Here is a 57671-nt window from a genome sequence, read left to right on the forward strand (position 1 = left end):
GCCGGCGCGGCCACCCTGGACGGCGACGGCACGCTGACCTTCCGGCGTGCCCTGCTCGACCCGGCGCGGCTGCCGGCCGCCGAGTTCGCCGCCGCCCACCCCGCGATGGTGCCGCACCTGACGCTGCTCCAGGCCTGCGTCGCCGGTGTCCCCGGCATCCTGTCCGGCCGGGTCGCCGCCACCGAGGTGCTGTTCCCCAAGGGATCGCCCGCCCTTGTCGAACCGGTCTACGCCGACGGGCCGGGCGCCGAGTACTTCCACCGGCTGATGGCCGCCGAGGTGGTCGGCTCCGCGCAGCGGCTCACCGGCGGCGAGCGGCCGCTGCGGATCGTCGAGATCGGAGCCGGCACCGGCTCCGCCACCCGCCACGTGCTGGCCGCCTGCGCCGAGGCCGGCGTGCCGACCGCATACCGCTACACCGACATCTCGCCGGCCTTCCTGCGCCACGGCGAGGCCAACCACCGCGCACCCGGCATGCGTTACGAACTGCTGGACATCGAGCGCGACCCCGCCGCCCAGGGTTTCGAGCCGGGCTGCGCGGACATCGTGCTGGCCACCAATGTGCTGCACGCCACCAGGGACCTCGGCCGCACCCTGGCCCACGTCCGCACCCTGTTGCGGCCCGGCGGCGTGCTCGCCGTGAACGAGGTGACCGGCTCCTCCGAGTTCGTCACCCTCACCTTCGGTCTCACCGAGGGCTGGTGGCGTTTCGAGGACCCGCAGCGCCGTCTCCCGGACTCGGCGCTGCTCGGCCCCGCCCAGTGGCGTACCGGCCTCGCCGAGGCGGGATTCCGGGTGACGGGGGTGCGCGGCATCCCCGGCACCCCCGAGGACGAATGCGAGCAGTGCCTGGTGACGAGCGAACGGGAGTTGAACGTGACAGCCGAGCCGACATCGGCGCCGACCGCGGCCCAGGTCCGCGGCTACGTGCGGCAGATCTTCGCCGAGGTGCTGAAGTTCCGGGCCGCCGAACTGGACGACCACGCGACCTTCGAGACGTACGGGGTCGATTCGCTGGTCGGCCAGAACATCGTCTACCGGATGGAGCAGGACCTCGGAGCGCTGCCCGCCACCCTGCTCTTCGAGCAGCCGACCATCCAGCAGCTCGCCGACCACCTGTGCACCGACCGCGCCGAACCGCTGACCGCGCTGCTCTGCCCCGCCGCGGCGCCCGCCGAGGCCGCACCACCGGTACCGGCCGCCCCGGTCGTACACCCTGCACCGGACGCACACCCTGCCCCTGTCGTACACCCTGCCCAGGCCGCGCAGGCCGCGCAGGCCGCGCAGGCCGCCCCGGTCGCGCGGACGACGACGCCCGTGCCGGCGACGGCTCCCGTGCCGGTCGCGGAGCCGGCCCCGTCCCGCCCCGCGGCGCACGGCGAGGCCGCCGACGTCGCCGTGATCGCGGTCAGCGGACGCTACCCGGGCGCGCCGGACGTGGAGACCTTCTGGCGCAACCTGGAGGACGGCCGCGACGCCATCACCGAGGTCCCCGCCGACCGCTGGGACTGGCGGCCCACCTTCGACGCCCGGCGCGGCCGCAACGACCGCAGCTACAGCCGGTGGGGTGGATTCCTCGACGACATCGACAAGTTCGACCCCGCCTTCTTCAACATCCTGCCGCGCGACGCCGCCGACATCGACCCGCAGGAACGGCTGTTCCTGGAGACCTGCTGGGACCTGCTCGACCGGGCCGGCTACCTCGGCAGCTCCACCCATGAGACGATGACCGGGGTGTTCGCGGGTGTCATGTACGGCTCCTACGGACGGCTCGCCGCCACCGGCTGGGCACACGGCAAGCTCTCCGGCGCGCACTCCGCGTACTGGTCGGTGGCCAACCGGGTCTCCTACCACTTCGACTTCCAGGGCCCCAGCTTCGCCGTCGACTCCGCCTGCTCCTCCTCGCTGACGGCCGTCCACCTCGCCGTCGAGAGCCTGCGCCGCGGCGAGTGCCGGATGGCCGTCGCGGGCGGCGTCAACCTGATCCTGCACCCCGCGCACCACGTCTCGCTGTCCGCGCTCAACATGCTGGCAGGGGACGGCGCCTGCAAGGTCTTCGACGAACGCGCCGACGGTTTCGTACCCGGAGAAGGCGTCGGCGCGGTGCTGCTCAAGCCGCTCGCCGCCGCCGAACGCGACGGTGACGAGATCCTCGCCGTGATCAAGGGCAGCAGCGTCAACGCCGGTGGCAAGACCGGCGGTTACACGGTCCCCAACCCGCGGGCGCAGGCCGCGCTGATCGCCGATGCGGTGCGCCGCTCCGGCGTCGACCCGCGCACCATCGGCAGCCTGGAGGCCCACGGCACCGGCACCGCCCTCGGCGACCCGATCGAGATCGCCAGCCTCACCCGGGCCTTCGAGGAACTGGGCGCGGCCCCCGAGGAGTTCCGCTGCGCCGTCTCCTCCGTCAAGGCCGCCATCGGCCACCTGGAAGGCGCGGCCGGGATCGCCGGACTCACCCGCGCGCTCCTCCAGCTCCGGCACGGCCGGATCACCCGGTGCGTCAACCTGGAGAACGTCAACCCGAAGATCACCCTCGCCGGTTCGCCGTTCTACCTGCCGCGCGAGTCCGCCGCCTGGCCCGCGCCCGCCGACGGCTCCCCGCGCCGGGCCGGTGTCAGCGCCTTCGGCGCGGGCGGCGCCAACGCCCACGTGGTGCTGGAGGAATACCGTCCCGGCACCGCCCCCGCGACGCCCCGACAGCCGGTCGGTGAGCAGCTTTTCCTGCTCTCCGCGCGCACCCGGGGCCAGTTGGTCCGTTACGCCGAGCGGGTCGCCGAACTGCTCGCCACCCCCGAGGGCGCCGGGCTCCCGCTCGCCGCACTGGCCCGCACCAGCCAGACCGGGCGGCGCGAGATGGCCGAACGGCTCGCGGTCCGGGCCACGGACACCCCGCAACTCGCCGACCGGCTCCGTGACTTCGTCCGGGGAACGGAGAGCGACGCAGTGGTCGTGGGCAGCGTCGGCGGGGACTCCGGAGGCTGGTCGCTGCTCGACGACGAGGACGGCGCCGCGCTGGTCGCCACCATCCTGGCGAAACGGCAACTGTCCAAGCTGGCCCGGCTCTGGACGGCCGGCGTGCCCGTCGACTGGCAGGTCTGCTGGACCGGGCCGCACCCCCGCCGGGTCCAGCTGCCGCCCTACCCGTTCGAGCGCAGCCGCCACTGGCTGCCCGACTACACCGCCGAGCCACTCCCCGTGCCGGCGGCACCCGCCGCACCGGCCGGACCCGCCACCGTCTGCCGCTACCTGCGCCCGGTCTGGGAACCCGCCCCGCTCGCCCCCACCGCCGCCCCGCTCCCCCCGACGGTGCTGATCGTCGCGATGGACGAGGAACTCGGCGCCGAACTCGCCCGCCGACTCGACGGTCGCGGCACCCGCTCCATCCTGGTCCGCCCCGGCGCCGCCTTCGCCGCCACCGGCGAGAACCGGTACACCGTGGCCACCGGTGACCGCGAGGACCTGCGGCGCCTCGCCGCCCGGCTCGCCGGGACCGGCGAGCCGCCGAGCGCGGTCGTGGTCGCCGCCGGCGCCGCCGGGACCGACGGGACGGACCCGGACGCCGGATTCCTCCCCCTGCTGTGGTCCTGCGCCGCCCTGCTGGCGACCGCCCCCGCGGGCACCCCTCTGCGCGCCGTCTACGCCCACCGCGGAGCGCCGCAGGACGCCGCGCCCGAGCACACCGCCGTCGCCGCCGCACTGCGCACCCTCGCCATGGAGCACAGCGGCTTCACCGGCAGCTGTCTCGCGGTCGGCCCGGACGGGGACACCGCCGGACGGGTCCTCGCCGAGCTGACCGCGCCCGCCGCCGACGACCCGGTGGCCCAGGCCGGCTACCGGGACGGCACCCGGCTGCTGCGCCGGCTCGCCGAGTTCACCCCGGCCACCGGCGGCGAGGCCGCCGACCTCGCGCTCCGCCCCGGCGGCACCTACCTGATCACCGGCGGCAGCGGAGCCCTCGGCGTCCGGATCGCCGAGTTCATGGCCGTCCACGGCCGCCCCCTCAACCTGGTCCTGGTCACCCGCGGCGGGCCCGACCGCGCCGCCCGCGACCGCCTCGACGGGCTCGCCGGCAACGGCGTCACCGTGCACTGGGAGCGCGCCGACGTCACCGACGCCGAACAGGTCCGCCTGGTGGTCGAGGAGACCATCGACCTCTACGGCGCACTGCACGGCGTCATCCACGCCGCCGGGGTCGTGCACGACGGCCGCGCCGTCGGCAAGGAACGCGCCACGGTGGAGGCCGTGCTCGCGCCGAAGCTCGCCGTCGCCCACCTCGACGACGCGATCGGCGAGCGGCCGCTGGACTTCTTCGCCGTCTTCTCCTCGCTGGCCGGCGAGGTCGGCAACCTCGGCCAGGTCGACTACGCCTACGCCAACGCCTACCTGAACGGCTTCGCCGAGAACCGTGAACGCCTGCGCGCACGAGGTCTGCGCGACGGCCGCACCGTCGCCATCGCCTGGCCGCTGTGGAAGGACGGCGGCATGCGGGTCGACGACGCCACCCTCCGGCTGTACGCCCAGCGCTGGAACATGCTCCCGATGACCACCGAGACCGGCCTACGGGTGTTCTGCCAGGCCCTGGCCGGCGAGGAGCCGGTGCTGGTCGCCGTAGAGGGCGGGGCCCCCACGGCGCCCGAAGCCGCGGCCGCCCCCGCACAGGTGTCCGCCCCCGCACAGGTGTCCGCTCCGGCCCCGGCGCCCGTCTCCACGGCCGTCGACCCGGACCTCGCCGTGCGGGCCGAGCTGCGCCGGATCGCCGCCGGGTTCCTGCTGGTCGACGAGCACGAGGTCGACATGGACGCGGAGCTCCTGGACTCCGGCTTCGACTCGATCACGCTCACCCAGCTCTCGGTCGACGTCAACGAGATCTACGGCCTCGACCTGCTGCCCACCGTCCTGTTCGAGTGCCCGACCCTCGACGACTTCGCCCGCTACCTGGTGACCCACCACGCGGACGAGATATCCCGGACGGCCGGCCGGAAGACGGCTGCCGTCCCCGGGCCGGCGCCGGAGCCGGTCGCGCCCGCGGTGGTGGCGACGCCCCGGCCGGCCGCACCCACCACCACCGTCATCATCGAGCCGGAGCCGGAGCCGGAGCCGGAGCCTGAATCAAGGCCGGAACCTGAATCGAGGCCGGAACCTGGGCGGGGGCCGGAGCAGTTGTACGGCCCGGCGCCCATCGCGGTCGTCGGCATCGCCGGCCGACTGCCCGGCTCGGCCGACCTGGACGAGTTCTGGCGGCACCTCGCCGCCGGGGACCACCTCGTCGGACCCGTCCCCGCCGACCGCACCGACCTGCGGCAGGACCCGGAGACCCGGGACCTGCGCGGCGGGTTCCTGGAGAACATCGCCGACTTCGACGCCGCCTTCTTCGGGATCTCCGCCACGGAGGCGGGCCTGATGGACCCGCAGCAGCGGCTCTTCCTCGAAGTGGTGTGGCGGGCAGTGGAGAACGCGGGCTACCGGCCGTCCGCACTCGCCGGCAGCGCCACCGGCCTGTTCGCGGGAGTCTCCACCACCGACTACGACGACCTGATGCGCACCAACGGCGTCGCGGTCCAGGCGCACACCGCCACCGGCCTGTCGCACGCGGTGCTCGCCAACCGGATCTCCCGGCTGCTCGACCTGCGCGGCCCCAGCGAGGCGGTGGACACCGCGTGTTCGAGCGCGCTGGTGGCGATCCACCGGGCGGCCCGCGCGATCCTGGACGGTGACTGCGACGTCGCGATCGCCGGTGGTGTCAACGCGACGCTCAGCCCCGGCCTGTTCACCGCGTTCACCAAGTCCGGGATGCTCAGCCCCGACGGCCGGTGCAAGACCTTCGACGCCGCCGCCGACGGCTATGTGCGGGGCGAGGGCGCGGGCGCGGTGGTGCTCAAACGCCTCGACCGGGCACAGGCCGACGGCGACCACATCCACGGCGTGATCCGGGCCACCGCCGTCAACCACGGCGGCCGCTCCACCTCGCTCACCGCCCCCAACCCCGAGGCCCAGGCCCAGGTCCTGGTCCAGGCGTACCACCGGGCCGCGGTGTCACCGGACACCGTCAGCTACATCGAGGCGCACGGGACCGGCACCTCGCTCGGCGACCCGGTGGAGACGGAGGGCCTGAAGCGTGCCTTCGCCCAACTGTCCGCCGAAGCGGGCCTGCCGCCGGCGAGCCGGCCGCACATCGCGCTCGGCGCGGTGAAGACCAACATCGGCCACCTGGAAGCCGCGTCGGGCATCGCCGGCGTGCTGAAGACCCTGCTCGGCATGAAGCACCGTCAGCTGCCCGCCACCCTGCATCTCACCGAACTCAACCCGTATCTGCGCCTGGACGGCAGTCCCTTCTACGTCAACGACCGCACCGCGCCCTGGGAGGGTGTCGCCGACGGCACCGGCCGCACCGTCCGCCGGGCGGGCGTCAGCTCCTTCGGCTTCGGCGGCTCCAACGCCCACGTGGTGCTGGAGGAGTACCGCGACGAGAGCCCGGCACCCACCGGACTCCCGCCCGCCGCCGAGCTGTTCCCACTGTCCGCGCCGACCACGGCGGCCCTGCGCGACTACGCGGCGGCACTCGCCCGGCACCTGGCGGCCAACCCCGACGCCGAGCCCGCCCGGGTCGCCTGGACCCTGCAGACCGGACGCGACGCCTACGCCGAACGCGTGGTCCTCACGGCCGGCGACCGGGACCTGCTGCTGGCCCGGCTCGAAGCCGTCGCCCGGGGCGAGCGGATCGACGGGCCCCTCGCCCCGGCCGCCCGCGAGTGGCTCGACACCGGCCGGACCACGTGGGAGACCCACTGGCCCACCCCCCACCCGCGACGCCTACCGCTCCCCGGCTTCCCCCTCAACCCCGTACGCCACTGGTTCACCCCCCGCACCCCCACCCGGACATCCCCGGCGTCGACCACTCCCGTCCCGGCGTCGGCCGCGACTCCGGCACCCCTGGTGACCGCCGCCTCCGCCCCGGTGGCCCCGGTGACCGCCACTCCCGTCCCGGCGCCGGCCGCGACTCCGGCACCCCTGGTGACCGCCACCTCCGCCCCGGTGGCCCCGGTGACCGCCACCCCCGTCCCGGCGTCGGCCGCGACTCCGGTGCCTCCGATGTCCGCTGCCTCCGCCCCGGTGGCTCCGGCGGCCGCCGCCTCTGTCCCGGCGTCGGCCGCGACTTCGGTGCCCCAGGTGGCCGCCACCTCCGCCCCGGTGGCCCCAGCGGCCGCCGCCCCTGTCCCGGAGGGTCTGGTGACCACCGCGACTGCGGCGACCCCGGCGACCGTCGATTCTCCGGCCCGCACCGCCCTCCCGCTCCCGGCACCCGACACCACCCCGGCCCGCACCGCGGGCGGCAGGATCAAGCTGAGCGCGACCACGTCCACGACAGCAACTTCCACCCCGAACACGGCTCCCGCTCCCGCGCCCGCATCCGCTCCCGCACCCGTGTCCCCGACCCCGGCCTCCGTCCCGGCCCCGGCCCCCGCCCCATCTCCCGCCCCCGTCTCCACCTCAGCCCCCACCCCCACCCCCGTCCCGCCCCCTGCCCCAACCCCCGTAGGCATCCAGATGTCGGAGGCGGTTCGGGAGGAGGTCGCCGGGCTGATCCACTCGAGGCTGGCGGAGATCCTGGGGCTGGACCCGGCGACGATCCTGATGACGAGTTCGTTCGTCGACCTCGGCCTCGACTCGATCTTCCGGATGGAGCTGGTCCGCGGCCTCAACGACCGCTACGGCCTGGACCTCAAGGCGTCCGAGCTCTACGACCACGACAACGTCGAGCAGTTGACCTCCGCCGTGCTGGCCGCCATGGAGGAGGGGCCCGCCCCCGACCCGCAGCCGGCCCCGGCACAGACACAGGCACCGGTACAGACACCGGCACAGGCCCCGGCACCCGACCCCGTTCCCGCCGTCGCGTCGCCCGTCGACTCCGCGCTCGGTCCGCAGGAGCTGCTGGCCGAACTGATCTCGACGATCTCGGGCCGCACCCTGACCCCGGGTGTCGCGTTCGCCGACGACGGCCTGACGTCCTTCGACATGCTGCGCACCGTGAGCGCGCTGGAAAAGCGCTTCGGTGCCCAGCGCAAGACCCTGATGTTCGACCACCCGACGGTGTCCGCCCTGACCGAGCACCTGCTGGCCGAGTACGGCCCGGCGACAGCCGGCGGCCTGCGCGAGGCGCTGGCGTCGACGGCGGCCGGCCCGGAGCAGCCCACCGCCCCGGCGGAGTCCGCGGTGCGGCCGGAGCAGCCGGCCGGCGGCTGGACCGTCCTGCGCAAGCGGCGGCTGCCCCAGCTTCCGGAGCTGGCGGCGGTGGTCGCGGAGGTCGACGCGCGGTGGGCGAAGGAGGGCGGCCTGGCGGGGCGTGACATCGCGCCGCTGATGTTCCTCGGCGCCGAGCGGGAGGGATACTTCAACTTCTCCCGGAAGGGCGGGGTGCTGTTCGCGTGGAGCTACGTCGGCTCGCGCGAGTACTTCCCGAAGCTGATCGAGCAGTACGTCGCCTACGCGGACCGGCACGGCCTGCAGCCCAACTTCCTCTCGGTGGAGCACATCGAGTCGGTGTCCGGCCGGCCATTCAGCGCCACCCCGTTCGGCGCCGTGCAGCGGCTGGACGATCTGAGCACCTTCACCATGGAGGGCTCCCGGATGCGCCGGCTGCGGTACATGGTGAACCGGTTCGCCGCGGCGGGGGTGTGCACCACCGAGGAGTACCAGGTGGGCAGCGATCCCGCGGTGGACCAGGAGATCGTGGCGATGATGAGCCGCTGGGGCGAGACCAAGCAGATGGTCAACCCGTACGTGGCGGTGGTCGGCGAGGAGATCGGCCGGGGCCAGCTCGCCGAGCGGCACCGGATGTTCCTCACCCGGGTGGACGGCGAGCTGGCCAGCGCGATCATCGTGACGAAGATCCCGTCGGAGTCCGGCTGGCTGCTCGACCTGGAGTTCTACCCGAAGGAGGCACCACTCGGCGGCCTGGAGTTCGCGATCGTCCGGATCATCGAGAAGCTGGCGGCCGAGGGCGTCGAGATCTTCAGCTTCGGCGCGAGCTTCGGCGTCAAGGCGGGCGGGTCCCCGAACTCCTCGCCCGAGGTGGAGAACGGCCTGGCCGAGCTGCGGTCGGTCGGCATCTTCGACGAGGGCAACTTCCAGTTCAAGAACAAGTTCCGCCCGACCAACTCGACGATCTACCTGTGCCAGCCGGACGACGAGCGGAGGAGCGCGGTCGCCGACGTGATCCTGATGATCGCCAACCCGGACCTGGACACCACCGCGCCGGAGGCCCTCGACGACATCCCGGCCGCGCCCGAAGCCCCGGCCCGGCCCGCCACACCCGCCACGCCCACTCCCGTCGCGCCCGAGCCCCTCGCGGCCCCCGCCGCACGGCCTCCGGTGCCCTCCGGGGCCGTCGCCCCGCAGCCGGCCGGCGGCGACTCGGCGTACGGCCGCAACCCGATCGCCCTGCCCACCTCTGCGGTGGAGTTCGACCTGATCACCGACTCGTGGGCCGAACTCGCCACCCCGGCGGTGACCGAGCGGATGGCCCGGCTGGCCGAGGCGGCGGCGGGCGTCGAGCTCGGGCCGGAAGGCCTGCCCCGAGTGCCGTGGCTGGACTTCGAGTGCGTGGTGCCGACCGCGTCGGGGCGGACCGCGGAGGCGTTGCTGTGCCGTTCGTGGCCGGGGATCCGGCAGGCGGTCGTACACAACGAGCTGTTCCCGACCCTGCTGATGAGCCTCGCCGACAACGGCTTCGAACCGGTCGCGCTGCCCGACTGCCGGCCCGTCACCCGGACCGGCCCGTTCCGGGACGTCGACCTGGCGGCCCTGCGACGGATCCTCGCGGAGCGGCCGGGCGGGGTGTCGATGATCTGCCTCGAACTCAGCGACAACGCCCAGGGCGGCTACCCGATCTCGCTGGCCAACCTGCGCGAGGTACGGCGGATCGCGGAGGCGGCCGGGGTCCCGCTGGTGCTGGACGCCACCCGGGCGCTGGAGAACGCGGCGTTCGTGGTGGAGCACGAGGAGGGCCAGCAGGGCCGGGGCATATGGAAGGTGACGGCGGACCTGCTGGCCACCGCCGACGCGGTGACGATGGGCCTGTCGAAGGACTTCGGCATCGACTTCGGCGGTCTGGTCGCCACCTCCCGCCCGGGCCTGGTCGAGCGGCTGCGGGAGCAGGTGTCGTCCCGCGGCCACCAGGTCAACCTGGCGGGCCGGCGGCAGATCGCGGCGGCCCTCGCCGACTCCGGCGGCGTCGCCGCGCAGGTGGGCCGGCGCCGGGCCGCGGTGAAGATGCTGTGGGGCCTGCTGTCGCGGGCGGGCCTGCCCGTGATCGGCCCGGCGGCCGGGCACTGTGTGCTGCTGGACACCGCCGCGATGAAGCAGTTCGAGGACTTCGAGCACCCGGTGCCCTCCTGCCTGGACTGGATCTTCGAGCACACCGGCGTCCGGGGCGGCCCGCACCTGGCCACCGGCGCGGGCGCGGCACCGCTGATCCGGCTGGCGGTCCCGGTCGGCACCGAGACCTCGGACATCCGGGAGATCGGCAAGCGACTGGCCCGGCTCCACCGTTCCGGTCCGGCGCCGGTCGAACTGATCCCGGTCGACCCGGCCGCGCCCCCGGCGCAGGCGGTGTTCCACACCGCGGCGGTGGTGCCGGAGGACATCAAGGCGGCGCTGCGTGAGGGCGTCCGCGCGCAGGACGACAACCTGGGCGTGCTGACCGACTTCGGCGCGCCGGTGGAGCACCGGATCGTCCGCATCCCGCAGGGCGGCGAGGTGGAGGCCTTCGTGGCGGGCAGCGGGCCGACGCTGCTGTTCATCCACCCCTTCAACATCGGGGCGGGTGTGTTCCGCCACCAGTTCGCCGAACTCTCCGACCGCTACCGGGTGGTGGTGCTGCACGCGCCGGGCGTCGGCCGTACCAACGCCTCCGCCGACCTGACCCTGCGCGGCCTCGCCGAAGTGCACCGGTCGGCGCTGCGCGAACTCGGCGCGACCGGGCCGGTGCACCTCGCGGGCGCCTCGTTCGGCGGCCTGACCGCGCAGACCTACGCGCTGGAGCACCCGGACGAGGTGGCCTCGCTGACCCTGATCTGCAGCTCCTACAAGTGCGCCAACCGGGTCGGCGAGGTCAACCGCCTGGACGTGGTGCTGCGGGAGGACTTCGACAGGATCGCCGCCGACGGCGCGGGTACCCCCGACGAGCAGCGGCGCCGACAGCTGGAGGGAGTGCTGCTGCGCTCCGAGAGCATGGACCCGCAGACCGGACTGCGCTATCTGGACGTGTTCGCCACCGAACCGGACATGCTGTCCCGGCTGCCCCTGATCGCGGTGCCGACGCTGGTCGTCCAGGGCCGCTACGACTCGGTGATCCCGCGGAAGACCGCGCACCTGCTGCACGGCGCGATCGCCGACTCCCGGTACGCGGAGATCGACGAGGCCGGTCACTTCCCGGCGCTCACCCAGCCGGAGGCCTTCAACTCCGTCCTCACCGCGTTCCTCTCCGAGCACGATCCCGAGCACGATGCCGAGCGCGGCCCCGAGCGGGACGCCGACCACGATGGAGGGCAGCAGTGATGCCCGGAACCGACAACGCGCTGCTGCGGCCCGAGGTATGGCGCGCCCCCGACGGCTCGGTCGGCCGGCTGGTCACCGTCAAACCCGGGATGTGCGGGCACAACTCGCTCTTCGTCGGCCAGGTCGGCGACTGGACCTGGGAGACCGTCAGCGAGGTCTGCGGCACCGACGCGTTCAACGCGGTCGACGACCGGGGCCGGCCCACCTACCTCTCCTTCTACTACTTCCGGGTCCGCTCCGGCGGGCGGCTGCACCCGGGCGGGCTGACCTTCGGCGACCGGATCGAGACCACCTCGCGGGTCTTCGGCTTCGGCAGCGAGTCGGTGCTGACCCTGCACCGGATCCGCCGGGTGCCGCCGGGGGCCGAACCGGAGCCCGGACAGGGCCTGGAACCGGACGAGTTCTTCGCCGCCCGGCAGCCCGACTGCCTGTACGTGCAGAACTTCAACCGCTGGGTGACGCGCAGCCACGCCGGCAGCAACGAGGGTCTGATCAGCTCCGCGCCGGCCGACTTCCGGCACGCCCACCTGCCGCGGCTGCCCGCCGCCCACTCGCCGCGGGCCGCGTACGGGGCGGCCCGGGCCCACGGGACCTTCCACGACCCGGCGGACCCGGAGTGGGAGGAACTGGTGGCCGCGGACGAGGTGGAGTACCCGATCGACATCACCCGGGACATCAACGGGGTCGGACTGCTGTACTTCGCCTCGTACTTCTCCATCATCGACGGCGCCATGCTCAAAATGTGGCGGAACCAGGGCCGCACCGGCCGTAGATTCCTCGACCGAACGGTGCTGGATCACCAGCTCTGCTACCTCGGCAACGCCGACGCCGACTCGGTGCTGCGGATCCGGCTGCGCTCCTGGCGGCGCCGGGACGACCCGGCCGAGGAACGCTGGAACGCGGTGGTCGAGGACGCCGCGAGCGACCGCCGCCTGGCGGTCTGCACCCTGCACGTACGACTGGAGGGCTCGAATGCCGCAGCGCAGTGACACCGACCGCGCCGGAGTGGCCCGCCTGGTGCACGAGACCGTCACCGCCATCCTGCCGCAGGTCCCGGCCGAGCAGATCACCGGCGACAAGCACCTCAAGGACCTCGGCGCGGACTCGGTGGACCGGGTGGAGATCATCATGGCGCTGATCGACGCGCTCGGAGTACGCGAGCCGATGGCCCGCTTCAGCACCGTGCCCGACATCGACGCCCTGATCGACTTCCTGGTGGAGGTGAAACAGCGATGACCGCACGGATCGGCATCGAGGCGCTGAACGTCCACGCCGGCCTCGCCCAGCTGACCACCGCCGAACTGTTCGAGGGCCGGGGCCTGGACCCGGAGCGGATCGGCCACCTGATGATGTCCGCCCGCTCCATCGCCCTGCCCTGCGAGGACCCGATCACCAACGCCGTCAACGCGGCGGCCCCGATCGTCGGCCGGCTCGCCCCGCAGGACAAGGAGCGGATCGAACTGATCCTCACCTCCAGCGAGTCCGGCGTCGACTACAGCAAGTCCATCGCCTCCTACGTCCACGAGTACCTGGGTCTCAGCCGCACGTGCCGGGTGATGGAGGTCAAGCAGGCCTGCTACGCCGCCACCGGCGCCCTGCAGATCGCCGCCGGCTACCTGGCCTCGGGTGTCTCCCCGGGAGCCAAGGCGCTGGTGATCGCCACCGACGTGTCGATGGTCGACGCCCGGGCCGGCTACGCCGAACCCGCCACCGGCACCGGCGCCGCCGCCATGCTGCTCGGCGACGATCCACGGGTCCTCGCCCTCGACCTCGGCGCGTTCGGCGCGCACAGCTACGAGACCATGGACTCGGCCCGGCCGATGCCGGACTACGACATCGCCGACGTCGACGGCTCCCTGTTCACCTACCTGGACTGCCTGTCCAACAGCTTCGCCGACTACTGCGGCAAGGTCGCCGACGTCGACCTGGGCACCACCTTCGACCAACTCGCCCTGCACACCCCCTTCGCGGGCCTGGTCAAGGCCGGGCACCGCAAACTGATGCGGGAACAGGCCCGGGCCGCCCCGGACGCCATCGAGGCGGACTTCGCCGCCCGGGTGTCGCCCTCGCTGGTCTACCCCAGCCGGGTCGGCAACCTCTGCTCCGGCTCCGTCTACCTGGCCCTGGCCAGCCTCATCGACAACGCCCCCTACCAGGGCACCGCCCGGGTCGGCCTGTTCTCGTACGGCTCGGGCTGCGCCTCCGAGTTCTTCAGCGGAGTCATCGACGAGGGTTCCCGCGCCGCGCTCGCCGTTATGGACATCGCCGGCCGGCTGAACGCCCGGGTGCCGCTGGACTTCGCCGAGTACACCGAGCTGCTCGCCGAGAACAGCCGCTGTCTGGTCCCGGTCGCGGACCGCAAGATCGAGGTCGAGCGCTACCGGCGCTTCCTCGACGCCCGTCCCGGCCGGGAGCCGCTGCTGGCGTACCGCGGCACCGAGGGCTACCACCGCACCTACGAGTGGGTCTAGGAGAACCGCGAGATGGACGACACTGAGATATTCGAGGCGATCCGGCGCAACCTCGGCGTCGTGGTGTACGACCTGGACACCTCCACCGTCACCCTCGACAACAGCCTCGCCGACCTGGGCTGCAACAGCATCGACCGCGCCGAGGTGGTGACCCTCACCATGGAGGACATGGGCATCAGCGTGCCCGTGATGGAGTTCCAGCAGACCCGGGACATCCGCTCGCTGGTCGCCCTGCTCGCCCGGCACTCCGCGTGACCCCCGGCGGCGTCGTGGTCACCGGCCTCGGCGTGCACTGCGCGGCCGGCGCGGACCTGGCGGCCTTCACCGACGCGCTGCGGGCCGGCCGCGGCGCCCTGCTGCCCGCCGCCGCCCGGGACGCCGACTCGCCCGGCGCGCCGCTGCCGCCCTTCGACTACCCGGCCCTGCTGGCCAAGCGCCGGTCCCGCGGCGGGTGGGTGCCGGCGAAAGCGGCCCGGACGGCGGCCAGGTCCCCGCTCGGCGTGCAGGTCTCCGTGCTGACCGCCGCCGAGGCCTGGGCGCACGCCGGGCTCGCCGAAGGCGCCCTGCCGCCCGAGCGGCTGGGCCTGGTGGTGGCCGGCAACAACCTCACCGGTGCGGGTGCGCACCGCGCCGCCGACCGCTACCGCGACCGCCTCGCCGCCGTCCCCGGCCGGTACGCGCTGCACATGCAGGACACCGACCAGGTCGGCGTGGTCAGCGAGGTCCTCGGCATCGAGGGCGAGGGCTGCACCGTGGGCGGCGCGTCCGCCAGCGGCAACGTCGCGCTGATCACCGCCGCCCGGCTGCTCGACGCGGGAGCGGTGGACGCCTGCCTGGTGGTCGGCGCGCCCACCGAACTCGCCCCGCTGGAGCGCCAGGCCTACCGCGCGCTGGGCGCGATGACACCGGCCGCCACCGGCGCCGACACCGACCGCGAACCGCCCTGCCGCCCGTTCGACCGGGCGCACCGAGGCTTCACCGACGGTATCGGCGGCGCCGCCGTGGTCCTGGAGACCGCCGCGAGCGCCCGCCGCCGGGGCGCGGGGGTGCTGGCCCGGCTGGCGGGGCACGCGCTGCGGCTGAGCGGTACCAGCCTCGCCGACCCCAGCGAGCAGGCGGAGGCCGCGGTGATGCGGACCGCCCTGGAGCGGGCCGGGATCGCCCCCGGGCAGCTCGGCTACGTCAACACGCACGGTACCGCCTCCCCGCTCGGCGACCGCACCGAGGCCGCCGCCCTGCTGCGGGTGCTCGGCCCGGACGCCCCCGCGCTGGTGAACGCCACCAAGGCGCTGACCGGGCACTGCCTGAGCGCGGCCGGGGTGGTCGAGGCGGTCGCCACCGTCGCCCAGCTGGCCGGCGGCTTCGCGCACCCCAACCCGTGGCTCGCCGACCCGGTCGAGCCCCGGCTGCGGTTCACCGGCACCGCCGAGGTACCGCTGGCCGCCGAGTTCGCGCTGTCCAACAGCTTCGGCTTCGCCGGCTTCCATTCCGCCGTAATCTTCGCCAACGAGGGGGTATGACGTGACCGGGACCGAGCCGGAGGTCCGGCTGTTCTGCCTGCCGCACGCCGGTGGCGGCGGCGCGTTCTTCCACCCCTGGCGCGCCGCGCTCGCCCCCGGCATCGAGGTCCGCCCGGTGGTGCTGCCCGGCCGGGAGAGCCGGATCCGCGAGCTGCCGTACGTGACGATGGAACAGGCCATCGGCCCGCTGGCCGAACTGATCGCCCCCCAACTCGATCGCCCGTATGCCCTGTTCGGGCACAGCATGGGCGCCGCCGTCGGCTACGAGCTGGCCCGGCGGCTCGTCGCGCTGGGCCTGCCCGCTCCGGTGCGGCTGTTCGTCTCGGCCCGTCGCGCCCCGCACCTGCCCGCCCGCCGCGCCTCCTACGCGCGCCTCGACGACGCGGCCTTCCTCGCCGAGGTGGCCCGCCTCAACGGCACCCCGTCCGACGTACTGGAACAGCCCGAACTGGTACGGCTGTTCCTGCCGACCCTGCGCGCCGACTTCGAACTGAACGACACCTATACACCGCTGCCCGCGCCCCGCCTGCACTGCCCGGTCTCGGCGTTCGCCGGACGGGACGACCCGGAGGCCGACGTCCACGAGCTGCGGGCGTGGGCGCAGGTCACCGCCGGCCCGTTCCGGTTCCGCGCGTTCGACGGCGACCACTTCTACCTCAAGGACCAGGCGGTCGGCCTGCTCGACGAGATCCGGACGGATCTGCGCCTTTGGCCGTCCACACCGATGAACCTTCCGATGCCGATCGCAGGAGTGTCCCGATGACCGTTGAGGAACTGCAGACTCTGCCCGACGACTGGAGCCGCGCCCTCGCGGTGGTCGCCCACCCGGACGACGTCGAGTTCGGCACGTCCAGCGCCGTCGCCGCCTGGACGGCCGCCGGGAAGAGCGTCGCCTACCTGCTGGTGACGAAGGGCGAGGCGGGCATCGACGGCCTCGCCCCGGCCGAGTCGGCGGTGGTCCGGGAGGCCGAGCAGCGGGCCAGCGCCAAGATCGTCGGGGTCACCGACGTCGAGTTCCTGGACCACCGGGACGGCGAGATCGAGTACGGCCTCGGGCTGCGCCGGGACATCGCCGCCGCGATCCGCCGTCACCGCCCCGACTTCGTGCTCGGCTTCAACGGCCGGGAGACCACCTCGACCGGCAAGTGGAACACCCCCGACCACCGCCACACCGCGCACGCCCTGCTGGACGCCATCGGCGACGCCGGCAACCGGTGGATCTTCGAGGACCTCGGCCTGGAGCCCTGGAGCGGCGTCAAGCACGTGGCGATGGCCAACTCCCCGCAGCCCACCCACGCCGTCGACGTCACCGGCCACCTGGAGGCGGGAATCGCCTCGCTGGAGACGCACCGCGCCTACCTGAGCGGCCTCAACCCGCCGGTCACGAGCGTCCGCGAGCCGATGACGGCCTACGCCCGACTGATCGGCGAGCGCTTCGGCGGCCGCCCCGCGGTAGCCCTGGAGATCATCGCGCGCTGACCGCCGACCACGTGCTGCTGGACGCTGAACGCGGAACGTCCCCGGACCGGCCGCCGCCGGTCCGGGGACGCCGTCGTCTCACGGCAGCCGGTACTCCAGGCGGAAGTACGCCTTGCCCTCCTCGTCGTGACCGAAGGCACAGGTACCGGCGAGGCCGGTCAGACCGCCGGTGCCGGAGTTCGGGACCACGAAGCCGAGGGTCTGCGGCTGGTCGTCGCCCATCGACGCGCCGTGCTGCACCACGAAGGTGCCCGAGCGGCCCGCCAGAGTGGCGACGATGTGCTCGGTGGAGACGTATCCGGCCGACTTCTCGTCCGGGCGGCAGCACAGCAGGACCGCTTCTCCGGTGCCCTCCAGATCACCGTGGAAGACGCGCTTCACATCGGCGCGGATAAGCGGCGGACCGCCCGCGGGCTCGAAATAATTGGATTCCTCCCAGGACGACGTCTCCCACGCGGAATTAGCGATCTCAGTCATGGTCGTATTCTCCGGCCGGTCCGAATGTCTACGGGTTCACCAACCTCTCGACGGTATCCCGAAGGCCCTCCGGCGGTCGCGCAATTCTGAGCAGATAAGGGGATGACGGCTTCGTAGCGTGGCATTTCCAGCCCTGCGGCCGAGGAGCCCGAACATGGAACGAGCGAGCACCATGATCCGAGTCACCGATCTGCTGCGCCGGCGGGCCGAACACTATCCCGACCGCACCGCACTCAACATCGACGGAACCGACGCGCTTTCCTACGGAGAATGGCAGCGCCGGGTCGACCGCACCGCCCACGGCCTGCTCGCCGCCGGAGTCACCAAGGGCCACCGGATAGGCCTGCTGTACGGCGGCATGGACTGGACCGACTACGCGGTCGCCTATCTCGCCGTGCTCGGTGCCGGCGCCACCGCCGTGCATCTGAGCGACCGGCTCGGCGAACCGGAGATCGAACGCCGGCTGGCGGAGTGTCAGGCGGCCGGAGTGATCCACAGCGGCTCGCTGCGCCCGCCCGCGAGCTTCGCCGGCTGGACCGCCGAGGCCGCCGGACTGGACAGCGGCGACGAGACACCGGTCGACGTGCCCCTCGCCCCCGAGGACATCGCCGACGTGCTCTACACCTCCGGCACCACCGGGCCCGCCAAGGCCTTCACCAACCCGCACGGCAACCTCACCTACGGGCGGGGCCCCGAGGGCCTGCTGCAGTTCGAGAACCCGACCCCGCTGCTCGCCCCGATGCCGCTCGGCACCACCTCCAGCGCCACCACGGTCGCCATCATCGCGGTCACCTCGCCGTCCGCGCTGGTCCTGGCCGCCGTCGACGACGTGGAGCGGATGGCCCAACTGGTCAGCCGCCACCGGATCGGCTCGGTGATGATCACTCCGTGGATCGCGATGCGGATGCTGGCCGCCCGGCTCGGCGAACGCCACGACCTCGGCTGCGTCGAGCGGGTGGCCATCGCCTCCGCCCCGCTCGCCCCCGCGCTCAGCCGCGCACTGCTGAAGCTGTTCCCCGCCGCCGAGCTGAACACCGCCTACTCGCAGTCCGAGGCCGTCCCCGCGGTCGTCGTCAACACCTTCGACCCGGCCCGCCCCGGCACCCTCGGCCGGGCGGCCCCCGGCACCGGGCTCCGGATCGCCGACGCCCTCGGCACCGAACTGCCGCCCGGCGAGGTCGGCGAGATCCAGCTGCGCTCCGCCGCGCCCGGCCGCCGCTATCTGGACGCCCGGCGCGACGCCGAGGTGCGGATCGACGGCTGGATCCGCACCGGCGACCTCGGCCACCTCGACGAGGACGGCTGGCTGCACCTGTTCGACCGCGGCAGCGACGTGCTCGACAGCGCGGGGGTGCCGGTCTCCTCGGTGGCCGTCGAAGCGGCGCTGTACGAGCATCCGGCGGTTCGTGAGGCGGCGGTGGTCGCCGCCGGCTCCGGCCCGGCCGCCGTGGTGGTGCTGGAGGACCCGGCGGCCGCCGGCGACCTGCCCGCCTTCCTCGCCGAACGGCTCGAACCGCACCAGCTGCCCGTCCTGGTCGAGACCCGGGAGTCGCTGCCGCGCGGCATCACCGGCAAGGTGCTCAAGCGGATCCTGCGCCGGGAACTCGCCGACCGGTAGCCGGCCCAGCCGTCCGGGCGCGGGGGAACGGGACGCGGGGTGCCCGGCGGCTGCCGGACACCCCGCGTCCCGCTCCCGTTCCGCTCAGCGCAGCGGAGGAGCGTCCTCGACCAGGCCCCCCGGGCCGGAGCCGTCGAGGTCCGCCTTGGGCGCGGCCGGCATCGCGGGGGTGCGGATCAGCACACCCGCGATGATCAGTGCGCCCAAGGCGAAGAGTGCGGCGGTGCCGAAGGCCGTCGACACGCCGGAGGTCAGCACGTGCGCCGGGTCGCCGCTCGCGTTGCGGGTCGCCGTGCCGTACACCGTCACCAGGATCGACAGGCCGAGCGAACCGCCCACCTGCTGCATCGCGTTGAGCACGCCGGAGGCGGCGCCGCTCTCGGCGGGGTCGACGCCGGAGACGCCGATCATGGTCAGGGGCATGAACATCATGCCGGTGCCGACGCCGAACACCAGCATCGGGCCGAGCAGCCCCGAGGCGTACCCGGTGCCCGTCTCCAGCGTCATCAGCCAGGCCAGCGCCGCGCCGTTCAGCGCCACGCCCGCCACCAGCGGGATCTTCTGGCCCAGGCTGGCCATCAGCTTGGAGGTCACGCCGACCGTCACCATGATGGTCAGGCTGATCGGCAGGAAGGCGAGACCGGCCCGGACCGGGCTGTAGTGCAGCGCGTTCTGCATGAAGACCGTCAGGAAGAAGAACAGTCCGGACAGCGCGCCGGTGAGGGCCAGCGCCACCACGTAGATGGCGGCCCGGTTGCGGTGGGTGAACATCCGCAGCGGGGTGATCGGGTTGGTGGTGCTGCGCTCGATCAGTACGAACGCCGCCAGCAGCACCAGGCCGGCCACGAAGGAACCGATCGCCCAGCTGTCGCTCCAGCCGTGCTGGGAGACCCGGATGAAGCCGTAGACCAGGCCGGCCATGCCGGCCGCCGAGGTGACCGCGCCCGGCAGGTCGAACCTGCCCCGCTGGCGGGGGGACTCGGCGAGGAACAGCGGGACCAGCAGCACCAGCGCCACCGCCATCGGCACATTGACGAAGAACACCCAGCGCCAGCTCAGGTACTGGGTCAGCACACCGCCGGCCAGCAGGCCGATCGCGGCGCCCGCGCCGGACACGCCGGCGAACACGCCGAACGCCCGGTTGCGCTCCTTGCCCTCCGCGAAGTTGGTGGCGATCAGCGCCAGTACGGCCGGGGAGACCACCGCGGCGCCGGATCCCTGCAGGGCGCGGGCCGCCAGCAGCAGCCCGCCGTTCGGGGCCAGGCCGCCGAGCAGCGAGGCCGCGCCGAACACCACCACGCCGCCGATGAAGGCGCTGCGGCGGCCCAGGATGTCGCCGATCCGGCCCCCCAGCAGCAGCAGGCCGCCGTAGGTGAGGGTGTAGGCGTTGACCACCCAGGACAGGTCCTCGGTGGAGAACCCGACGGCGGCCTGGACCCGAGGCAGGGCGACGTTCACGATGGTCGCGTCCAGCACCACCATCAGCTGCGCCACCGCGATCAGCGCGAGAGCTATGCCGCCGCGGTGTTTTAACCTTGGTGCCGAGGTCGTCGGGGAGGAAGCGTCCAGCTCGGTCATCGGATACCCTCGATCCTCGATAAGGTACTACTGAGTTCCCTAAGCCGGGACCTTACCGCGCAGCAAATTGGGTACGCAAGAGTTCACTCGTCGCTCGGATGGGGGATGCCATGACAGCTGACGTACAGTCGACCGCGGTGGCTCGTACGCCGGTTCGCCGCCGAGGGCAAGCCCTTGAGCAGGCCATCTTCGACGCCGTGATCGAACAGCTGGCCAACGTCGGCTACGCCAACCTGACCATGGACGCGGTCGCTGCCACCGCGCACACCAGCAAGGCCGTCATCTACCGGCGCTGGTCCAACAAGGCCGAGCTGGTGGTCGACGCCCTCGACAACGCGCTGCCCTCGCCCGACGAACTCCCCGAGGGCGACAGCGTCCGTGAGGAGCTGATCGAGCTGATGCGCGAGAAGGCCGCGGTGCTCAACTCCACGGTCGGGCGCGCCGTGCAGACCCTGCTCGCGGAGATCGACCGGGACCGGCCGTTCATGGGCATCGTCAACGACCGGGTGTTCGCCCCCCGCCAGGACGTGTTCCGGCGGATCCTGGAACGCGGCGCCGCCCGCGGCGAGGTCCGCGAGGGCTCGATCAGCCCGCTGGTGGTCGGCATCGGCCCCGCCATGCTGGTCCAGCGCTTCCTCAGCGACCCCTCGCCGGTCCCCGACGACCTGCTGGTCTCCGTGGTCGACGACCTGATCCTGCCGCTGATCCGCCCCTAGCCGCCGGCCGCCGCGGGGGCACGCTCAAAAGTGGGCGGTCCCGATCTCCCGGGCTGCGTACGTTCGGACCCGCAGTGGACGCGCGCAGACAGCGCGCGCCCCGACCGGTGCGGGAGGTGGCTCGTCGTGGAGTGGGACGTGATCGTGGTGGGTGCGCGATGCGCGGGCGGGCCGACGGCCATGCTCTTCGCCCGGCAGGGGTACCGGGTCCTGTTGCTCGACCGGGCGGCGTCGCGCACCGACACCCTCTCCACGCTGTACATCCAGCAGCCCGGCGTGTCCCGCCTGGAACGGTGGGGCCTGCTGGACGCCGTCAAGGCCACCGGCTGCCCGCCGCTCGGCCGGACCGTCTACGAGATCGACGACGTCCGGCTGGCCGGCTGCGCCGGCCCGAACGGCACGGTGCACGCCTCCTACGCCCCCCGCCGCCACCTGCTGGACGCGATCCTGGTCGAGGGCGCGGTGGCCGCCGGCGTCGAGTTCCGCGACCACTGCGGCGTCAGCGAACTGCTGGTGGAGGACGGCCGGGTGGCCGGCGTGCGCTGTACCACCCCCGGCGGCCGGTCCACCGTCGAACGCGCCCGGCTGGTGGTCGGCGCGGACGGCATGCGCTCCACCGTCGCCGAGCTGGCCGGCGCCCGCACCACCGTCGAACACCCCCGGCTGACCTGCGCCTACTACACCTTCTGGCAGGGCCCGAAGACCGACTTCGAGCTGTACGAGGGCGAGCGCGGCTGGGTCTCCGCCGTGCCCACCAACGACGCGGTGCTGATCTCCGCGTACTTCCCGCAGGACCGCTTCGACGAGGTCCGCACCGACGCCTTCGCCGCCTACCGGGAGGGCGTCAAGGTCAACGCCCCCGCCCTGTTCGAGCAGATGGAGCGGGCCGAGCGGACCGAACGGCTGCGCGGCACCGGCGACCAGCGCAACTACTTCCGGGAGACCTCGGGCCCCGGCTGGGCGCTGGTCGGCGACGCCGCCCACCACAAGGACTCGATCACCGCGCGAGGCATCGGCGACGCCTTCCTGCAGGCCGAACTGCTGGTCGAAGCGGTCGCCGACGGCCTGCACGACGAGACACGACTGACCGCCGCCCTGGAGGCCTACGGCACCGAGCTGGTCGCGCAATTGACACCCCCGTACCAGGGCACCCTGCTGGTCGCCCAGGCCGACGCCCGCGACAAGCGCCTGGCGCTGCTGCGGGCGGTCGGCACCAGCCCGGACCTCACCCAGCGGTACTTCGACACGGTGGCCGGGGTGCGCCCGGTCTCCGAGCTCTACACCCCCGAACTGCTGGCCCTGCTGCAGGGCTAGCGCCTTCGGCCTCCCGTGCGGGCCGGCCGGCTACGGGTAGAGCTTCTCGCCCTTGGCCAGCATCGCGACGAACTTCTCGATCCGGCGGGCCCGGGTCTCGGCCTTCTTGACGTCCTGGATCCGGTACAGGATCGCGTAGCGGTTGTGCCGGTCCAGGGTCTCGAAGAACGCGGCGGCGGCCGGCTCGGCGGCCAGCGCGGCGGCCAGGTCGTCCGGCACCGTCGCGGTCTTCACACCGTCGTAGGCCGCCTCCCAGCGGCCGTCCGCCTTGGCCCGGTCGATCTCGGCCTGCCCTGCGGGACGCATCCGGCCCTGCTCGATGAGCGCCGCGACCTTGTCCCGGTTGACCTTGGACCACTTGCTGTTCGCCTTCCGGGGGGTGAACCGCTGGAGCCACCACTCGTCGTCGAACTTGGCCTTCTGACCGTCGATCCAGCCATGGCAGAGCGCCACATCGAGGGCCTGCGCATAGTCCAGCGCGACGATTCCCGGGCCCTTCTTGCGCAGCTTGAGCCAGATACCGGGAGAGGAGGCGTGGTTTTCGGCAAGCCAAGCCTCGAACGCTTCGGCCGAGTCGAATGAGACGATCTCCAAGTCCTGAGTCACCCCAGCAGTGAACCACACCGCATAGCCTTCGACCGGACAACTGCGGGTTTCCGATTGTCTTTTGTCGCAGCGGCGAGAGTTCTGACGTACTGTCATAGCTGCCGGCCGGTCCGCGACCCGAGCCGACGGATGGCGTGCCCTGTCTTTTGGCCGCCTCCGCGTCCATGTAACCGCCTCCCGAAGGAGTTCGGCGTGCCCGCGCTGACCAAGTACTACGGTGTCACCCTCGACTGTTCCCACCCGACCGAACTGGCCGAGTTCTACTCCGAGCTCACCGGCCTGAAGATCTCCTACAAGTCCGACGACTTCGCCGGTCTCGACGGCAACGGCGGCCCGGCCATGGGCTTCCAGAAGGTCGCCGGCTACCAGGCCCCGCAGTGGCCCGGTCAGAGCGTCCCGCAACAGTTCCACCTCGACTTCTCCGCCGAGGACCTGGACGGCGCCGAGAAGTGGGTGCTGGAGCTGGGCGCCACCAAGGCGGAGACCCAGCCCGGCGGCGAGCGCTGGCGGGTCTTCCTGGACCCGGCCGGCCACCCGTTCTGCATCAGCCAGGGCTGACCCGCCCGGCCCACGGGGCCCGCCGCAGCCGCGGCGGGCCCCGTGTCCGTGTTCCCCCCGCGCTTTCGCACCACCGGCCCCGAATCCACTGATTCCCCCGGCTGCTCAATCCTGTGCGTCGGGCGGCCGGGCCCGCTCGGTAGCGTCGGCCCGCCGACAATCCCGGGGCCTTGGGGGTATCCACATGTCCGTCGCCACACCCGCGCTGGTCGTTCCCGACCTGCTCCGGCTCCGCGCGGAGAACCATCCCGACCAGATCGTCGTGAACATCAACGGCGAACGGACACTCAGCTACGGCGAGTGGTACGCGAGGGCCAACGCCGTCGCGCGCGGCCTGCTCGACCGGGGCATCACCCGCGGCGACCGGATCGCCCTGCTGTTCGGCGGCCTCGACTGGATCGACTACGCCGTCGCCTACCTCGGGATCGTCAACGCGGGAGCAACCGCCGTGCACATGCACGGCGGCATCTCCGCCGCCGAGTTCAACCGCCGGATCACCCAGTGCCAGGTCATCGGCCTGGTCCGCGGCCACGATGTCGCGGTGCCCGAGGGCTTCGCGGGCTGGGCCGCCACCGTCGACGAGATCGACAGCGGCGACTCCACCCCGCTCAAGGTCGACCTGCGGCCCGACGACCTGGCCGACATCCTCTACACCTCCGGCACCACCGGACCGGCCAAGGCGATCGCCACCCCGCACGGCAACCTGACCTTCGGCCGCGGCCCCGAGGGCTTCAAGCAGCTCGGCAAACCGAAGCCGCTGCTCGCCCCGATCCCGCTCGGCACCACCTCCAGCGCCACCACCATGGCCATCGCGCTGACCAACCCGGCGACCCTGGTGCTCTGCCCGGTCGACGACGTCCACCGGATGGCCGAACTCATCGAGGAGTACCAGATCGTCTCGGTGATGTTCACCCCGTGGATCGGCATCCAGATGGTCGCCGGGAAGATCCACGAGACCCACGACCTGTCCTGCGTCGAGACGCTGGCCACCGCCTCGGCCCCGCTGCCGCCGGCCACCGCCTCCGAGCTGATGCGCATGATGCCCAACGCCCGGGTCACCTCGGTGTACGCGGCCCGTGAGGCGGTGCCCGCGGTGATCGCCACCACCTTCGACGTGTCCCGGCCGTTCTGCGTCGGCCGCCCCGGCGAGGGCTCCGAACTGCTGGTCGCCGGCCCCGACGGCAACCCCGTCGCCACCGGCGAGATCGGCGAGATCTGGCTGCGCTGCGGCGCACCCAAGCGCCTCTTCCTGGAGGGCACCGAGCGCGACGAGCAGCTCACCGACGAGTGGACCCGCACCCGCGACCTCGGCTACCTGGACACCGAGGGCGAACTCCACCTGTTCGACCGGGCCGCCGACGCCGTCACCGTCGACGGCGAACTGGTCTCCACCATCTACACCGAGGCAGCGCTGTACGAGTGCCCGGGCGTCGAACAGGCCGCCGTGCTGGGCGTGCCGAAGGCCGGCACCGAACGGATGGAGCTGGCCGCCGTCCTGGTGCTCGCCGACGACGACGGCCTGCCCGCCGTCCGGGCGGCGCTCGCCGAGTGGCTCGAACCGCACCAGATCCCGACCCGCTTCCAGCTCGTCGACGCCCTGCCCCGCGGTGTGATGGGGAAGGTGCTCAAACACCGGTTGCGCGCACAGCTCGCCGACAGCTGACGTCCCGTCACCCGCCCAGCAACGGGGAGAGAACCGATGCCCAGCAGACCGCCGGCGCAGCCCGTCGTCGCCCGCGCCGACACCGAAGCCGAACAGCTCTTCTACACGATCATGATGCAGCCGGTGGAGGACCCCTACCCCCTCTACCACCAGCTCCGCGACGCGGCGCCCGCGCTGCTCACCGGCGACGGCACCCTGGTGCTCAGCCGGCACGCCGACTGCAACGCGGCGCTGCGCGACCGGTCGCTCGGCAAGGGCGACGAATGGCTGAAGCTCCAGCTGAAGGACGTCTCCAAGGACGACCTGCGCGGCGTCATGGAGCTGATGCAGCGCAGCATGATCCTCACCAACCCGCCGGACCACACCCGGCTGCGCCGGATCGTCGCTTCCGCCTTCACCGGCCGACACGTCGAGGCGCTGCGCGACGGTGTCACCCGGCGCGTCGACGGCCTGCTCGACCGGCTGGCGGCCCGGCCCGGCGCCGACCTGATGACCGAACTGGCGATGCCGCTGCCGGTCAGTACCATCGGCGACCTCCTCGGCATCCCGGAGGCCGACCGGGCCGATCTGGTCCCGGTCATCCACGAACTGGGCCTGCTGATGGAACCGGCCTCCGGCCCCGCGGAGATCAACCGCGGCGTCGCCGCCCAGACACACCTCGCCTCCTACCTCGGCGGCCTGATCGCCGAGAAGCGGCAGCGCCCGCAGGACGACCTGCTCAGCCGGCTCGCGAACACCTCGGCCGACGCGCTCGACGAGACCGAGGTGATCGCCACCGCGCTGCTGCTGTTCGGCGCGGGCAACACGCCCACCGCCAACCTGATCGGCAACGGTCTGGACGCGCTGCTCCGCTTCCCCGAGCAGCGGCTGCGCCTCACCGAGGACCCCGCACTGCTGCCCTCGGCGGTCGAGGAGATGCTGCGTTTCGACTCGCCGTCCCAGTTCGACGTGTTCACCGTGCTGGAGCCGCACAGCTTCGCCGGCGCCGAACTGCGGCCCGGGCAGGGCGTGATGATGATGCTCGGCGCCGCCAACCACGACCCGGAGCGCTTCGACGATCCTGACGCCTTCGACGTCGCCCGCAAGGAGAACGGCCACCTCTCCTTCGCGGCCGGCATCCACCACTGCCTGGGCGCGCACCTGGCCCGCCTGCAGGCCGAGGTGGTGTTCGGCCGGCTGCTGGCCCGCTTCCCGAAGCTGGAGCCCGCCGCCCCCGCGGTGCGCCATCCGGGCCTGGGGAACCGGGGCTTCGACAGCATCCCGATCAACCTGGCGGGCTGAACCCGCACACCCGGACGGGCCGCCCCCCGCGTTCGGGGGGCGGCCCGTCCGGCGGGTCAGCCGTCACCGGTGACGCCGTCGCACACCACGCGCGTCAGGACGCCATACCGTGCAGAGCCTTGACGGACTTCCAGTTCCGGGTCGTCGCGGTGATGCCCAGCCGGCGCTCGATGAACGCGTTGTTCAGCTTGGTCCGCCCGTAGCCGCCCGGCACGTGCAGGTGGATCTCGTCGCCGACCAGGGTGAACTCGGCGGTCTCCCCGGCGGGCTTCTCCAGGGCGGCCGCCTGTTCGGCGGTCGGTGTCCCGGCGAGGAAGGTGACGTGCAGCTTGGTCGGGTCGTCCTCGCGGTCCAGGTACGGGTTGGCGGCGACCGTCCGGCCCAGCGACTCGCCGGTGCGCAGCAGTACGCCGGCCGGTACACCCAGTTCGCTGGCGAGGCGCTTCTCGATCCGCTCCCGCAGTTCGCCGGGCGCGGCCCCCGCCGGGTCGACGAAGACCACGTTCCCGCTCTGCAGGTACGTCTGGACCTCGTCGAACCCCAGGGCGCCGAACAGCTCGCGGAGATCCTTCATCGCGATCTTGGCGTGGCCGCCGACGTTGATGCCGCGCAGCAGTGCGACGTACTTCGTCATGCCGCCCACCCTCCCACAGGCCTGTGACGACGACAAGCGACAACCGACCCGGTGACACCCCCTCAGCACAAGCGCACGCCGACACCGCGCGCGGGAGGGCGTGCGGGGTGGAGCGTGCCGAGCGATGGTGTCCGCCACCGCTCAATCTTGACGTGTACGTCCGGTGACCGGAGGGGTGATGTCCGACTTCGCCGTTTGGTCCTGCCGGGCGCCGGTACGGGACTGACGGCGCCGGCCGTCGCGGCGGCCGGGCCGGTCCCGTTCGTGGCCATGGCCGCGCCGCAGCTCGCACGCCGGCTGACCCGCGCGGCCGGCCCCGACATCCCGCCCGCCGCCTGGATGGGCGCCCTCCTGCTCACCGCGGCCGACCTCGCCACGCAACCCCTGACCGGCTCGCCCCTGCTCCCGGTCGGCGTCCTGACCGGCGTGGCCGGCGGCGCGTACCTGGCGTGGCTCCTGCGGGGGGAGCGGAGGGGAGCGCGGCTATGAGCTCCGCGGGCGGGCCCGCGACCAGACGTCGCGCCGGGGACTCGGAGGGTACGGCGGGTACCGCGCCCGCCCGCGGGAACTCGGTGGGGCGGTGATCAGGAGGGCGGGAGACGCGTATCGGGGAGGGAGGCGGGCCCGGTGAGGGGACGGGGGCCGGGAGGCCGGCGGGCGCGGCCGGACAGGGCGACGACCGCATGTGCCGCCGAGGCGAGGGTGACGTGCCGGTGCCAGCCGCCGAAGGAGCGCCCGGTGAAGTCCCGTATGCCCACTTCCTCGGAGATGTCGGTGAAATCCGCGCCGACCTTGTCGGCGAGCCGGGTCAGCCGTACCAGCAGGGCGGGCTGCGCGGTGGTCATATTGGTCAGCCACAGCTGCGTCCTGCCGCGCCCGCCCGCGTCCTCCACGCCCAGCAGGGCCAGTTCGCCGCAGTGCGCGGCGGACCCGCCCGCGGCCGGCAGCGTGACCCGGACGGTCGCGGCCAGGTGGGTGTGGCGGGCGCTGTCCGCACGCGAGTCGGTCCAGTTGGCGGGTCTGCGCAGGTCACGTGCCATGCCCATGATCTGGTCCGCGGGCATCGTCTGGCCCCCGCTGGCCGGCAGCAACGGATCGATGACGGTCAGGCTCGTTCCCGCGTCGGCGCGCACCAGCAGGGGGATGCCGGAGTCCGCGAACTCGGGGAAGAACGTGGCCACCTCGGCCTCGACGGTGTCGACGACGAGCGGGCGCGGGGAGAGGTTCCAGGCCAGGATGGTCTCGGCGGAGACCCCGGCGAGACACTCGGTGAGGGTCTCGGGCCCGACACCGTCCGGTAGCGCGACCTGACTGCGCCGACGCCGGTCCTCGAACCACGTCTGCGGCAGGTGCAGCCGCCAGTTGACCGGCGCCGTCACGTCTTCGGACGCGGCCCACACCCCGATGGCCCGCTGGGCGTTGAGCACTTGGCCGAGGGACGGGAAGAACTGCCGTTCCACGCCCACGGAATGCTGCCCGGACTTCGGGATGATCATGAGCCGGGCCACCCAGGCCTGGACGTGGGTGATGGTCGTCAGGTATTGCGCGAGCGCCCGCCGCATGGGCACCCAGTCCCAGGTGGAGGAGGACACGAAGTGGTGCAGATTCTGCTCGGAGACGTGGTCGCCGAACAGGGAGGCGATGGCGCGAATGGACTTGCGCCCCTCGGCCTCCAGCAGTCCGCGTAAGTAGTAGAGGGCCTTGCGGTGCTGGTCGCTTCGGTTCAGGGAGGCGAGGAGCCGGGGTGCCAGCTCGCCGAGGGCCAACTCGCGCGGGGCAGCGGTGACCGGGGGGAAGGCCGCTCGCCCGGTGATCTCAGGACGCACGTCGACGTAGGTCATGGGGGGTCTCCTTGGGATCCGGGAAAGACGCGCAGGTCACGCGCACGGCGCATGAGCGGGCACTCGGATACGGGATGGGGCGACCTGAAGGGTCAGCGGCGCGGGTGGGAACGTCGGGCGACCACTGCGGTGTGCGTCGTCGGTGTCCCGCACGCCCGGTGTCCCGGTGCCGCCGGTGCGACGCGCGATGCCATCCCCCACCTCCATGAACCGTCCTGACTTCGCTCCCACGAGGTGCTGCCGACTGTAATAGGCGCCCAGGGAGGGGGCCACCGTACGAAGAGAGAGTGTCAAGTCGCCGCCGGGTAAAAGGCGTCTCAAGCGTCGGTCAAGTACCAATCACGCCAGTAACGCGAGCCTCCGAAGGAACAACCACACACGTGCGCCGGCCAGGAACCGTGTCCTGGCCGGCGCGGTGACGCGGCACGGCGGGAGGCCGTCCGCGGCGGGTGTCTCACTGCACGGGCTCGGCCGGGCGGCTGAGCGCGGCGGGTGCCTCCTCGGCGGGCTTCGGCTTCCGCCGGGGCGAACTCCAGCGCCGCATCACGGGCTTCTCGACGCAGGTGTGCAGGATCCAGGCGCACACCAGGGTGATGGCGTATGTGGTCACGATGAACAGGAGGGCACCGGGAACACCCCAGGACTTGTCCTGCCCGATCAGTTTCCGGGCGCCGAGCATGACCGAAAGGTGCACCAGGTAGAAGGCGAAGGAGAGGTCGCCGAGCCAGACGAGGCGCCGTCCGCGCATCAGGGTGCGCCGGCCGGTGAGATCGGCCCGGATGGAGGCGCCGACGATCAGGATGACGGGGACGAAGGTGAACGTGGCGAAGGCGTACACCTCCGGCAACTGCGGTGCGACACAGCAGAAGACGGCCAGCAGCAGGGCCGCGGGACCGAACCCGACGTTGAGCCAGCGGCCGCTGAGGATCAGGCGGGCCACGATGATGCCGGCGACGAACTCCAGCATGCGCACCGGCGGGAACACATAGCTGAACCAGACCTGGTGTTCCAGGGGGATCGCCAGATGACTGACGGTGGTGAGCGCGAGGGCGGCCACCACCAGGCCCCCCAGCCAGCCGTAGAGGTGGGTCTCCTTGATCTTCCTGATGCCCAGCAGCACGAACGGGAAGAGGAAGTAGAAGAACACCTCGGCCGATATGGACCAGCTCGGGCCGTTGGCGCTGAAGATGACCCTGGTGTCCGGCACCCAGTTCTGCACGAGGAAGATGGCCGGCAGGTCCTTGGCGCCGGTGTTCGCTCCGGTGAGGACCAGCATGCCGATGCCGTAGGTCACCAGGTGCAGCGGGAAGATCTTGAAGAAGCGGCGGCGCCAGAAACGGGCCAGGGTGTCGTTCGGGCGCGACGCCCAGGTCAGGATGAAACCGCTGGTGACGAAGAAGAAGGAGACACAGGTATAGCCGACGAACCCGAAGACCGACCGATAGGTCTCACGGATCTCGGGATCTTCGAAGATGGTGAGGACGTCGACCTCGTAGGGCAGGTCGCCGGCCAGGATGATGATGTGGCAGAGGAATACGATCACCGAGGCGACGCCGCGCATCCCGGTGAGCGACGCCAACGGGGGCCTTTTCCCCTCCGTCCCGGTCAGCGATTCGGGAGCATGTTGCGTCTGAGCCATCGGACGGCCCCTTTCGTGTATCAGGTCTGCGCAGCGCAGCGGCGCGAGCCGGCCGCCGTCGGAGGGATCCGGGGCCGCGGCCGGCTCGCGCGTGGGTGAAGGGCTGTTGCCGAAGGTTCCTACGCGTACTCTTCCTCGGCCACCGGCCGGTCGATGACCATCCGCCAGTTGCCGTCCTCGTCGCGTCGCAGTACGTCGGTGCAGGTGCCGCGCATGTGCACGGGGTCACCGTCCGGCTGGGGCACCTCCATGTCGTACTCGACGAAGATCAGAAGAGCGTCGCCCGCGACATAGGCGTTGAGGAACTTCGCGTCGAGCCTCGGCTTCTGCGCGAGGAACTCCGTGATCACCCGGGTGCGTTCGGCACCGGTGAGCGGGCTGCCCGACAGATTCGATATGGCGTCGTCCCGGTAGAGACTGTCGAAGACCGCTCCGTCGCCGGTGTTGAACGCGGCGAGGAACACCTCGTTCTGCTGGACGGGGTCGTCCGTGAGCTTCAGGTCACGCGGATCGATGGACATGGGTAAGACCTCCGTTGTCTGTCCGCCGGGCGTCCACGTCGTGCTAGATCAGCGCCGCGGCCTGGTTGGCGGCGCGGTTCCCGGTTTCGATGGCGCCTTCGAAGGAGCCGATCCAGCCGTTGGGCATGTCGCCGCTGGCGAAGGTGATCCGCCCGTGCGGCTGGTGGATGGCGGGCAGCTGACGGAGCATCTGACCGGGGCGGCGCATGCCCCAACCGCCCTGCGTGTAGGTCTCGTTGACCCAGTCCTGGACCTTCGTCGAGATGATCCGGGCGGTGGGCACGATACGCTTCAGCGCGGTCTCCACAGCGGCCCGGTCGTTGACGTTGAGGCCGGGACCGTTGAGGGCGATCATCAGGGCGTCGCCGTTGCTGAAGAAGCCGTGGGTGACCAGCGAGGCGATCGGGTCGCCCGCCTCTCCCTGCGCCGCGAGCCGGGTGGTCACACCCGCGACCCTGAGCCACATCTTGGCCGCGTGGGGGCGCACCCCGACGCCTTCCGTGGTCGCGTTGGCGAACACGGTGGGCAGTCCCGGGTTGAACTGGATGGTGCGCCATATGTTGACCGGGACGGCGACGACGGCCACCGGCGCGGAGTAGGCCAGCCCGCTCCTGGTGACGACCCGCACCTTGCTGCCGTTGTCGGTGACGGACACCACCGGGGAGCTCAGCCGGACGGGGATGCCGCTGAGCATGGCCTGGACCAGCGAGGTGGCGCCGGTGCTGATGCGGGCCGCGGTCATCTTGTTCCAGCCGTCGGCGTTCCAGTCGCACAGCGCCCACCACTGGGCGAGAGCGGTCAGGCCGCCGTTGACGGCATCGCCGCCCGAGTACGTGGCCAGCTGGCCGTGGATGAGGCTGCGGTCCTCCGACGAGAGGTTGAGCGCCCGCAGCCGGTCGGCCAGGGACAGCGGATCGACGCTCTTGAGGAGGTCGGCGCGGTACAGCGGCTCGTTGGGGCGCGGGAAGTAGTCCTGGGAACCCTCGAAGACCCTGCCCAGCAGTTCCCCGACGCGCTGGGAGGTGGCCACCGGGTCGACCGGGGCGTAGGTGCCGTTGCGCGGGTAGATGACCTGCTCCACCGGGGTGTCCACGACCGTGGTGAGGCCGTAGCGCTTCATCTCGGCGTAGGTGCGGTGGTAGTTCGGGTGCAGCCAGGCGCCGCCCCGCTCGATCGCCACGCCGTCGTAGTCGGCGCTGTACACCCGTCCGCCGACGCGGTCACGGGCCTCAAGGACCAGCGGGCGCAGTCCCTTGTCCTTGAGATCGCGGGCGGCGGTGGCGCCGGCGAACCCGGCACCGATGACGATGGCGTCGTAGAGGCCGGCCTCGCCGTCCTCGGCGAAGGCCGGGCTGGTGAGGAGCGAGCCGGCGCCGACGGCGAGCGCGGCCGTGCCACCCGCCTTCAGGATGTTCCGGCGGCTTACGGGATGCTGCTTGTTCACTGTTCCCCCGTGGGTACGTGTGTGATCTGTCTGTGGTGTGGTGGTGGGATCGGGATGGGAAGGTGCGGAAGCCGAGCGGTGGGACACCCGGCGGGCCGCGTCACAGAAGCGGCGTGTCGGGGTCGAGGCCCAGCAGGACCCGTCCGTGGGTCTCCAGGTTGGTGCTGAGCAGCAGCAGGGCGTGCAGAGCCAGGCCCTGGCTGTCGCGGTGGAACCGCTGGATGGGAACGCTGCGCTGGATCGCCGAGGCGCCGCTGGCGTTGTACAGCGTCTCCACGGCCTCCTTGGCCAGCTGGATGGCGTACGCGGCCTGGCCGCGGACGGTGGCCTTCTCCTCGACGGTGGGCTGTTCACCCGCGTCGGCCCGCGCCTGGAGCTGTCGCAGCCAGCCCTCGGCGAGCCCTTCGGCCGCCGAGATCCTGTTGGCCGCGGCGGCGACCTGGATCTGGGTCAGCGGGTGCTGTACCTGGTCGGTCCAGGACGTGTAGGTGATCGGCCGGCCGGGCACCCGGTCGAGGAACAGCTCCAGCGCGCCGCGGGCGATGCCGATGAAGGTGGCGGCGCACTCCGCCATCACGAAGCTGAACAGGCCGTAGTCCCGGCCGGTCTTGCCGGCGTGGGCGCGGCCCGGGGTGGTGTTGAGGACGGCGTCCTCGAAACCGATGACCCGGTGGGCGGGGACGAAGACGTCCTTGGCGGTGGTGGTGGAGCTGCCGGTGGCCGCGGCGGACGAGGTGTTCCAGTCGTCGGCGATGGTGAACTGGTCCATCGGCACCAGGGCGACGAGGTCCTCCACCGTACCGTCGGGCTTCTCCAGCAGCGCGGCGGCGATGTTCCAGTGTGCCCCACGGCAGCCGGTGTTGAAGCGCCAGCTGCCGTTCAGGAGGTAGCCGCCCTCGGTGGGCGTGAGGGTGCCGCTCGGGGTGAAGCCGCCGGATATCCGGACGGAGTCCTGGGCGAACACCTCCTCCTGGGCCTGGTCCGGGTAGAGCGTGGCCACCCAGGCGTTGGACACCCACACCATGGAGACCCAGCCGGTCGAGCCGCAGCCGCGAGCGATCTCGGTCAGGACCCGGGCCTGGTCGGCCAGGGAGAGGTCGAGGCCGCCGAATCGCCGGGGTGTGGCGATCCGGAACACGCCCGCCTTGTCCAGGAGGTCGATGTTCTCGTCGAGGATCCAGCGGCGCGTCTCGGACGCCTCACCGTTGTCCCGGAGCGTCGGCACGATCTTCTCGACCTGGCGCAGCACGGTGTCGACTGCTGTGGCTGTGGTGGTCATTTCGCCTTCCTGGGCGTTGCGGAAGTGAGTCGCGGTGCGGTGGGCGTCAGTTGATGAAGCCGAGGATGCGGTGGATGCGGCCGTCCCGGATCAGGACGGTGTCGGTGCCGGTGGCGCGCGACATCGCGCCGCCCGGGGTGGCCCAGCGCCAGGTGAACAGCACCATGTCGTTGTGGGAGCCGAGCACCGAGATGATGGAGAAGTAGTCGTCGGGCGCGAATTCCTGCATCTCGACCATCGACTCGTTGATGGCCTCCAGCCCCACCAGCGGAGCGGTGAGGTTCTGGTCGATGTACGACCCGTCCTCGGTGAACAGGTCGGCGAGCAGGGCGCGGCGGCGGGCGTCGTCGCGTTCGTTGATGACCTCGATGTAGCGGTGGACGAGGTCGACGGATGTGTCGGTCATCGTGTGCGTGCACCTCTTTCGGCCGTGCCCGCTATCAGGGCACGGAGGTCTGCGGGGGCGGTGCCGAGCGAGTGCCGCAGAACGCGCAGCAGCATCGCGGGCCGCATCAGGGACTCGGCGGGTTCGAGAAGCGCGATGACCCGCAGGAACGCGGCGGCCACCTCGGCATCGCGGGTGCCGGCCCGCTGCACCAGCGTCACGTAGGAATGGCCTACGCGGCTCATCAGGTTCCGCTCGCCCTCCACGCCGGGGTAGGCGCGGTCGCTTCCGGTCATGAGGTCCCAGACACGGTCGACGGCGTCCCGGGCGATGTCGCGCTGGAAGGCCAGCGGCTGCGGTGCCCGGCCGGGACGCAGGTGCCGGCGCAGGGTGCGGGTCTCCAGTGCGGCGACCGTCATCCCCTGTGCGTAGGACGGGTTGAGGCTGCACACCGCGTCCCCCATCACCAGCAGCCCCTGCGGGAACCGGGGCAGCCGCTCGTAGCGGCGGCGCAGGCTGACGGGGAACCGGTAGGCCACCGGGGTGTGCAGCGGCTCCGCGTCCTGGAGGGCCTCGTAGATGTCCGGCGCGGCGACCGACTTGATGAAGCCGAGGAAACCCTCGTGGTCGGCGGGCGGGTGGTCGCCGAGGATGCCGTAGGCGGTGACCACGGTACGGTCTCCGTCGACCTTCGCGGCGATGGCGCCCCGGGGCAGGGCGGGGGAGGCCATGATGTTGATGGCGGTGTCACCCCGGTAGGGGTCCGAGCGCATCCGGTAGTGGCAGGTGGTGTAGCCGAGGCCGATCTTCTGCCGCTCCTCCTCCACCTGTCCGTACCCGAACTCCGCCAGCCAGGCCGGGGTGCGCGAGCCGCGGCCGGTGGTGTCCACGACCAGGTCGGCGGTGAGGGTCTCCTCCGCGCCGCCGTCGTCCTGACGGGCCACCACGGCACCGGTGACCCTGTCGTGACCGGGCGTGGTGCACAGCCGCAGGATGTCGCGGCGCTCCAGGAACTCCACGTTGGGCAGGGCCTCGACGCGCTCACGCACATGACGTTCGAGGAACGGCCGGCTGGACGTGAGTGCCTGTACACCGGTCCGGCTGCGCCGCAGACGCACGCCGTTCACGTACCAGCGCAGGTTCCCGGCGAGGTCACCGAGATGTGCCCCGGAGCGCACCATCTCGTCCGTGATGCCGGGGAACAGTTCCTCGATGACCTGGTGACCGCTGGCCAGCAGCCCGTGCACCTGGCGCCCCTGGGGCACGCCCTTGCGCGGCTCGGTCGCGCCGGTGAGGGTGTCCCGGTCGACGACGGTGACATGTGTGTAGGCGTCGGAGAGGACCCGGGCCGCGAACAGCCCCGCCATGCTCCCGCCCAGGACGATCGCCCGGTCTCCGCATTTCGTAGCCACGGCCGGCGGTTATCCGGCCGTGTTGCGCGGGTCGCCGTACGGGGCGTCCACGGCGTAGCGCCAGTTGCCGTCCGCCCCGCGGGTCAGGACGTCGGTGCCGATGCCGGAGAGCCGCTCGACGCTGCCGTCCTCGCCGGGGACCTCCATGGTCCAGTCGACGGTCAGCAGCGCGGTGTCACGGGTGACGTGGGACTCCCGGATCTTCGCCGTCAGCGTCGGCTTCAGTGCCAGGAACTCCGCGAGGCTGTCCTTGCGCGCCTGACCGGACAGCGGCTGCCCGGGGTCCCAGGCGGAGACCGCTTCGTCGGTGTAGTGCTCGTTGACAGCGTCGGGATCCCCCGAGTTGAAAGCCCGGACGTAGACCTCAAGGTGCGCTTCGACGCCGCCAGCATGGGTAGTGGTCACAGTGAAACCGCCCCAACCAATCGTCGTGCTTCCACATTGACCGGATCGGGACTTCGCGTGACCCGAATCCGGCGAGAAGCCTATGAGCGGTGATCCACTGTCCGGGCATCAGCGAGTAACGCGTTCTCCACCGCGGCGGTGACGCGGTGTCCCGGTTCGCCCCGGCCCGCCCCGGCGGCGCCGCAGGGCGGAAAACAGAGGGTCCCAGCCCCGGGGTGGGGGGCTGGGACCCTCTGTGTGCTTGACGGCTACAGGAGCGTCACGGGCGCGGCGTCGCCTTCTTGAACAGCTCGTAAATCGCCAGGTAGCTCTTGCCGCTGTGGCCCTCGGCGATGGCACGCTCGGCGAGTTCCTTCATCAGCCGCGGGTGCTCGGAGTGGATGCCCTGCTCCTCGCTGGTGCGGGTGATGTGGTCCAGGGCGTTGAGGTTCATCTCCAGGGTGTTCAGGGTGCCCGGGTAGTTGCCGGCGTCCAGGTCGGGCGCCTGCTGGGCCAGGCCCGCGTAGTCGACCACGACCGGCATGAACCAGCCGAGCGCCAGCTCCGCGAACTTCTCGGCCGACACGTTCGCCGAGCCGACCAGGGCGGTGGCGTGCAGCCAGCCGTTCAGGGTCGTGTACATCATGTCGAGCATGGCGGTGTTGTAGAGCACCGCGAGCCCGGGGTCGTCGCCCAGGAAGCGCGGGTCGCCGAGGCTGGTCAGCGGCTCCAGGTGCTGGTCGTAGACGGACTGGGAACCGCTGTAGAGGAACACCGCGCCCGGCTCGCCCACCAGGAACGGCGGCACCATGATGGCGCCGTCGAGGTAGCCCGCGCCGCGCTCCTCGAACCACTTGACGGCCGCGTGCGCCTCGGTCGGCGTACCGGAGTTGAGGTTCACCAGGGCGCGGCCCCGCAGCGCCTCGGCGGCCGGCTCCAGGACCTTGTACATGGTCTCGTAGTCGGTGAGACAGACGATGGTGACCGGGCTCGCGGCCACCGCGTCGGCCACCGTCGCCGCGCGCCGGGCCCCCTTGGCCACGAGGCCGTCGGCCTTCTCGGGGCTGCGGTTCCAGACGGTGAGGGAATGGCCCTTCTTCAGCAGGGTTTCGGCCAGGGCCATGCCCATCGGGCCGAGTCCTACCAGGGTAACGGGCTTGTTCTGCTGGTCAGTTGACTGCTGCGTTGTCATGACGACTAGGCTAGGGTCTCACATCGATGTGAGAGTCAACTCGAATTGGTGTGGTGAGCGACACATGCGCATCGGAGACCTTTCCCGTCGGACCGGCGTCAGTGTGCGCCTCCTTCGCTACTACGAGGAACAGGGACTGCTGCGCCCCCTGCGCCGCCCCAGCGGGTACCGCGAGTACTCGGAGGACGATGTCCGTACGGTGCAGAACATCCGTACGCTGCTGGGGGCCGGCCTTTCCACGCGGACGATCGGCGCCCTGTTGCCGTGCATGGTCGACGACGGCCAACTGCTGGCACCGGCCTGCTCCGGGATGCTGACCGACCTCCAGCGCGAGCGTGAGCGCATCGACCGGGCGGTGGCCGATCTCCAGGCCGCGCGCGCGGTGCTGGACACCATCATGACCGCCACGCTGCCGCACGACGTCGTCGAGGACGGGGCCTGCCATGCGGCGTCGGAGCTGGAGCCGGCCGATTTCGAGGCACTGCTGCGCGGCGCGCACAGCTGACGTGGGGCCGGTCTCCCGTCGCGGGCCCGTCCGGTTCCTGCTCCCGGCGGGGCACCGGGCGCCTCTTCCGGCCCGCTGAACCTCCCGACGGCAAACACGCCGTTACGGTGGCGGGAATCGCGGGAATCGCGGCAATCTCCCGGAACCGGATCGTGGACCGGTTACGAGTACGCGTCGGCCCGCCGTCCGCCCTCTCTCCGTACCGGACCGCGGACCGGTGACAGATCATGTGACGGCCCGCCGTATCAGCGACGGCGGACCGGGCGGTCGCACACGCAGGCACCGCCCTGCTCCCGCCGGGCACCGTTCTGGTCCCGCCGAGCCGACGGCCTGTGGGTGCAGGCCGTCGGCTCGGCGGCCTCGTCGGGCGGCACCGTCCGGGCGCTCCCGCCGGCCGTGGGATCAGCCGGCCGCCGTGGAGGTCCAGAAGGGCGGGGCGCCGTGCGGTGCGGGCCGGCGCTCCTTGAACCGCGACAGCTGCGCGGGGATCTCGGTGACGGTGGAGTCCAGTATGCGGGCCTGGAGTTGACGGAGTTCCGGCGCCGGTTCCAGGCCCAGCTCGCGCTTGAGGATGCGATAGAGGTTCTGGTACGCCTCCAGGGCCTCGGCCCGGCGGCCGGCCCGGTACAGCGCCGAGATCAGCTCCCCGTGGAACCACTCGTGCAGCGGGTAGTCGTCGACCAGGGTGCGCAGTTCGGGGAGCAGCTCCCGGTGGCGGCCGAGACGGTTCTCGGTCTCCACCCAGAACTCCAGGGCGCGCAACCGCAGTTCCTCGAAGTGGGCCACCCGGGACGCCAGCACGCTGCCGTGGGGGACGTTGCTCAGTATGGGGCCGCGCATCAGCTCCCTGGCCGTGACGAGATGTCTGGAGGCCCCTTCCGGCGAGCCCTCCGAGAGCTCCCATTGGGCGCGGCGCACCAGTTTCTCGAAGACTCCCACGTCGACCTCGTCCTCGGAGAGGTCCAGGAGGTAGCCGGGCGCCTCGGTCGTCAGCAACTGGCGTCCGGAGGCGCTGACACGGGCGTCGTTGAGCATCCGGCGCGCGTGGTAGACGTGCGTCTGCAGGGTGCGGACGGCACCGGCCGGCGGGTCCGCCCCCCACAGTTCGCGGACGAGGACGTCCGTCGTCACCGCCTTGCGGGCGTGCAGGGCCAGGACGGCCAGCGTCTGGCAGACCTTAGGCGCCTTGGGAGTGAGCCTCTCGCCGTCGTCGGTGATGATCTCGAACAGGCCGATGAGATTGAACCGCACTACGCACGCTCCTGTTCCAACGCTTGTCACGCCCCGGGGCGGGGTGGTGGTACTGCCCCGAGGGTAAGGAGTCATCGGTATAGGACGCCTGTATATGACAAAGAGACAGTCAAGTTACCGGATGGTAGTCCGGTATTGGTTACTCAAAGGCCCCATCCGGCCACCCGGTGTACGGCCCGGTGAACGGGCCGTGTGGGGCGATGCGGCGGGTGGAGGGGGCGGGGGGAAGGCTGAGCGGGGGAGGGGAAAGCGGACGGTGATACGGATTCCGGTCGGTGCCCCTCGCCTCCGACCCCTGAAAGAGGACCCCGATCCGGTTTCTCCTCGGGGAAGGATGTGAGGGGCGTACGGCGGCGCGATGGGGCCTCGGGGGAGGGAGGGGGTGGGGGTGGCCGGCGGCTCTGTTCCGGCGGCGAGGAGGGAGCGTACACCGCGGTGGGGTGAGGTGTTTGGCGCGCGGTCGGGAGCCCGGGCGTCTTACCGGGGGTCCCTCGGTCGAGGCGGTGTCGGTGGGGCGGTGATGTCGGCGGCTGGTCGGGCACCTTTGCCCGTCACCGCCTTGCCCTGTACGTCGGGTGGGATTCGTCGGCGTGCCTGCGCCGGACGGTGAACACGACTGCGGCCCGGCTCGCACTCCTGTGCGGGCCGGGCTCACCGTCTTCGCTGCCCCGGTTTCGCCGGGCCGGGCGCGGCGGTTGTCCGCCCGCCGGGGCCGGGGCGGCGCCGGGGCCGGGCAGTGGTGCTTACGACGGAACGGCGGACCGGTGGGACGAGCGCGGCCGGGCCGCGCCGGGCGGGTGCTCGTCCGGCCGGCCGAGCCTGGTGGTGGCCCGTACCGCCGCCGACCGGGCGAGTCCCACGTTCAACGCCCTGACGATAAGGCCCGCGTTGGGGGTGCCGGCGAGGTCGTCGCCGTCCGGCCCGTCCTCGTCAGGCATGGCCCGGCTCCCCCGTGCGCCCCGCCCCGCCGGCCCCGGTCTCCAGGAACGCGCTGCCGAAGAAGAGCAGCCCCGAGCCGCCGGTGCGGGTCCTGGCGTCGACGACCCTGCCGAGGAACAGCGTGTGGTCGCCGGAGTCGTGACACTCTGTCAGTTCACACTCCAGCCACGCCAGCGCGCCGTGCAGCAGCGGGGCCCGGCTGAACTCACCCAGGTCCCAGTCGAGGCCGTCGAACTGCTCCGGCCCCAGGGGGCGCCGCTTGTCGGCGAAATAGCGGGCGAGTTGCTCCTGCCCCGCCTCCAGGATCGAGACGCCGAAGCGCCGTTGGGAAGTGAGCGCCTTGTGCATGACCGCGTCCTGGGCCACACAGCACAGGATCGTCGGCGGTTCCAGGGAAACCGAGGTGAACGCGTTGGCGGTCATACCGTGGATGTCCTCGCCGCCGACGCTCAGCACGATGACACCCGTCGCGAAACACGACATCGCGTCTCGCAGGGAGGAGGAGGCCAGGGGGGTACGGTCGGTGGATTTCACGACGGACGCCGGATTCATGCCAAACCCTTCGTCGGACTCATGAAGCGAACATAGGCCGCTCCGTACCACGGACACTCATTCTCGGGTAACCGGATGATCAGCGTCCCTGCCCGCCGACCCGCTGGACGTGGTCGCCGCACGCCGCGGCCACCGGGATGCTCATGGACCGTTCGGTGGCGATCCGCTCCGAGGGGCCCAGCGTCACGGTGGTGGCGTGGGCCAGGCCACCGCTCCAGGCGGGGCGCCGCAGCAGCAGTTCGGGCCTGGCGGTGGCGACCACGAACAGGGGCACCGGCACGGCGTCCCCGGCCAGTCCCGCGACCGCGTCGATCTCGGCGTCCCCGGCCCGGTGCAGATCGTCGACGCACAGCACCAGGGGTTCGTCGCGCGCCGCCCGGTGGAAGAACTCGCGCCAGGCGTCCAGGACCTCGTCGGCGGGCGCGGGCGCGAGGGCCGGGTCGACGAGGGGCAGCAGCCGGGACAGGAACCACCGCGCGGTCCGTTCGGAGCGGACCAGGGCCTCGGTCCGCCGGGTCACGGCGGCGCGCGCGGTGAGGGGGTCGTCGCCGGGGCGGACGCCGCAGTACAGGGAGAGCAACCGGGCCTGCAGGTGCGCCGGGCCGGCGTCCGGAGCAGCGGCGGCGGTCAGCACCCTGACCGGCACCGTCCGCCCCGCCATGCGGCGGGCGAACTCCCCGAGCAGCCGGCTCTTCCCGGCCGCGGCGCCGCCCACCACCGTGACCAGGTGGGGCACCGAACGGTGGCGGGTGCGCTCGGCCAGGGCGCACAGGACGTCCGCCTCGGACGACTGGTCCGCGGCCAGGAGTCCGCCCCCGCGGGCCAGCACCTGCCGCGTGCCGATCGCCTGCCAGGGGGCCGCCGTGCTGCCCGAGGGGCGGTACGCGACGGCGTCCTCGGTCAGGCGGCGGACGGCGTCGCTGACCCGCACCTCGCCGGCGGGCACGTCGAAGAGCATCGGCTGGGACTCGTCGAGGACGGTGCCGATGACGATCGGCACATCACCCTTCGCGGAGTGGCGCAGCAGCACCTCCCCGGTGTCCACATAGGCGTGCACCGTCAGACCGCCCGTCCCGGCGGCCGAGGCGGTGCGGGCACCGAGGGTGTCACGTACGGCCAGAGCGGCCGACACCGCCTGGCGGACGTGGTCCTCGGCGGCGGAGGAGCCGATGCCGAAGAGGGCCAGGGAGACGGACCCCAGCGACGCCGTCACCGTGCCGCCGAACCGTGCGATCTGTTCGCCGACCACCGAGGCCGCGTCGTCCAGGAGGTCTTCCAGCCCCTCGCCGGACACGTCACCCGGCGGGGGCACGAACTGCGTCCGCAGCGAGACCACGCTCACCCATCGGCGCTCGGTGCCCCGGTCCGCCGTAACGCCCGTGGAGCGGCCCTCCGGGCTCCGTGGGGCCGGACCGGTGGCGGGGCGGGCCGCCCGTGCCCCGTTTCCGGCGGCCGCCGGCGCGGACACCGTGACGGTCTTCCGCGGCTGGTCGCCCATCAGACCGGCGACTGTCAGGCCGGCCACCGGCCCGGGCCCGGTGTGCCTCGGGGACAGCGCCGGGTCCTGGGTGAGGATCGCCTGCTGCAACCGTTGCAGGGGCTGGCCTGGGACCAGCCCCAGGTCCTCGACCAGCAGGTTGCGTACACGGCTGTAGGTGCTCAGGGCGTCCGCCTGCCGGCCGCACCGGTACAGCGCCAGCATCAGCTGGCCGCACAGACGCTCCCGCAGCGGCTCGGCCTGCACCGTCGTCTCCAGCTCCGCGAGCACGGTGTGGTGCCGGCCGAGGGCCAGCTGCGTGTCGAAGTAGTCCTCCAGCACGTCGAGCCGGGAGTTCTGCACCGCGACCAGCTCGGGCCACTCGAAGCCGACCTCCACCAGGTCGGCGAGGGCGGGGCCGCGCCACAGCGCCAGCGCGTCGCGCAGCAGTTCCGCGGCCTCCTCCGGGGCGCCCTGCGCCCTCTTCTCCCGGGCCTGGGCGACCCACTTCTGGAACAGATGCAGGTCGATCCGTTCCGGAGCGACCTCCAGCATGTAGCCGGGCGACCTGGTCAGCAGTCGCGCGGCTCCCGACGAGCCGTCGGAGGCGCAAGCGAGGACGCCGCGCAGGGCGTACACGGCGTTCTGCAGGATCTTCCGCGCGGTCCGGGGCGCCTCGTCCTCGCCCCAGAGCGCGTTCAGCAGCCGGCTGGCGGCCACCGTACGGTTGGCCTGGAGCAGCAGGAAGCCGAGCATGGCCCGGCGCTGGCTGCCGCCCAGTCTGACCTGTTCACCGTCGTGGACGACCTCCATCGGGCCGAGAACGCGAAACTCCATCGGTGTCCCCCCATGTCAGTGTGCGCCCGTGGCGTGCAGCCTGGGCGACAGGACCCTGTACCGGCCACCATCCTGCGGCGGTCCGGTCCAAGCGCACACAAACCTCGGCCAAAGCGCCCCCGGCGGGGACGCTGCGCGGCTCCCTGCCGGAATGGAGGGGGACCTTCCGGACAGGGAGCCGCGCCGTCGGCCGGGAGACGGTCAGGACGTCGCGGGTCCGCCCCCCAGGAAGCGCTGTCCGTCCTCGTCACGAAGGACGGAGCACACCCCGCGCAGGGCCGTGCGGAGCTGCTCGATGCCGTCGTCGGTGAGCCGGACGGACGGTTCGAGGCGCAGGGTGTTCACGGCGCTGCCGGTCGGGAAGAGCCGGACGGAGTGCTCCCGGAGCAGGTACCCGGCGACGGCATACCCGAGGAAACCGGACCGCGCCAGGTCCCGGATGGCGGGCGCACCGGCGTCGGACCGGTCGTGGAACTCCACGCCCAGCATCAGCCCCCGACCCCGCACGTCCTTGATCACGTCGGGGAACTCGGCCCGCACCGCTTCCAGCGCGGCCAGGAGCTTGCGCCCCAGCTCCCCGGCCCGCCGGTACAGGGCGCCGCCGTCCGCCTCCAGCAGTTCGAGGACCTTCAGGGCGACGAGGCTGGAGAACCCGTCCTTGGCGAAGGTCGAGCTGTGCACCAGCTCGAACTCCTTGTGGTAGTGCGACTCCCGGATCAGGGCGACGGAGGTCTTCGCCACCCCGCCCCCCAGACTCTTGGCGAGGGTGTAGTAGTCACCGCGCAGGCCGACGGCCGGGGCGGCGAGGAAGGAGCCGGTGCGGCCCATGCCGCTCTGGATCTCGTCCACGACGACCGGGCAGCCGATGGCGTCGCAGACCCGCCGCACCTCCCGCGCGAACTCCGGCGGCACTTCGTGGATGCCGCCCTCGCCCTGGAGCGGTTCGAGCACGAAGGCGCAGAACACCGGGAAGTCCCGGTCGACCACGGTGACGGCCCCGTCCACGACCACGACGTCGTACAGCACCCCCCGCTCGGCGTCGACCGTCTTCTGGATCGCCTCGGGCTGTCCGAGGGGGATGAAACGTGTCTGCGCGGCCAGCGCCCGGAAGGGGACCCGGAAGGCCTCGTTGTGCGTGAGCTGCACACTGCCCATCAGCTTCCCGTGGAACGCGCCTTCGGGGGCGAGGAACAGCGGCGGCGCCGACAGCCGGCGCGCGTTGTGGCGCTCGATGCCCGCCACCAGGGCGTCGAACCGTGCCCCGGGGCCCTGGGGCCGCTCCCGGACACCGGCCCGGTCGAAGGCGCTGTCCGCCACCACGGCCTGTCCGGCACGCACCAGGGCGCGTGCCGCCTCCACGTTCGCCTCGATCTCACCGGTCAGGGCCGCCACCCGGAGCGTGCGGCCGAGTTCGGCGTGCTTGATCGCCGCCTCGATCGCCTCCGCACCGCTGTTGGCGAATATCGCGAAGTACCGTTCGTCGTCCCCGTGCTCCCGCTGCAGTATCTCGTTCAGCGCGGCGGCGAGCCGGTTGGCATGGGACGCCCGGGAGAACTGGGCGTGGATCGGCAGCTGATTGTCGAGCAGCTTCCGGGCGTAGGTGACGATCTCCGGATCGTTGTGCCCGAGGAGGACGGAACCGAATCCGCCGACGAAGTCGAGCACCGGGACTTCCCGGCCGTTGTCGTCGAGCCGGAAAAGGTGGTTTCCCGCCGCCCGTACATACTCGACGTCCAGGCTGACCGTCGTCAGTACTTCGGCCAGATGGGGTTCCGCAAGGCCGGTTTCCGGTGCTCCAGGGTTCATGTGGCCCTCGCTGTATTCGGTCTCGGTGCGCCGCCGGCGCGAATCGGAAACAGGGTAGGTGCGTTCCCTCATCGCGGGTTAATCAGCGGGTAACGGCCCGGCCATCGAATCCGCGGAACAGGGATTGTCGGTTGATGACTGCACATTGACCTCGCCTGTCCCGGGCGCCGCTAGCATCGCTGGCAGCACCAATTAAACGTTCTTATCAGGGCTCTGCGGAAAGCTGAGCGGGATCGAAATACTTCGCCCGCTGGGGCGGCTAGGAAAGGGCGGACGAGCGGTGACGGCACCTGAGCAGGCTGAGTCAGCGACGTCGTACGAGGAAACGGACCGGGCAGTCGCCGTCATCGGAATGTCCTGCCGACTGCCGATGGCCGACGGCCCCGCGGAATTCTGGGACCTGCTGCGGGACGGCCGGAGCGCCGTCACCCGCGCACCGGCCGGCCGGTGGGACACGGCGACGCCCGGGGAAGAGAACGGGGACGGCAACGGGGAAGGCGACGGGGACGCCGCCGGACCGCGGCCCGGCGAACGGCCGTACCAGGGGGGCTTCATCGACGGCGTCGGTGACTTCGACGCCGCCTTCTTCGGAATCTCACCGCGCGAGGCCGCGGCCATGGACCCGCAGCAGCGGCTCGTCCTCGAACTCGCCTGGGAGGCGCTGGAGGACGCGCGGATCGTCCCGGCCGCCCTGCGCGGCAGCCGCACCGCCGTCTTCGTGGGCACGCTGCGCGACGACTACACCAGCCTGCTCTACCAGCACGGCACCGACGCCATCACCCAGCACACGATGGCCGGGGTGAACCGGGGCGTCATCGCCAACCGGGTCTCGTACCACCTCGGCCTGCACGGGCCCAGCCTCACCGTGGACTCCGCCCAGTCGTCGTCCCTCGTCGCGGTGCACCTGGCCTGCGAGAGCCTGCGCAACGGCGAGTCGTCGCTGGCGCTCGCGGCCGGCGTCAACCTGAACATCCTCGCCGAACACGCGGTCACCCAGGAGCGGTTCGGCGGCCTGTCCCCGGACGGCCGCAGCCACACCTTCGACGCCCGCGCCAACGGCTTCGTCCCCGGCGAGGGCGGCGGCGTCCTGGTCCTCAAGCCGCTGGCCGCCGCCCTCGCCGACGGCGACACCATCCACGGCGTGATCCGGGGCAGCGCCGTGAACAACGACGGCGCCACGCCCGGACTGACGGTGCCCAGCGAGCAAGCCCAGACACAGGTGCTGCGCGAGGCGTACCGCAGGGCCGGGGTCGAGCCCGGCGACGTGCAGTACGTCGAGCTGCACGGCACCGGCACACCGGTCGGCGACCCCATCGAGGCCGCCGCGCTCGGTGCGGTGCTCGGCTCGGCGCGCGACGCCGGCGAGCCGCTGCGGGTCGGTTCGGTGAAGACCAACATCGGGCACCTGGAAGGCGCCGCCGGGATCGCCGGCCTGCTCAAGGTGCTGCTCAGCCTGCGCCACCGCAGGCTCCCCGCCAGCCTGAACTTCGAGACCCCCAACCCCCGTATCCCGCTGGACCGGCTGGGACTGTCCGTGCAGGCGGAGCCGGGCGACTGGCCGCGGCCCGACCGGCCGCTGATCGCCGGGGTCAGCTCGTTCGGCATGGGCGGCACCAACTGCCACGTGGTGGTGTCCGAGGCCCCCGCACCGGCCGGCCGCCGGGAGGAGGAGCCCGCGTCCCGCCCGGCCGCCGAAGGCCCCGCCGGTCCGCTGCCGTGGGTGCTGTCCGCCCGTGACCCGCGGGCACTGCGCGCCCAGGCCGGACGCCTGCACGCGCTGTGGACCGGTGACTCCGGTCCGGGTGCCGCGGACATCGGCTGGTCCACGCTCACGACCCGCACCGTCTTCGAGCACCGCGCGGTGCTCATCGCCGACCCCGGGGAACTGTCCGCGGGGCTCACCGCCCTCGCCTCGGGAGACCCGGCACCGGCAGTGGTGACCGGCACCGCCCGGCCCGGCCCACTCGCCCTGCTCTTCACCGGCCAGGGCGCCCAACGGGCGGGCATGGGAGCCGGGCTGTACGCGCGTTTCCCCGTGTTCGCCGAGGCCTTCGACGAGGTGTGCGCACGGCTCGACCCCCTGCTGGAGCGGCCGTTGCGCGAGGTGGTCTTCTCCGGCGAGGACCTGGACCGCACCGGATGGACCCAGCCCGCCCTGTTCGCCCTGGAAGTCGCGCTGTTCCGGCTGGCCGAGTCCTGGGGCGTACGGCCCGGCCTGCTGGCCGGCCACTCGGTCGGCGAGGTGGCCGCCGCACACGTCTCCGGGGTCCTCTCGCTCGACGACGCGGCCCGGCTGGTCGCCGCCCGCGGACGGCTCATGCAGGAACTGCCCGAGGGCGGGGCCATGACCGCCGTACAGGCGAGCGAGGAGGACGTGCTGCCGCTGCTCGCCGGACACGCCGGCCACGTCGGGATCGCCGCGGTCAACGGGCCGCGGGCGACCGTGGTCTCCGGGACCGAGGAAGGCGTCCTCGCGGTGACGGCCGAGGCCGCGGCGCGCGGATGGAAGACCAAGCGGCTCACGGTCAGCCACGCCTTCCACTCGCCCCTGATGGAACCGATGCTGGACGACTTCCGGCGCGTGGTCGGGACACTGGCCTTCGCCGAGCCCCGCATCCCGGTCGTGTCCACGGTGACCGGCCGCGAGGTCACCGCGGGGGAGTGGGGCTCTGCGGAGTACTGGGTGGAGCAGGTGCGCCGTCCGGTCAGGTTCCTGGACGCCGTACGCACCATGGAGGCCGCCGGGGCCCACACCTTCCTGGAACTGGGACCGGACGGTGTGTGTTCCGCCCTGGCCGCCGAATCCGTGCTCGACCCGGCGTCGGCCGGCGCGTTCGCGGCGCTGCGCCGCGGACGCCCGGAACCGGAGTCGTTCCTGACGGCACTGGCCGCCGTCTTCACGCGCGGGGCCGAAGTCGACTGGACCGTCGCCTACGAGGGGACCGGCGCCCGGCGCACCGCGCTGCCCACCTACCCGTTCCAGCGGGAGAGGTACTGGATCGACGGCGCCCTGCGCGCCTCGGCGGCGCACGGGCCCACGGCCCGGCCCGCACCCCTCCCCGGCCGCGACGCCCCGCGGCCCGCGGCGGAGCGCGACGGATTCGCCGGCCGGCTCGCGCAGTTGCCGGCCGGTGAGCGCCCGCGCGCGGTCACCGAGCTGGTGGCCACGCACACCGCGGCCGTCCTGGACTACGCACCGGGCAAGCCGGTCGACCTCCGGGCGGCCTTCGCGGACCTGGGCTTCGACTCCCTCATGGCGGTGGAACTGCGCGACACGCTCGCCGCCGCCACCGGCCTGCCGCTGCCCAGCGGCCTGCTGTTCGCCCATCCCACCCCGGACGCCCTCGCCGCCCACCTGCTCACCGAACTGACCGGTGCGGCCGGTGACGACGCGGCGGACGCGCCCGGCACCGGGGCCGACCCCGGGGAACCGATCGCGATCGTCGGCATGGCCTGCCGGTTCCCGGGCGGTGTCGACACCCCCGAGGCCCTGTGGCGGCTGGTCGACGAGGGCGGCGACGCCATCTCGGCGTTCCCCGGCGACCGCGGCTGGGACGCGGATCTGCACGACCCGAACCAGCCCGGCGGCGGCAGGAGCTCGGTCGGCTCCGGCGGATTCCTGCACGACGCGGGCGCCTTCGACGCCGCCTTCTTCGGCATCTCGCCGCGCGAGGCGCTGGCCATGGACCCCCAGCAGCGACTGCTGCTGGAAACCGCCTGGGAGGCCGCGGAGAGCGCGGGCATCGACCCGGTGACCCTGCAGGGCAGCCGGACCGGCGTCTTCGTCGGCGGCACCGCCCTCGAATACGGGCCCCGCATGCACGAAGCGTCCGACGGCGTCGAGGGACACGTGCTCACCGGCACCACCCCCAGCGTCATGTCCGGCCGCATCGCCTACCAGCTCGGACTGATCGGCCCGGCGCTGACCATCGACACCGCCTGCTCGTCGTCGCTGGTGGCGCTGCACATGGCGGTGCGCTCGCTGCGGTCGGGCGAGACCAGCCTCGCGTTCGCCGGCGGCGTCACCGTGATGTCGTCACCCGGCATGTTCGTCGAGTTCTCCCGGCAGCACGGGCTCGCCGCCGACGGCCGGAGCAAGTCCTTCGCCGCCTCGGCCGACGGCACCTCGTGGGCCGAGGGCGTCGGACTGCTCGTGGTGGAGCGGCTCTCGGACGCGCGCCGCAACGGGCACGAGGTCCTCGCGGTGATCCGCGGCAGCGCCGTCAACCAGGACGGCGCCTCCAACGGCCTCACCGCGCCGAACGGACTGTCCCAGCAGCAGGTGATCCGCCAGGCCCTGACGGACGCGGGTCTCACGGCCGGCGACGTGGACGCGGTGGAGGCGCACGGCACCGGCACCCGGCTCGGCGACCCGATCGAGGCCGAGGCGATCCTCGCCACGTACGGCCGCGACCGCGACGACCGCGAGCCGGTCTACCTGGGGTCGCTGAAATCGAACATCGGGCACGCCCAGGCCGCCGCCGGGGTCGGCGGCGTCATCAAGATGGTCCAGGCCATGCGGCACGGCACACTGCCGAAGACCCTGCACGTCGACGAGCCCACCCCCCACGTCGACTGGTCCTCGGGCGCGGTGGAACTGCTCACCGACCGGCGCCCCTGGCCCCGCACCGGCCGGGTACGGCGCGCGGCCGTGTCCTCCTTCGGCATCAGCGGCACCAACGCGCACGTCGTCATCGAGCAGACCGACACCCCCGCGCCGCAGCCGGCCGAGGCACCGGAACACCCCGGATCCGCGGGCGCGCCGGCCGCCGTACCGGTGCCCTGGGTGATCTCCGCCAGGGACGAGAAGGCGTTGCGGGCCCAGGCCGCCCGGCTGCGGGACCACATCGCCGCACTGCCCGAGGTCCCCGTCGCCGGCGTCGGCCGGTCGCTCGCCGCCCGGACCCGGTTCGAACGGCGCGCCGCCGTGCTCGGGCGCGACGCCGCCGGCCTCCTCGCCGGCCTCGACGCGCTCAGCCGCGGGGCCAAGGACCCGAACGTCGTGGAGGGCGACGCCCACCGCACCTCGCTGACCGCGTTCCTGTTCACCGGCCAGGGCGCCCAGCGCGTCGGCATGGGCCGGGAGCTGTACCACGCCCACCCGGTCTTCGCGGCCGCCCTGGACGCCGTGGCCGCCGCGACCGACCCCCACCTGGAACGCCCACTGCTGCGGGTGATGTTCGCCGAGGACGGCACGGAGGACGCCGACCTGCTGCACCGCACGACGTACACCCAGCCCGCGCTGTTCGCCGTGGAGGTGGCGCTGTACCGCCTGGCGGAACACCACGGTCTCGTCCCCGACCGGCTGGCCGGCCACTCGGTCGGCGAGCTGGCCGCCGCGCATGTCGCCGGGGTGCTCTCCCTGGAGGACGCCGCCGCGCTGGTCGCCGCCCGGGGCCGGCTGATGCAGTCCGCGCCCTCCGGCGGAGCCATGATCGCGGTCCAGGCGGAGGAGGCCGAGGTGGCGGCCGACCTGGCCGGCCACGAGGACGCCGTCGCCGTCGCCGCGGTCAACGGGCCCACCGCGCTGGTGATCTCCGGGGACGAGGCCGTCGCCGGGGAACTCGCCGACCGGTGGCGCGCGCGGGGACGCAAGACCCGGCGGCTGCGGGTGAGCCACGCCTTCCACTCCCCGCACATGGACGTCATCCTGGAGGAGTTCCGGGCCGTCGCCGCCGGACTCGACTTCCGGCCGCCCGCGATCCCGATCGTCTCGACCCTCACCGGCGCGCTCGCCGACACCGGCGAACTGACGTCGCCCGACTACTGGGTGCGTCAGATCCGCGGCACCGTCCGATTCCTCGACGCCGTACGGACCCTGGAGGCCGACGGGGTCACCCGGTTCGTGGAGATCGGCCCCGACGCCGTCCTCACCGCCCTGGCCGACACCTGCTTCACCACCGGGACCTCCACGGCCGTCCCCCTGCTGCGCGCCGGCCGTGACGAGACCGCCACCCTCGCCGCCGGCCTCGCCACCGCACACGTCCACGGCGCCGCCCTCGACCTCGCGTCCTTCTTCCCGGGGGCAGCCCGGACCCCCCTGCCCACCTACGCCTTCCAGCGGGAGCACTACTGGCTCGTGCCCCGGGGCCGCGCGGACGCCGCCAGCCTCGGCCTGACACCCTCCGGCCACCCGCTGTTCACGGCCGCCGTCGAACTCGCCGACCGAGGCGAGCTGCTGTTCACCGGCCGGCTCTCGCTGAGCGAGCACCCCTGGCTGGCCGACCACACCATCGACGGCAGCGTCCTGCTGCCCGCGACCGCCTTCGTCGAACTGGCCACGGCGGCGGGCGAACAGGCGGGGACGGCACGCGTGGACGACCTCACCCTGGAGGCCCCGCTGGTGCTGCGGGAACACCGCGCCACCCAGGTCCAGATCGCGCTCGGCGCACCGGACACCACCGGCGCGCGCCCCTTCACCATCCACTCCCGCCCGGACTCCGGCACCACCGGGCAGGCGCCGTGGACCCGGCACGTCTCGGGAACCCTGACCCCGCCGGCGGCGGGCGCGCCCGCCGCCGGGGAAGCCGGGGAACCCGCCACCTGGCCGCCCGCCGGGGCCGTGCCCCAGCCGCTGACCGACGTCTACCCGCGGCTGGCCGGCCACGGTTACGCCTACGGCCCCGCCTTCCAGGCGCTGCGCGCCGTCTGGCGCGACGGCGAGGACATCTACGCCGAACTGCGACTTCCCGAGGAACACCACGAGGCCGCCGGTCTGTTCGCGGTCCACCCCGCGCTGCTCGATGCCGCCCTGCACCCCCTGGTGCTCGACGCGGCCGACCGAAGCGGCGACGCCACGCAGATCCGGCTGCCCTTCGCCTGGTCCGGAACGACGGTGCACGCCACGGGCGCGACCGCGCTGCGGGCCCGCCTCACCCCGGCCGGACCCGACAGCTTCACCCTCGCCCTGGCCGACCCCGCGGGCCTGCCCGTCGCGACGGTCGAACGGCTGACCCTCCGGCCCGTCCCCAGGGACCGGCTCGCCCGGTCCGCCGCCGACACCGCCGACGCGCTGTTCACCGTCGACTGGCCGGCCGTCGCCACACCCGAGAACCCTTCGATACGCCTGCTGGAGGCCACCGGCGAGGAACTGCCCGACCCGGACGGCGCCGACGCCGTCGTCGTGACCTGCGCCCCCGAGCCCGGCCGGGAACACTCCGCCGAAGCCGCGCACGCCGCCGCGCACCGGGCCCTGCGGTGGGTCCAGGACATGCTCCGGGACGACCGGTACGCCCGGACCCCGCTGGTGTTCGTGACCCACGGAGCCGTCGCGGCGCTCCCCGGCGACCCGGTGCCCGGCCTGGCGGAGGCCCCGGTGTGGGGCCTGATACGCGCCGCGCAGTCCGAGCACCCCGGCCGCGTCCTCCTCGTGGACCTGGCACCCGGCGACGAGGCCGACGCCCGGGACCTGCTGCCCGCCGCCGTCGCCTGCGGCGAACCGCAGATCGCCGTACGCCACGGCCGGCTGCACACGCCGAGGCTGACCCGGACGGCACCCGGGGCCGGCGCGGCACAGACCGCGCTCGACCCCGAGGGCACCGTCCTGATCACCGGCGGCACCGGTGGACTCGGCGCCCTGCTGGCCCGCCACCTCGTGGCCCGCCACGGCATCCGCCACCTGCTGCTGGCCAGCCGCCGGGGACCGGCCGCCCCGGGCGTCGACGCCCTGCGCGAGGAACTGGCCCCACTGGGCGCCGACGTCACCGTCGCGGCCGTCGACGCGGCCGACCGCACCGCCCTGGCCGCCGTGCTGGCCGGCATCCCCGCCGCACACCCGCTCACCGCGGTGGTGCACACCGCCGGAGTCCTGGCCGACGGCACCGTGGAGTCCCTCACCGGCGAACAGCTCGACTCCGTCCTACGGCCCAAGACCGACGCCGCCTGGAACCTGCACGAACTCACCCGGGACAGCCGCCCCGCCGCCTTCGTCCTCTTCTCCTCCATCTCCGGCATCACCGGCACGGCCGGCCAGGCCAACTACGCGGCGGCCAACACCTATCTGGACGCCCTCGCCGCGCACCGCCGGGCCCAGGGCCTGCCCGCCACCTCGCTCGCCTGGGGACTGTGGAACGGCGACCACGGCATGGGCGGCTCGCTGAGCCAGGCCGACCTCGCCCGGTGGGCGCGGTCCGGCGTCGCGCCCCTGACCCCGCGGCACGGCCTGGAACTGTTCGACACCGCGCTCGCGGACGGCGGCACGCTCCTCGTCCCCGCCGCGCTGAACCCGGCCCGGGCGGCCGCCGACGGCACCGAACCGCCCGCCGTGCTGCGCGCCCTGGTCCGGTGGCGGCCGCGCGCCACCGCGGCACCCGCCGCCGGGGACACCGACTCCTCCTGGGCCCGGCAGACGGCACAACTGCCCGAGCAGGAGCGGCGGGAGGCCGTCCTCGGCCTCGTCCAACGCACGGTCGCGGCCGTACTCGGGCACAGCGACGCCCGCGCCGTCGACCCCGAACGCTCCTTCAAGGAGGCCGGCTTCGACTCGCTGTCCGGCGTGGAACTGCGCAACCAGCTCGCCGCCGCGACCGGCCTGCGGCTGTCCGCCACCGCGGTGTTCGACCACCCGTCACCGGCCGCTCTGGCCGGCTGGCTGGACGACCGGCTGGCGGGCACCGGCCCGGCCGCCGCCCCGACGCGCTCCGCCGTGGCCGCCGACGACGAACCGATCGCCATCGTCGGCATGGCCTGCCGCTTCCCCGGCGGCGCCGGCAACCCCGAGGAACTGTGGCGGCTCGTCGCCTCCGGCACCGACGCGATCAGCGAGTTCCCCGTGAACCGCGGCTGGGACCTGTCCCGCCTGTACGACCCGGACCCGGCCAAGCCCGGCACCTCCTACGTGCGGCACGGCGGCTTCCTGCACGACGCCGACCGGTTCGACCCGGCCTTCTTCGGCATGTCCCCGCGCGAGGCCGTCGCGACCGACCCCCAGCAGCGGCTGCTGCTCGAAACCGCCTGGGAGACCTTCGAGAACGCGGGGATCCCGCCCGCCACGCTGCGCGGCACCCGCACCGGCGTCTACACGGGAGCGATGTACGACGACTACGCCTCCCGGCTCACCGCCACCCCCGAGGAGTTCGAGGGCTTCCTGCTGGCGGGGAACCTCTCCAGCGTGGTGTCCGGCCGACTGGCGTACACCTACGGGCTGGAAGGCCCGGCGCTGACCGTCGACACCGCGTGCTCCTCCTCGCTGGTGGCACTGCACCTGGCCGCGAACGCGCTGCGCACCGGCGAGTGCGACCTGGCCCTGGCCGGCGGCGTCACCGTGATGTCGGGCCCGAACACCTTCATCGAGTTCTCCCGGCAGCGCGGTCTGTCCCCCGACGGCCGCTGCCGGTCCTTCGCCGCGGACGCCGCCGGCACCGGCTGGTCCGAGGGCGTCGGCCTGCTCCTGGTCGAGCGGCTGTCGGACGCGCGGCGCAACGGCCACCGGGTCCTCGCCCTGCTCCGCGGCTCGGCGGTCAACCAGGACGGCGCCTCCAACGGCCTCACCGCGCCCAACGGCCCCTCCCAGGAACAGGTGATCCGGCAGGCCCTCGCCAACGCGGGGCTCACCGCGGCCGACGTGGACGCCGTGGAGGCCCACGGCACCGGCACGTCGCTCGGTGACCCCATCGAGGCCCAGGCCCTGCTCGCCACCTACGGCCAGGACCGGCCCGCCGGCCGGCCGCTGTACCTGGGCTCCCTCAAGTCCAACATCGGCCACGCGCAGGCGGCGGCCGGTGTCGGCGGCGTCATCAAGATGATCCAGGCCATGCGGCACGCCACACTGCCGAAGACCCTGCACGTCAACGAGCCCTCCCCGCACGTGGACTGGGAGTCGGGGGCCGTGGAACTGCTCACCGAGGAGCGTTCCTGGGCCCGCGTCGACGACCGGCCGCGGCGCGCCGGAGTGTCCTCCTTCGGCATCAGCGGCACCAACGCGCACGTCATCCTGGAAGAGCCCCCCTCCGCGGAACCCTCGGAAACCTCGGAACCCGCGGAAGACACCGGCACCGGACCCGGCGCCGTACCGTGGATCCTCTCCGGCAAGGACGACGCGGCGCTGCGCGCCCAGGCGCTGCGGCTCCACCGCCACCTCGCCGCACATCCCGGAACGCGACCGGTGGACGTCGGATTCTCCCTGGCGACCACCCGGTCCCTCCTGGAGCACCGCGCGGCGGTCGTCGCGGACCAGCCGGAGGAACTGCTGCGCGGCCTGGAGGCCCTGGCACAGGGCGAGAGCACACCCGCCGTCGTCCACGCCCCCGGCTCCCGGCGCGGCAAGCTCGCCTTCCTGTTCACCGGGCAGGGCAGCCAGCGCCTGGGCATGGGCCGCGAGCTGTACGCGAGTTCCCCGGTGTTCGCGCAGGCACTCGACGCCGTCTGCGCGCGGCTGGACCCCGCGCTGCCCCGGCCCCTGAAAGACGTGCTGTTCGCCTCCCCCGGATCCGAGGAGGCGGCCCTGCTCGACCGGACGGTCTTCGCCCAGGCCGCGCTGTTCGCCGTGGAGGTGGCGCTGTTCCGGCTGCTCGAACACCACGGCGTCACCCCCGACCTCCTGCTCGGCCACTCCATCGGCGAGGTCACGGCCGCGCACGTGGCGGGCGTCTTCACCCTCGATGACGCCTGCGCGCTGGTGGCCGCCCGCGGCCGGCTCATGCAGGCGGCCCGCGCCGGCGGCGCGATGGCGGCGGTGCAGGCGAGCGAGGAGGAAGTGCTGCCCACCCTCGCCGGCTACGGCGACGCCCTCGCGATCGCCGGGATCAACGGCCCCCGGTCGGTCGTGCTCTCCGGCGACGAGGACGCGGTGGAGGCCGTCGCCGCCGTCTGGCGGGAGCGGGGACGCAAGACCAAGCGGCTGCCGGTCAGCCACGCGTTCCACTCCCCGCACATGGAGGAGGTCCTCGACGAGTTCCGCGCCGTCGCCTCGAAGGCCGCCTTCCACGAACCGCGTATCCCGCTCGTCTCCAATGTCACCGGGACCCTCGCCACGGCGGAGCAACTGCGGTCACCGGACTACTGGGCCCGGCACATCCGTGAGGCGGTCCGCTTCCTGGACGGCGTGCGCTGCCTCGCCGGCCAGGGCGTGACCGACTACGTGGAGGTCGGCCCGGAGGGCGTCCTGACCGCCCTGGTCCCGGACTGCCTGGAGGAGGCCGCCGGCTCCCTCACCCCGGTGCTGCGCTCCGGCCGGCCCGAGACCCACACGGCCGCCGTCGCCCTGGCGCGGCTGTGCCTGCGGGGCGTGCGGCCCGACTGGTCCGCGCTGTTCCCCGGGGGCCGCCGGATCGACCTGCCGACGTACGCCTTCCAGCACGCCCGCTACTGGCTCCAGGAGCCGGCCGCCTCCGCCGACGCGACCGGGCTCGGCCTGGGCCGCACCGGTCACCCCCTGCTCGGCGCGGCCGTGCGGATGGCCGGCCGCGATGCCCTCCTGCTCACCGGCCGGATCTCCCGGGACACGCAGCCCTGGCTTGGGGACCACGCCGTCCACGGACTGGCCCTGCTGCCGGGCACGGCCTTCGCGGACCTCGCCCTGCGGGCCGCGCGGGAGGCCGGCTGCGACCGGGTGGAGGACCTGACCCTGTCGGCGCCGCTGCCCCTGCCCGAACGGGAGGGCGTACAGGTGCAGGCCGTCGTCGGCGAACCCGACGACGAGGGACGCCGCAGCCTGGAGATCCACGCACGGCCCGACACCGATGACACCCTGCCGTGGGTGCTGCACGCCACCGGCCGGCTGGCCCCGGGCACCGGCCCGCGGCCGGCCCCCGACCCGTCGCCCTGGCCGCCGGCCGGGGCCCGGGAGGCGGACCTGGAGGGCGCGTACGACCGTCTGGCCGCGCACGGCTACGCCTACGGTCCCGCCTTCCGGGGCCTGCGACGGGTGTGGCACACGGACACCGACCTGTTCGCCGAGGTCGCCCTCGCCGACGAACAGCACCGGGACGCCGCACGGTTCGTCCTGCACCCCGCGCTGCTCGACGCCGCCCTGCACACCCTGCTGCCCGGGGTGGCCGGCGAGGACCGGGCCGCGGTCCTGCCCTTCGCCTGGTCCGACGTGGCCGTATGGGCGTCCGGTGCCACGGCACTGCGGGTCCGGCTCTCCCTGACCGGTACCGACACGGCCTCCCTGACCGTCACCGACACGACGGGGGAACCCGTCGCCTCGGTGGCCGAGCTGGCGCTGCGACCGCTGTCCGCCGAGTCCCTGCACGCGGCGGCGCGCGCCCACCACGACGGACTGCTCGCGGTGGAGTGGACCCCCGCCGCCCCCGCCACGCCCCCGGACCACCGGGCCTGGGCGGTCGTCGGCGAGGACGGCCCGGAGTTCGACGGGCTGGACAGCCATCCGGACCTGAAAGCGCTCGCCGCCGCCGTGGACGCCGGAGCGCCGGTGCCCGACGTGGTCCTGCTGCCGCTGCGGTCCGACCCCGGGGAAGCGGACGAGCACCTGCCCGGCCGGGTGCACACCGCGACCCGGCAGACGCTGGAACTCCTCCAGTCGTGGCTGGCCGAGGAGCGCTTCGCCGGCACCCGGCTCGTCGTCGTCACCCGCGGCGCGGTCGCCGCGGGCCCCGAGGACGTCACGGACCTGGCCCACGCCACGCTGTGGGGCCTGCTGCGCACCGCGCACAGCGAACACGCCGGCCGGTTCGCCCTGCTGGACCTGGACGGCGCGCCGGCCTCCGCCGAGGCGCTGGCCTCCGCCGTGGCGACGGGCGAGCCGCAGGCCGCCGTCCGCGCCGGGACGGTC

Annotated in this window: 35 protein-coding genes (2 of these 35 cut by a window edge); 17 read left to right on the plus strand and 18 right to left on the minus strand. The window is 72.9% G+C overall.

The genetic code is table 11. The features are described 5' to 3' along the window. The 8 genes in view from ABD350_RS05310 to ABD350_RS05345 are tightly spaced (at most 12 nt apart) and all read left to right on the plus strand, a layout consistent with a single transcriptional unit that may run on beyond the window. Window positions 1–11559 carry the 3' portion of an SDR family NAD(P)-dependent oxidoreductase gene (locus ABD350_RS05310; protein WP_344346565.1) on the plus strand. It extends 10593 nt beyond the left edge of the window, so only the last 11559 of its 22152 coding nucleotides appear in the window; its start codon lies off the left edge, out of view; it ends in the stop codon at window positions 11557–11559. Further along, window positions 11559–12548, plus strand: coding sequence for an LnmK family bifunctional acyltransferase/decarboxylase (locus ABD350_RS05315; RefSeq protein ID WP_344346566.1), 990 nt, complete (start codon window positions 11559–11561; stop codon window positions 12546–12548). The genes ABD350_RS05310 and ABD350_RS05315 overlap by 1 nt, the downstream gene beginning before the upstream one ends. Continuing rightward, window positions 12532–12795 (plus strand): acyl carrier protein, encoded by a 264-nt coding sequence (locus ABD350_RS05320; RefSeq protein ID WP_344346567.1) that lies wholly within the window; start codon window positions 12532–12534, stop codon window positions 12793–12795. Before ABD350_RS05315 ends, ABD350_RS05320 begins: the two co-directional genes overlap by 17 nt. Then, the gene (locus ABD350_RS05325; RefSeq protein ID WP_344346568.1) at window positions 12792–14030 is read left to right on the plus strand and encodes a hydroxymethylglutaryl-CoA synthase family protein; all 1239 of its coding nucleotides are present in this window, start codon (window positions 12792–12794) and stop codon (window positions 14028–14030) included. The genes ABD350_RS05320 and ABD350_RS05325 overlap by 4 nt, the downstream gene beginning before the upstream one ends. Before the next feature lie 12 nt (window positions 14031–14042). Continuing rightward, window positions 14043–14285, plus strand: a complete 243-nt coding sequence (locus ABD350_RS05330; protein ID WP_344346569.1) for a phosphopantetheine-binding protein — start codon at window positions 14043–14045, stop codon at window positions 14283–14285. Next, entirely contained in the window at window positions 14282–15550 is a 1269-nt protein-coding gene (locus tag ABD350_RS05335) for a beta-ketoacyl synthase N-terminal-like domain-containing protein (protein WP_344346570.1), read from the plus strand. Before ABD350_RS05330 ends, ABD350_RS05335 begins: the two co-directional genes overlap by 4 nt. 1 nt (window position 15551) lies before the next feature. Beyond that, complete coding sequence (locus ABD350_RS05340) at window positions 15552–16313, plus strand: thioesterase II family protein (protein WP_344346571.1); 762 nt, start codon at window positions 15552–15554, stop codon at window positions 16311–16313. Then, window positions 16310–17029, plus strand: coding sequence for a PIG-L deacetylase family protein (locus tag ABD350_RS05345; RefSeq protein WP_344346572.1), 720 nt, complete (start codon window positions 16310–16312; stop codon window positions 17027–17029). Before ABD350_RS05340 ends, ABD350_RS05345 begins: the two co-directional genes overlap by 4 nt. Window positions 17030–17107: 78 nt before the next feature. On the opposite strand, the gene ABD350_RS05350 is transcribed toward ABD350_RS05345, so the two are convergent. Continuing rightward, window positions 17108–17506: a DUF3224 domain-containing protein gene (locus ABD350_RS05350; protein WP_344346573.1), complete on the minus strand. Its 399-nt coding sequence runs from the start codon at window positions 17504–17506 to the stop codon at window positions 17108–17110. A gap of 154 nt (window positions 17507–17660) precedes the next feature. Here ABD350_RS05350 and ABD350_RS05355 point away from each other — a divergent pair, with 154 nt between their 5' ends. Further along, on the plus strand, window positions 17661–19124 hold the full coding sequence (locus ABD350_RS05355; protein WP_344346574.1) for a class I adenylate-forming enzyme family protein: 1464 nt from the start codon (window positions 17661–17663) through the stop codon (window positions 19122–19124). Window positions 19125–19208: 84 nt separating this feature from the next. On the opposite strand, the gene ABD350_RS05360 is transcribed toward ABD350_RS05355, so the two are convergent. Continuing rightward, window positions 19209–20702 carry an MFS transporter gene (locus tag ABD350_RS05360; protein WP_344346575.1) on the minus strand — a complete coding sequence of 498 codons (1494 nt, stop codon included), beginning with the start codon at window positions 20700–20702 and terminating at the stop codon, window positions 19209–19211. A 110-nt stretch (window positions 20703–20812) separates the two neighbouring features. Here ABD350_RS05360 and ABD350_RS05365 point away from each other — a divergent pair, with 110 nt between their 5' ends. Further along, window positions 20813–21418, plus strand: a complete 606-nt coding sequence (locus ABD350_RS05365) for a TetR/AcrR family transcriptional regulator (protein WP_344346576.1) — start codon at window positions 20813–20815, stop codon at window positions 21416–21418. A gap of 126 nt (window positions 21419–21544) precedes the next feature. Next, entirely contained in the window at window positions 21545–22732 is a 1188-nt protein-coding gene (locus ABD350_RS05370; RefSeq protein WP_344346577.1) for an NAD(P)/FAD-dependent oxidoreductase, read from the plus strand. Window positions 22733–22762: 30 nt separating this feature from the next. On the opposite strand, the gene ABD350_RS05375 is transcribed toward ABD350_RS05370, so the two are convergent. Then, the gene (locus ABD350_RS05375; protein WP_344346578.1) at window positions 22763–23356 is read right to left on the minus strand and encodes a YdeI/OmpD-associated family protein; all 594 of its coding nucleotides are present in this window, start codon (window positions 23354–23356) and stop codon (window positions 22763–22765) included. A gap of 174 nt (window positions 23357–23530) precedes the next feature. On the opposite strand from ABD350_RS05375, the gene ABD350_RS05380 reads away from it, so the two are divergent. The 3 genes from ABD350_RS05380 (at window position 23531) to ABD350_RS05390 (ending at window position 26840) form a co-directional block, all read left to right on the plus strand. Beyond that, window positions 23531–23896 carry a VOC family protein gene (locus ABD350_RS05380; RefSeq protein ID WP_344346579.1) on the plus strand — a complete coding sequence of 122 codons (366 nt, stop codon included), beginning with the start codon at window positions 23531–23533 and terminating at the stop codon, window positions 23894–23896. A 184-nt stretch (window positions 23897–24080) separates the two neighbouring features. Next, window positions 24081–25559, plus strand: coding sequence for a class I adenylate-forming enzyme family protein (locus tag ABD350_RS05385; protein ID WP_344346580.1), 1479 nt, complete (start codon window positions 24081–24083; stop codon window positions 25557–25559). A gap of 36 nt (window positions 25560–25595) precedes the next feature. Then, the gene (locus tag ABD350_RS05390) at window positions 25596–26840 is read left to right on the plus strand and encodes a cytochrome P450 (RefSeq protein WP_344346581.1); all 1245 of its coding nucleotides are present in this window, start codon (window positions 25596–25598) and stop codon (window positions 26838–26840) included. Window positions 26841–26934: 94 nt separating this feature from the next. On the opposite strand, the gene ABD350_RS05395 is transcribed toward ABD350_RS05390, so the two are convergent. Further along, a complete protein-coding gene (locus ABD350_RS05395; RefSeq protein WP_344346582.1) occupies window positions 26935–27474 on the minus strand; it encodes a DUF1697 domain-containing protein in 540 nt (179 codons plus the stop codon). Window positions 27475–27588: 114 nt separating this feature from the next. Between ABD350_RS05395 and ABD350_RS05400 the strand changes: the two genes are divergently transcribed. Continuing rightward, window positions 27589–27963 (plus strand): iron chelate uptake ABC transporter family permease subunit, encoded by a 375-nt coding sequence (locus tag ABD350_RS05400; protein WP_425584176.1) that lies wholly within the window; start codon window positions 27589–27591, stop codon window positions 27961–27963. A gap of 95 nt (window positions 27964–28058) precedes the next feature. Here the strand turns inward: ABD350_RS05400 and ABD350_RS05405 are convergent, their stop codons facing one another. The 9 genes from ABD350_RS05405 to ABD350_RS05445 form a co-directional block, all read right to left on the minus strand. Continuing rightward, a complete protein-coding gene (locus ABD350_RS05405; RefSeq protein WP_344346583.1) occupies window positions 28059–29315 on the minus strand; it encodes an IS701 family transposase in 1257 nt (418 codons plus the stop codon). A 454-nt stretch (window positions 29316–29769) separates the two neighbouring features. Further along, entirely contained in the window at window positions 29770–30894 is a 1125-nt protein-coding gene (locus ABD350_RS05410; protein ID WP_344346584.1) for an acyltransferase family protein, read from the minus strand. A gap of 179 nt (window positions 30895–31073) precedes the next feature. Continuing rightward, on the minus strand, window positions 31074–31475 hold the full coding sequence (locus ABD350_RS05415; RefSeq protein WP_344346585.1) for a YybH family protein: 402 nt from the start codon (window positions 31473–31475) through the stop codon (window positions 31074–31076). 43 nt (window positions 31476–31518) lie between these two features. Continuing rightward, entirely contained in the window at window positions 31519–32919 is a 1401-nt protein-coding gene (locus ABD350_RS05420) for a flavin monoamine oxidase family protein (protein ID WP_344346586.1), read from the minus strand. 100 nt (window positions 32920–33019) lie between these two features. Next, window positions 33020–34198 (minus strand): acyl-CoA dehydrogenase family protein, encoded by a 1179-nt coding sequence (locus ABD350_RS05425; RefSeq protein WP_344346587.1) that lies wholly within the window; start codon window positions 34196–34198, stop codon window positions 33020–33022. 46 nt (window positions 34199–34244) lie between these two features. After that, a complete protein-coding gene (locus tag ABD350_RS05430) occupies window positions 34245–34604 on the minus strand; it encodes a nuclear transport factor 2 family protein (protein WP_344346588.1) in 360 nt (119 codons plus the stop codon). After that, window positions 34601–35995 carry an FAD-dependent oxidoreductase gene (locus tag ABD350_RS05435; RefSeq protein ID WP_344346589.1) on the minus strand — a complete coding sequence of 465 codons (1395 nt, stop codon included), beginning with the start codon at window positions 35993–35995 and terminating at the stop codon, window positions 34601–34603. Before ABD350_RS05435 ends, ABD350_RS05430 begins: the two co-directional genes overlap by 4 nt. Window positions 35996–36004: 9 nt before the next feature. Next, window positions 36005–36400, minus strand: coding sequence for a YybH family protein (locus tag ABD350_RS05440; protein WP_344346590.1), 396 nt, complete (start codon window positions 36398–36400; stop codon window positions 36005–36007). Window positions 36401–36659: 259 nt separating this feature from the next. Beyond that, entirely contained in the window at window positions 36660–37571 is a 912-nt protein-coding gene (locus ABD350_RS05445) for an NAD(P)-dependent oxidoreductase (protein ID WP_344346591.1), read from the minus strand. Window positions 37572–37635: 64 nt separating this feature from the next. Between ABD350_RS05445 and ABD350_RS05450 the strand changes: the two genes are divergently transcribed. Beyond that, window positions 37636–38076: a MerR family transcriptional regulator gene (locus tag ABD350_RS05450; RefSeq protein WP_344346592.1), complete on the plus strand. Its 441-nt coding sequence runs from the start codon at window positions 37636–37638 to the stop codon at window positions 38074–38076. 402 nt (window positions 38077–38478) lie between these two features. Here ABD350_RS05450 and ABD350_RS05455 read toward each other — a convergent pair whose 3' ends face one another. The 5 genes from ABD350_RS05455 to ABD350_RS05475 form a co-directional block, all read right to left on the minus strand. After that, on the minus strand, window positions 38479–39327 hold the full coding sequence (locus ABD350_RS05455; RefSeq protein WP_344346593.1) for an AfsR/SARP family transcriptional regulator: 849 nt from the start codon (window positions 39325–39327) through the stop codon (window positions 38479–38481). Between the two features lie 743 nt (window positions 39328–40070). Beyond that, on the minus strand, window positions 40071–40265 hold the full coding sequence (locus ABD350_RS05460) for a hypothetical protein (protein ID WP_344346594.1): 195 nt from the start codon (window positions 40263–40265) through the stop codon (window positions 40071–40073). Beyond that, on the minus strand, window positions 40258–40818 hold the full coding sequence (locus ABD350_RS05465) for a flavin reductase family protein (protein WP_344346595.1): 561 nt from the start codon (window positions 40816–40818) through the stop codon (window positions 40258–40260). Before ABD350_RS05465 ends, ABD350_RS05460 begins: the two co-directional genes overlap by 8 nt. Window positions 40819–40897: 79 nt before the next feature. Beyond that, entirely contained in the window at window positions 40898–43132 is a 2235-nt protein-coding gene (locus tag ABD350_RS05470) for an ATP-binding protein (RefSeq protein ID WP_344346596.1), read from the minus strand. Window positions 43133–43333: 201 nt separating this feature from the next. Then, window positions 43334–44938 (minus strand): aspartate aminotransferase family protein, encoded by a 1605-nt coding sequence (locus tag ABD350_RS05475; protein ID WP_344346597.1) that lies wholly within the window; start codon window positions 44936–44938, stop codon window positions 43334–43336. Window positions 44939–45308: 370 nt separating this feature from the next. Here ABD350_RS05475 and ABD350_RS05480 point away from each other — a divergent pair, with 370 nt between their 5' ends. After that, on the plus strand, window positions 45309–57671 hold the 5' portion of the coding sequence (locus ABD350_RS05480) for an SDR family NAD(P)-dependent oxidoreductase (protein ID WP_344346598.1). It continues 1383 nt past the right edge of the window; 12363 of the gene's 13746 nt are visible here — the first part of the coding sequence; its start codon is at window positions 45309–45311; the stop codon falls past the right edge of the window.

The organism is Streptomyces nogalater, from assembly GCF_039532885.1.
Lineage (GTDB): Bacteria > Actinomycetota > Actinomycetes > Streptomycetales > Streptomycetaceae > Streptomyces > Streptomyces nogalater.

What these genes read in the sequence shown, in the direction of transcription:
- ABD350_RS05405 (WP_344346583.1), bottom strand. Translation starts at nt 29,315, where the DNA reads ATGACCTACGTCGACGTGCGTCCTGAGATCACCGGGCGAGCGGCCTTC.
- ABD350_RS05460 (WP_344346594.1), bottom strand. Translation starts at nt 40,265, where the DNA reads ATGCCTGACGAGGACGGGCCGGACGGCGACGACCTCGCCGGCACCCCC.
- ABD350_RS05470 (WP_344346596.1), bottom strand. Translation starts at nt 43,132, where the DNA reads ATGGAGTTTCGCGTTCTCGGCCCGATGGAGGTCGTCCACGACGGTGAA.
- ABD350_RS05355 (WP_344346574.1), top strand. Translation starts at nt 17,661, where the DNA reads ATGGAACGAGCGAGCACCATGATCCGAGTCACCGATCTGCTGCGCCGG.
- ABD350_RS05385 (WP_344346580.1), top strand. Translation starts at nt 24,081, where the DNA reads ATGTCCGTCGCCACACCCGCGCTGGTCGTTCCCGACCTGCTCCGGCTC.
- ABD350_RS05415 (WP_344346585.1), bottom strand. Translation starts at nt 31,475, where the DNA reads ATGTCCATCGATCCGCGTGACCTGAAGCTCACGGACGACCCCGTCCAG.
- ABD350_RS05425 (WP_344346587.1), bottom strand. Translation starts at nt 34,198, where the DNA reads ATGACCACCACAGCCACAGCAGTCGACACCGTGCTGCGCCAGGTCGAG.
- ABD350_RS05320 (WP_344346567.1), top strand. Translation starts at nt 12,532, where the DNA reads ATGCCGCAGCGCAGTGACACCGACCGCGCCGGAGTGGCCCGCCTGGTG.
- ABD350_RS05430 (WP_344346588.1), bottom strand. Translation starts at nt 34,604, where the DNA reads ATGACCGACACATCCGTCGACCTCGTCCACCGCTACATCGAGGTCATC.
- ABD350_RS05395 (WP_344346582.1), bottom strand. Translation starts at nt 27,474, where the DNA reads ATGACGAAGTACGTCGCACTGCTGCGCGGCATCAACGTCGGCGGCCAC.
- ABD350_RS05445 (WP_344346591.1), bottom strand. Translation starts at nt 37,571, where the DNA reads ATGACAACGCAGCAGTCAACTGACCAGCAGAACAAGCCCGTTACCCTG.
- ABD350_RS05325 (WP_344346568.1), top strand. Translation starts at nt 12,792, where the DNA reads ATGACCGCACGGATCGGCATCGAGGCGCTGAACGTCCACGCCGGCCTC.
- ABD350_RS05450 (WP_344346592.1), top strand. Translation starts at nt 37,636, where the DNA reads ATGCGCATCGGAGACCTTTCCCGTCGGACCGGCGTCAGTGTGCGCCTC.
- ABD350_RS05360 (WP_344346575.1), bottom strand. Translation starts at nt 20,702, where the DNA reads ATGACCGAGCTGGACGCTTCCTCCCCGACGACCTCGGCACCAAGGTTA.
- ABD350_RS05465 (WP_344346595.1), bottom strand. Translation starts at nt 40,818, where the DNA reads ATGAATCCGGCGTCCGTCGTGAAATCCACCGACCGTACCCCCCTGGCC.
- ABD350_RS05475 (WP_344346597.1), bottom strand. Translation starts at nt 44,938, where the DNA reads ATGAACCCTGGAGCACCGGAAACCGGCCTTGCGGAACCCCATCTGGCC.
- ABD350_RS05345 (WP_344346572.1), top strand. Translation starts at nt 16,310, where the DNA reads ATGACCGTTGAGGAACTGCAGACTCTGCCCGACGACTGGAGCCGCGCC.
- ABD350_RS05390 (WP_344346581.1), top strand. Translation starts at nt 25,596, where the DNA reads ATGCCCAGCAGACCGCCGGCGCAGCCCGTCGTCGCCCGCGCCGACACC.
- ABD350_RS05365 (WP_344346576.1), top strand. Translation starts at nt 20,813, where the DNA reads ATGACAGCTGACGTACAGTCGACCGCGGTGGCTCGTACGCCGGTTCGC.
- ABD350_RS05330 (WP_344346569.1), top strand. Translation starts at nt 14,043, where the DNA reads ATGGACGACACTGAGATATTCGAGGCGATCCGGCGCAACCTCGGCGTC.
- ABD350_RS05315 (WP_344346566.1), top strand. Translation starts at nt 11,559, where the DNA reads ATGCCCGGAACCGACAACGCGCTGCTGCGGCCCGAGGTATGGCGCGCC.
- ABD350_RS05350 (WP_344346573.1), bottom strand. Translation starts at nt 17,506, where the DNA reads ATGACTGAGATCGCTAATTCCGCGTGGGAGACGTCGTCCTGGGAGGAA.